This window comes from Tsukamurella asaccharolytica, from assembly GCF_007858435.1.
Classification (GTDB): domain Bacteria; phylum Actinomycetota; class Actinomycetes; order Mycobacteriales; family Mycobacteriaceae; genus Tsukamurella; species Tsukamurella asaccharolytica.
The window spans coordinates 1-53,294 of record NZ_VIGW01000005.1 but is presented as its reverse complement, the minus strand read 5'-3'; the positions used below and the strand labels follow the sequence as shown (position 1 = coordinate 53,294).

The 53,294-nt window shown below is 70.2% G+C and carries 62 protein-coding genes, 5 tRNA genes and 2 pseudogenes (1 of these 69 running past the window's edge); 21 read left to right on the top strand and 48 right to left on the bottom strand.

What is annotated here, in order from left to right; genetic code table 11:
- Together rplF and rpsH are read right to left on the bottom strand one after the other, a co-directional pair.
- A protein-coding gene (gene rplF / locus FK529_RS11460; RefSeq protein WP_146561190.1) for a 50S ribosomal protein L6 crosses the window boundary here: on the bottom strand, window positions 1-176 show its start. The gene continues 364 nt to the left of window position 1, outside the view; only the first 176 of its 540 coding nucleotides appear in the window; it begins with the start codon at window positions 174-176; the stop codon falls past the left edge of the window.
- Window positions 177-190: 14 nt separating this feature from the next.
- Window positions 191-589 (bottom strand): 30S ribosomal protein S8, encoded by a 399-nt coding sequence (gene rpsH / locus FK529_RS11455; protein WP_146561188.1) that lies wholly within the window; start codon window positions 587-589, stop codon window positions 191-193.
- 335 nt (window positions 590-924) lie between these two features.
- Between rpsH and FK529_RS11450 the strand changes: the two genes are divergently transcribed.
- The gene (locus FK529_RS11450; RefSeq protein ID WP_166436409.1) at window positions 925-1,077 is read left to right on the top strand and encodes a hypothetical protein; all 153 of its coding nucleotides are present in this window, start codon (window positions 925-927) and stop codon (window positions 1,075-1,077) included.
- On the opposite strand, the gene FK529_RS11445 is transcribed toward FK529_RS11450, so the two are convergent.
- The 6 genes from FK529_RS11445 to rplN all read right to left on the bottom strand — a co-directional run bounded on the left by FK529_RS11445 (window position 1,052) and on the right by rplN (window position 4,518).
- Window positions 1,052-1,567 carry an OsmC family protein gene (locus FK529_RS11445; protein WP_146561183.1) on the bottom strand — a complete coding sequence of 172 codons (516 nt, stop codon included), beginning with the start codon at window positions 1,565-1,567 and terminating at the stop codon, window positions 1,052-1,054. The two genes, FK529_RS11450 and FK529_RS11445, sit on opposite strands and share 26 nt — an antisense overlap.
- 134 nt (window positions 1,568-1,701) lie before the next feature.
- The gene (locus FK529_RS11440; protein ID WP_438947194.1) at window positions 1,702-2,835 is read right to left on the bottom strand and encodes a cellulase family glycosylhydrolase; all 1,134 of its coding nucleotides are present in this window, start codon (window positions 2,833-2,835) and stop codon (window positions 1,702-1,704) included.
- A 253-nt stretch (window positions 2,836-3,088) separates the two neighbouring features.
- Window positions 3,089-3,274, bottom strand: coding sequence for a type Z 30S ribosomal protein S14 (locus FK529_RS11435; protein WP_068522657.1), 186 nt, complete (start codon window positions 3,272-3,274; stop codon window positions 3,089-3,091).
- A gap of 3 nt (window positions 3,275-3,277) precedes the next feature.
- Complete coding sequence (gene rplE, locus FK529_RS11430) at window positions 3,278-3,841, bottom strand: 50S ribosomal protein L5 (RefSeq protein ID WP_013128002.1); 564 nt, start codon at window positions 3,839-3,841, stop codon at window positions 3,278-3,280.
- Between the two features lies 1 nt (window position 3,842).
- The gene (gene rplX, locus FK529_RS11425) at window positions 3,843-4,148 is read right to left on the bottom strand and encodes a 50S ribosomal protein L24 (RefSeq protein ID WP_068522658.1); all 306 of its coding nucleotides are present in this window, start codon (window positions 4,146-4,148) and stop codon (window positions 3,843-3,845) included.
- Window position 4,149: 1 nt separating this feature from the next.
- Complete coding sequence (rplN, locus tag FK529_RS11420; RefSeq protein ID WP_146561181.1) at window positions 4,150-4,518, bottom strand: 50S ribosomal protein L14; 369 nt, start codon at window positions 4,516-4,518, stop codon at window positions 4,150-4,152.
- 283 nt (window positions 4,519-4,801) lie between these two features.
- Between rplN and FK529_RS11415 the strand changes: the two genes are divergently transcribed.
- From FK529_RS11415 to FK529_RS11400, 4 genes are read left to right on the top strand one after another with little or no spacing between them, the layout of a single operon-like run.
- Window positions 4,802-5,836, top strand: a complete 1,035-nt coding sequence (locus FK529_RS11415; RefSeq protein WP_146561179.1) for an endonuclease domain-containing protein — start codon at window positions 4,802-4,804, stop codon at window positions 5,834-5,836.
- On the top strand, window positions 5,836-6,507 hold the full coding sequence (locus FK529_RS11410) for a hypothetical protein (protein WP_146561177.1): 672 nt from the start codon (window positions 5,836-5,838) through the stop codon (window positions 6,505-6,507). The genes FK529_RS11415 and FK529_RS11410 overlap by 1 nt, the downstream gene beginning before the upstream one ends.
- On the top strand, window positions 6,504-9,791 hold the full coding sequence (locus tag FK529_RS11405; RefSeq protein WP_146561174.1) for a helicase HerA domain-containing protein: 3,288 nt from the start codon (window positions 6,504-6,506) through the stop codon (window positions 9,789-9,791). Before FK529_RS11410 ends, FK529_RS11405 begins: the two co-directional genes overlap by 4 nt.
- On the top strand, window positions 9,788-10,030 hold the full coding sequence (locus FK529_RS11400; RefSeq protein WP_146561173.1) for a hypothetical protein: 243 nt from the start codon (window positions 9,788-9,790) through the stop codon (window positions 10,028-10,030). The genes FK529_RS11405 and FK529_RS11400 overlap by 4 nt, the downstream gene beginning before the upstream one ends.
- Before the next feature lie 253 nt (window positions 10,031-10,283).
- On the opposite strand, the gene FK529_RS11395 is transcribed toward FK529_RS11400, so the two are convergent.
- Window positions 10,284-11,651: a DEAD/DEAH box helicase gene (locus tag FK529_RS11395; RefSeq protein WP_231703056.1), complete on the bottom strand. Its 1,368-nt coding sequence runs from the start codon at window positions 11,649-11,651 to the stop codon at window positions 10,284-10,286.
- A 301-nt stretch (window positions 11,652-11,952) separates the two neighbouring features.
- Between FK529_RS11395 and FK529_RS11390 the strand changes: the two genes are divergently transcribed.
- Both FK529_RS11390 and FK529_RS20025 read left to right on the top strand, forming a co-directional pair.
- Window positions 11,953-12,591 carry a hypothetical protein gene (locus FK529_RS11390; RefSeq protein WP_146561169.1) on the top strand — a complete coding sequence of 213 codons (639 nt, stop codon included), beginning with the start codon at window positions 11,953-11,955 and terminating at the stop codon, window positions 12,589-12,591.
- Between the two features lie 22 nt (window positions 12,592-12,613).
- Complete coding sequence (locus FK529_RS20025) at window positions 12,614-13,153, top strand: hypothetical protein (protein WP_158635101.1); 540 nt, start codon at window positions 12,614-12,616, stop codon at window positions 13,151-13,153.
- 120 nt (window positions 13,154-13,273) lie between these two features.
- Here FK529_RS20025 and rpsQ read toward each other — a convergent pair whose 3' ends face one another.
- Genes rpsQ through rpsJ form a run of 11 tightly spaced genes read right to left on the bottom strand, consistent with a single transcriptional unit; the run spans window position 13,274 to window position 18,545 of the window.
- Window positions 13,274-13,582 carry a 30S ribosomal protein S17 gene (gene rpsQ, locus FK529_RS11380; protein WP_146561165.1) on the bottom strand — a complete coding sequence of 103 codons (309 nt, stop codon included), beginning with the start codon at window positions 13,580-13,582 and terminating at the stop codon, window positions 13,274-13,276.
- On the bottom strand, window positions 13,579-13,809 hold the full coding sequence (rpmC, locus tag FK529_RS11375; RefSeq protein WP_013128010.1) for a 50S ribosomal protein L29: 231 nt from the start codon (window positions 13,807-13,809) through the stop codon (window positions 13,579-13,581). The genes rpsQ and rpmC overlap by 4 nt, the downstream gene beginning before the upstream one ends.
- The gene (gene rplP / locus FK529_RS11370; RefSeq protein ID WP_146434973.1) at window positions 13,809-14,225 is read right to left on the bottom strand and encodes a 50S ribosomal protein L16; all 417 of its coding nucleotides are present in this window, start codon (window positions 14,223-14,225) and stop codon (window positions 13,809-13,811) included. The genes rpmC and rplP overlap by 1 nt, the downstream gene beginning before the upstream one ends.
- Window positions 14,226-14,229: 4 nt before the next feature.
- Window positions 14,230-15,039: a 30S ribosomal protein S3 gene (gene rpsC, locus FK529_RS11365; RefSeq protein ID WP_068522668.1), complete on the bottom strand. Its 810-nt coding sequence runs from the start codon at window positions 15,037-15,039 to the stop codon at window positions 14,230-14,232.
- Window positions 15,040-15,041: 2 nt separating this feature from the next.
- Entirely contained in the window at window positions 15,042-15,461 is a 420-nt protein-coding gene (gene rplV / locus FK529_RS11360; protein ID WP_146561163.1) for a 50S ribosomal protein L22, read from the bottom strand.
- A complete protein-coding gene (gene rpsS / locus FK529_RS11355) occupies window positions 15,461-15,742 on the bottom strand; it encodes a 30S ribosomal protein S19 (protein WP_068573204.1) in 282 nt (93 codons plus the stop codon). The genes rplV and rpsS overlap by 1 nt, the downstream gene beginning before the upstream one ends.
- A 14-nt stretch (window positions 15,743-15,756) precedes the next feature.
- The gene (gene rplB, locus FK529_RS11350; protein ID WP_146561161.1) at window positions 15,757-16,593 is read right to left on the bottom strand and encodes a 50S ribosomal protein L2; all 837 of its coding nucleotides are present in this window, start codon (window positions 16,591-16,593) and stop codon (window positions 15,757-15,759) included.
- Window positions 16,594-16,905, bottom strand: coding sequence for a 50S ribosomal protein L23 (rplW, locus tag FK529_RS11345; RefSeq protein WP_068522672.1), 312 nt, complete (start codon window positions 16,903-16,905; stop codon window positions 16,594-16,596).
- Complete coding sequence (gene rplD, locus FK529_RS11340; RefSeq protein ID WP_068522673.1) at window positions 16,905-17,558, bottom strand: 50S ribosomal protein L4; 654 nt, start codon at window positions 17,556-17,558, stop codon at window positions 16,905-16,907. The genes rplW and rplD overlap by 1 nt, the downstream gene beginning before the upstream one ends.
- Entirely contained in the window at window positions 17,555-18,220 is a 666-nt protein-coding gene (rplC, locus tag FK529_RS11335) for a 50S ribosomal protein L3 (protein WP_068522674.1), read from the bottom strand. The genes rplD and rplC overlap by 4 nt, the downstream gene beginning before the upstream one ends.
- Before the next feature lie 19 nt (window positions 18,221-18,239).
- Window positions 18,240-18,545, bottom strand: coding sequence for a 30S ribosomal protein S10 (gene rpsJ / locus FK529_RS11330; protein ID WP_003938093.1), 306 nt, complete (start codon window positions 18,543-18,545; stop codon window positions 18,240-18,242).
- Between the two features lie 373 nt (window positions 18,546-18,918).
- On the opposite strand from rpsJ, the gene FK529_RS11325 reads away from it, so the two are divergent.
- The 3 genes from FK529_RS11325 (at window position 18,919) to FK529_RS11315 (ending at window position 21,269) form a co-directional block, all read left to right on the top strand.
- The gene (locus tag FK529_RS11325) at window positions 18,919-19,932 is read left to right on the top strand and encodes an alpha/beta hydrolase family protein (RefSeq protein ID WP_146561159.1); all 1,014 of its coding nucleotides are present in this window, start codon (window positions 18,919-18,921) and stop codon (window positions 19,930-19,932) included.
- A gap of 26 nt (window positions 19,933-19,958) precedes the next feature.
- The gene (locus FK529_RS11320; protein ID WP_146561157.1) at window positions 19,959-20,441 is read left to right on the top strand and encodes a hotdog fold domain-containing protein; all 483 of its coding nucleotides are present in this window, start codon (window positions 19,959-19,961) and stop codon (window positions 20,439-20,441) included.
- Between the two features lie 120 nt (window positions 20,442-20,561).
- Window positions 20,562-21,269, top strand: a complete 708-nt coding sequence (locus tag FK529_RS11315; RefSeq protein ID WP_146561155.1) for a chymotrypsin family serine protease — start codon at window positions 20,562-20,564, stop codon at window positions 21,267-21,269.
- Between the two features lie 180 nt (window positions 21,270-21,449).
- On the opposite strand, the gene FK529_RS11310 is transcribed toward FK529_RS11315, so the two are convergent.
- Window positions 21,450-22,547 (bottom strand): CaiB/BaiF CoA transferase family protein, encoded by a 1,098-nt coding sequence (locus tag FK529_RS11310; protein ID WP_146561153.1) that lies wholly within the window; start codon window positions 22,545-22,547, stop codon window positions 21,450-21,452.
- Between the two features lie 72 nt (window positions 22,548-22,619).
- Between FK529_RS11310 and FK529_RS11305 the strand changes: the two genes are divergently transcribed.
- Window positions 22,620-23,240: an alpha/beta hydrolase family protein gene (locus FK529_RS11305; protein WP_146561151.1), complete on the top strand. Its 621-nt coding sequence runs from the start codon at window positions 22,620-22,622 to the stop codon at window positions 23,238-23,240.
- Here the strand turns inward: FK529_RS11305 and FK529_RS11300 are convergent.
- The 5 genes from FK529_RS11300 to FK529_RS11280 form a co-directional block, all read right to left on the bottom strand.
- Entirely contained in the window at window positions 23,225-24,712 is a 1,488-nt protein-coding gene (locus FK529_RS11300; RefSeq protein ID WP_146561149.1) for a flavin-containing monooxygenase, read from the bottom strand. The genes FK529_RS11305 and FK529_RS11300 overlap by 16 nt on opposite strands.
- A gap of 52 nt (window positions 24,713-24,764) precedes the next feature.
- Window positions 24,765-25,700, bottom strand: coding sequence for an MlaD family protein (locus FK529_RS11295; RefSeq protein WP_146561147.1), 936 nt, complete (start codon window positions 25,698-25,700; stop codon window positions 24,765-24,767).
- A 79-nt stretch (window positions 25,701-25,779) separates the two neighbouring features.
- Window positions 25,780-26,916 carry a saccharopine dehydrogenase NADP-binding domain-containing protein gene (locus FK529_RS11290; RefSeq protein ID WP_146561145.1) on the bottom strand — a complete coding sequence of 379 codons (1,137 nt, stop codon included), beginning with the start codon at window positions 26,914-26,916 and terminating at the stop codon, window positions 25,780-25,782.
- Window positions 26,909-27,874, bottom strand: a complete 966-nt coding sequence (locus tag FK529_RS11285) for an oxygenase MpaB family protein (RefSeq protein ID WP_158635100.1) — start codon at window positions 27,872-27,874, stop codon at window positions 26,909-26,911. The genes FK529_RS11290 and FK529_RS11285 overlap by 8 nt, the downstream gene beginning before the upstream one ends.
- A gap of 34 nt (window positions 27,875-27,908) precedes the next feature.
- Window positions 27,909-28,532, bottom strand: a complete 624-nt coding sequence (locus tag FK529_RS11280) for a TetR/AcrR family transcriptional regulator (RefSeq protein ID WP_146561141.1) — start codon at window positions 28,530-28,532, stop codon at window positions 27,909-27,911.
- Window positions 28,533-28,705: 173 nt separating this feature from the next.
- On the opposite strand from FK529_RS11280, the gene FK529_RS11275 reads away from it, so the two are divergent.
- From FK529_RS11275 to FK529_RS11265, 4 genes are all read left to right on the top strand, one after another.
- Window positions 28,706-29,728 (top strand): ferredoxin--NADP reductase, encoded by a 1,023-nt coding sequence (locus FK529_RS11275; RefSeq protein ID WP_146561138.1) that lies wholly within the window; start codon window positions 28,706-28,708, stop codon window positions 29,726-29,728.
- Window positions 29,728-30,843, top strand: a complete 1,116-nt coding sequence (locus FK529_RS11270; protein WP_146561136.1) for an alcohol dehydrogenase catalytic domain-containing protein — start codon at window positions 29,728-29,730, stop codon at window positions 30,841-30,843. The genes FK529_RS11275 and FK529_RS11270 overlap by 1 nt, the downstream gene beginning before the upstream one ends.
- An 80-nt stretch (window positions 30,844-30,923) precedes the next feature.
- Entirely contained in the window at window positions 30,924-31,082 is a 159-nt protein-coding gene (locus tag FK529_RS20020; protein ID WP_158635099.1) for a DUF5302 domain-containing protein, read from the top strand.
- 178 nt (window positions 31,083-31,260) lie between these two features.
- Window positions 31,261-32,130, top strand: coding sequence for a hypothetical protein (locus FK529_RS11265; RefSeq protein WP_146561134.1), 870 nt, complete (start codon window positions 31,261-31,263; stop codon window positions 32,128-32,130).
- A gap of 59 nt (window positions 32,131-32,189) precedes the next feature.
- Here the strand turns inward: FK529_RS11265 and tuf are convergent, their stop codons facing one another.
- The 11 genes from tuf to FK529_RS11210 all read right to left on the bottom strand — a co-directional run bounded on the left by tuf (window position 32,190) and on the right by FK529_RS11210 (window position 41,628).
- Complete coding sequence (gene tuf / locus FK529_RS11260) at window positions 32,190-33,380, bottom strand: elongation factor Tu (RefSeq protein WP_146561132.1); 1,191 nt, start codon at window positions 33,378-33,380, stop codon at window positions 32,190-32,192.
- A gap of 146 nt (window positions 33,381-33,526) precedes the next feature.
- Window positions 33,527-35,632, bottom strand: coding sequence for an elongation factor G (gene fusA, locus FK529_RS11255; RefSeq protein ID WP_146561130.1), 2,106 nt, complete (start codon window positions 35,630-35,632; stop codon window positions 33,527-33,529).
- Between the two features lie 87 nt (window positions 35,633-35,719).
- Entirely contained in the window at window positions 35,720-36,190 is a 471-nt protein-coding gene (gene rpsG, locus FK529_RS11250) for a 30S ribosomal protein S7 (RefSeq protein WP_068522691.1), read from the bottom strand.
- Window positions 36,190-36,564: a 30S ribosomal protein S12 gene (rpsL, locus tag FK529_RS11245; protein WP_068522692.1), complete on the bottom strand. Its 375-nt coding sequence runs from the start codon at window positions 36,562-36,564 to the stop codon at window positions 36,190-36,192. Before rpsL ends, rpsG begins: the two co-directional genes overlap by 1 nt.
- 345 nt (window positions 36,565-36,909) lie before the next feature.
- Window positions 36,910-37,788, bottom strand: a complete 879-nt coding sequence (locus FK529_RS11240; protein WP_146561128.1) for a DNA-3-methyladenine glycosylase family protein — start codon at window positions 37,786-37,788, stop codon at window positions 36,910-36,912.
- Window positions 37,789-37,797: 9 nt separating this feature from the next.
- Window positions 37,798-38,190 carry a DUF5313 family protein gene (locus tag FK529_RS11235; protein ID WP_146561126.1) on the bottom strand — a complete coding sequence of 131 codons (393 nt, stop codon included), beginning with the start codon at window positions 38,188-38,190 and terminating at the stop codon, window positions 37,798-37,800.
- A 50-nt stretch (window positions 38,191-38,240) separates the two neighbouring features.
- On the bottom strand, window positions 38,241-39,020 hold the full coding sequence (locus tag FK529_RS11230) for an ABC transporter permease (protein WP_146561123.1): 780 nt from the start codon (window positions 39,018-39,020) through the stop codon (window positions 38,241-38,243).
- Window positions 39,017-39,898 (bottom strand): ABC transporter ATP-binding protein, encoded by an 882-nt coding sequence (locus FK529_RS11225; RefSeq protein WP_146561121.1) that lies wholly within the window; start codon window positions 39,896-39,898, stop codon window positions 39,017-39,019. Before FK529_RS11225 ends, FK529_RS11230 begins: the two co-directional genes overlap by 4 nt.
- Window positions 39,899-39,975: 77 nt before the next feature.
- Window positions 39,976-40,398 carry a hypothetical protein gene (locus FK529_RS11220; RefSeq protein ID WP_146561119.1) on the bottom strand — a complete coding sequence of 141 codons (423 nt, stop codon included), beginning with the start codon at window positions 40,396-40,398 and terminating at the stop codon, window positions 39,976-39,978.
- Window positions 40,395-40,679 carry a DUF2277 domain-containing protein gene (locus FK529_RS11215; protein ID WP_146561117.1) on the bottom strand — a complete coding sequence of 95 codons (285 nt, stop codon included), beginning with the start codon at window positions 40,677-40,679 and terminating at the stop codon, window positions 40,395-40,397. Before FK529_RS11215 ends, FK529_RS11220 begins: the two co-directional genes overlap by 4 nt.
- A gap of 31 nt (window positions 40,680-40,710) precedes the next feature.
- Entirely contained in the window at window positions 40,711-41,628 is a 918-nt protein-coding gene (locus FK529_RS11210; RefSeq protein ID WP_146561115.1) for an FAD-dependent oxidoreductase, read from the bottom strand.
- A 22-nt stretch (window positions 41,629-41,650) separates the two neighbouring features.
- On the opposite strand from FK529_RS11210, the gene FK529_RS11205 reads away from it, so the two are divergent.
- Window positions 41,651-42,484: an acyl-[acyl-carrier-protein] thioesterase gene (locus FK529_RS11205; RefSeq protein WP_146561113.1), complete on the top strand. Its 834-nt coding sequence runs from the start codon at window positions 41,651-41,653 to the stop codon at window positions 42,482-42,484.
- A gap of 4 nt (window positions 42,485-42,488) precedes the next feature.
- Here FK529_RS11205 and fdhD read toward each other — a convergent pair whose 3' ends face one another.
- From fdhD to FK529_RS11175, 6 genes are all read right to left on the bottom strand, one after another.
- Entirely contained in the window at window positions 42,489-43,325 is an 837-nt protein-coding gene (fdhD, locus tag FK529_RS11200; protein WP_146561111.1) for a formate dehydrogenase accessory sulfurtransferase FdhD, read from the bottom strand.
- Between the two features lie 69 nt (window positions 43,326-43,394).
- Entirely contained in the window at window positions 43,395-44,180 is a 786-nt protein-coding gene (locus FK529_RS11195; protein WP_146561109.1) for an LppP/LprE family lipoprotein, read from the bottom strand.
- Between the two features lie 190 nt (window positions 44,181-44,370).
- A tRNA-Phe gene (locus tag FK529_RS11190) sits at window positions 44,371-44,444 on the bottom strand.
- Window positions 44,445-44,485: 41 nt separating this feature from the next.
- Window positions 44,486-44,562 (bottom strand) — tRNA-Asp (locus FK529_RS11185).
- A gap of 25 nt (window positions 44,563-44,587) precedes the next feature.
- Window positions 44,588-44,660, bottom strand: a tRNA-Glu gene (locus FK529_RS11180).
- 587 nt (window positions 44,661-45,247) lie between these two features.
- Window positions 45,248-45,320, bottom strand: a tRNA-Lys gene (locus tag FK529_RS11175).
- 235 nt (window positions 45,321-45,555) lie between these two features.
- Between FK529_RS11175 and FK529_RS20820 the strand changes: the two are divergent.
- Window positions 45,556-45,666, top strand: a pseudogene (locus tag FK529_RS20820) (HNH endonuclease); the annotation flags it as partial.
- A 51-nt stretch (window positions 45,667-45,717) separates the two neighbouring features.
- Here the strand turns inward: FK529_RS20820 and FK529_RS11165 are convergent.
- Complete coding sequence (locus FK529_RS11165) at window positions 45,718-46,134, bottom strand: VOC family protein (protein ID WP_146561107.1); 417 nt, start codon at window positions 46,132-46,134, stop codon at window positions 45,718-45,720.
- Between the two features lie 108 nt (window positions 46,135-46,242).
- Here FK529_RS11165 and FK529_RS11160 point away from each other — a divergent pair, with 108 nt between their 5' ends.
- On the top strand, window positions 46,243-47,439 hold the full coding sequence (locus FK529_RS11160) for a glycosyltransferase (RefSeq protein WP_146561562.1): 1,197 nt from the start codon (window positions 46,243-46,245) through the stop codon (window positions 47,437-47,439).
- A 58-nt stretch (window positions 47,440-47,497) separates the two neighbouring features.
- Here FK529_RS11160 and FK529_RS11155 read toward each other — a convergent pair whose 3' ends face one another.
- Genes FK529_RS11155 through FK529_RS11140 form a run of 4 tightly spaced genes read right to left on the bottom strand, consistent with a single transcriptional unit; the run spans window position 47,498 to window position 51,742 of the window.
- The gene (locus tag FK529_RS11155; RefSeq protein ID WP_146561105.1) at window positions 47,498-48,568 is read right to left on the bottom strand and encodes an ABC transporter ATP-binding protein; all 1,071 of its coding nucleotides are present in this window, start codon (window positions 48,566-48,568) and stop codon (window positions 47,498-47,500) included.
- A 47-nt stretch (window positions 48,569-48,615) separates the two neighbouring features.
- A complete protein-coding gene (locus FK529_RS11150; protein WP_146561103.1) occupies window positions 48,616-49,941 on the bottom strand; it encodes an ABC transporter substrate-binding protein in 1,326 nt (441 codons plus the stop codon).
- A gap of 38 nt (window positions 49,942-49,979) precedes the next feature.
- Window positions 49,980-50,783, bottom strand: a complete 804-nt coding sequence (locus FK529_RS11145; protein ID WP_146561560.1) for a carbohydrate ABC transporter permease — start codon at window positions 50,781-50,783, stop codon at window positions 49,980-49,982.
- Between the two features lie 26 nt (window positions 50,784-50,809).
- The gene (locus FK529_RS11140; RefSeq protein ID WP_146561101.1) at window positions 50,810-51,742 is read right to left on the bottom strand and encodes a carbohydrate ABC transporter permease; all 933 of its coding nucleotides are present in this window, start codon (window positions 51,740-51,742) and stop codon (window positions 50,810-50,812) included.
- Between the two features lie 192 nt (window positions 51,743-51,934).
- On the opposite strand from FK529_RS11140, the gene FK529_RS11135 reads away from it, so the two are divergent.
- The 3 genes and pseudogenes from FK529_RS11135 (at window position 51,935) to FK529_RS11125 (ending at window position 53,130) form a co-directional block, all read left to right on the top strand.
- Window positions 51,935-52,216, top strand: a complete 282-nt coding sequence (locus tag FK529_RS11135) for a hypothetical protein (RefSeq protein ID WP_146561098.1) — start codon at window positions 51,935-51,937, stop codon at window positions 52,214-52,216.
- Window positions 52,213-52,932 (top strand): annotated as a pseudogene (locus tag FK529_RS11130) (ABC transporter ATP-binding protein); the annotation flags it as partial. The gene FK529_RS11135 and the pseudogene FK529_RS11130, both read left to right, overlap by 4 nt.
- 125 nt (window positions 52,933-53,057) lie before the next feature.
- Window positions 53,058-53,130 (top strand) — tRNA-Ala (locus FK529_RS11125).
- The last annotated feature ends 164 nt before the right edge of the window (window positions 53,131-53,294 follow it).

The following is a 53,294-nucleotide window of genomic DNA, read 5'->3' as shown; positions in this document are numbered from 1 at the left end:
TCGTCGTCGGGACGGGCGACCACGATGGCGCCCTCATCGTTCTTCGACACCGAGATCGGCTCGGAGACGGTCAGCGCCAGCTGGCCCTTGGGGCCCTTGACGGTGACGTCCTGGCCGGCGATCTGCACGTCGACGCCCGCGGGAACGGCCACGGGGTGCTTACCAATACGCGACATAAGTTTCTGTCCCCTTACCAGACGTAAGCGAGGACTTCGCCGCCCACGCCCTGCTTGGCTGCCTGGCGATCCGTGAGGAGGCCCGAGGACGTGGAGATGATCGCCACGCCCAGGCCACCGAGGACCTTCGGCAGGTTGGTGGACTTCGCGTACACGCGCAGGCCGGGCTTCGACACGCGGCGCAGGCCGGCGATCGAACGCTCACGGCTAGGGCCGTACTTCAGCGAAACGACGAGGTTCTTGCCCACCTCGGCGTCCTCGGTACGGAAGTCGGTGATGTAGCCCTCGGCCTTGAGGATCTCGGCGATGTTCGCCTTGAGCTTCGAGTGCGGGAGGGTCACCTCGTCGTGGTACGCCGAGTTGGCGTTGCGCAGACGGGTCAAGAAGTCTGCGATCGGATCAGTCATGGTCATGACAGATTCGTCTACCTTTCTCGCAGCGGTTCCCATGCAACGCCGGCGCTCTGGTGCCCGCTCTCGACTGCTCGAGGGGCGGGCCTGGATCGTCCGACGGTGGGCCTACTACGAAGCAAACCGTCCTGCAATACCGTTGCACTGCAGGGATTCCGGACCGGCGAACCGGTTCGGGGAAGTGCGCCGGCCGTGCTCGAAGCACGACAGGCAACCTCACTAGTGTAGAGAACGCGCCGGTCAGAGTCGAATCGGCGTGACTCGTCCGGCCCGCAGGGGGGTGCGGCGGGGGCGTGGTGGTGGCGCGGCGGTGCCGGACACACCCGATCACCGCGATCATGCTGACGCTGTACTTCTGCACGGCCGTCGGGCTGCACGTGCGGGCCCGTGACCTGCGGCTGAAGTTCGCGGCGGCCTCGTCGCTCCTGCTGTTCTACGGTGCGCTCGCCGCGACGGGTCCCCGGGTCAGTTCACCCGCAGCGTCGTCGTGACGGGGGTGGGGTTCTGGGTGAGGTCCAGGACCGGGCAGTGCGCGTCGACGGTCTCCGTCAGCTCGCGGTAGCGCTCCTCGGTGTCCGGGCCGGTGATGTCGACGGTGACCCGCACCTCGGTGAAGCCCGGGCGGACCGACTCGTCGAGGCCGAAGAAGCCGCGCACGTCGAGGTCGCCCTCCGCGCTGAGCGCGAGCTCGTCGATCGTGATGCCCAGCTTGTCGGCGTAGAAGCGGTAGGTCACCACCTGACAGGACAGCAGCGCACCCAGGTACGCCTCGACCGGGTTGATCGCGGTGTCGTCGCCGCCGAGCGTCGGCGGCTCGTCGACGGCGAGGGTGTGCTGGCGCGCGGTGGTGACGCTGCCGACCGCTCCTTGCGGGACGGCCGTGGCCGCGAAGACGACGTGCGCGTTGGCGGTGTTGCGGGTGACGGCCTGGTCGGTCGCGTCGATGATGGCGGCGAGAGTTCCGGTGGCGGATGTGGTCATGGGGCACTCCTTGGCTCGGGCGGTCGGATCCTGTGCGGAACCTACGTCCGTTCCCGGAGCGGCACAGCCGTTGCGTTCAGCATGATTCGCTGCCGATGCGCCGGGCCGCTGGACGGTACCGGGCTCCGCGCCGGTCAGGTCCTGGCGGTGAGGCGGCGGACCGTCGCGACCTCGGCGTCCCGGTAGGGGCGGCCGTCGGGCCAAAGCAGGTCGTGGAACCACTGCTGCGGCTGCCGCGCCCCGACGTAGGGCTGCTTCCACGAGTCCCACGGGTAGTAGGTCTGGCTGCGGCCCGCGACGAAGCCCCACTGGTAGGCGTCGATGCCGAGCTCCTTGCAGATCGGCAGGATCGTCTCGATGGTGCTGCCCTGCGGGCGGGCCATGTACTCCGTGAGCAGCATCGGGCGGCCCTGCCGCGCGAGGTCGGCGGCCATCGCACGGAACTTCTCCGGCGGGTCGTAGCTGTGGAAGCTGATGACGTCGGACTGCTCCAGCTGGATCGCGCGGATCTCGGGCCGGGTGTCGGCCCAGACGCCGGAGGTCAGGGGCTGCGACGGATTGCCCGCGCGGGCCCACGCGAAGGCCTGGGGCAGCAGCTTGGCAACGCGGTTCACCTTGTCGGGCGGGCTCAGCGGGTACGAGTCGGCCAGGTTCTCCGGCTCGTTCCAGACGTCCCACGCGACCACGCGGGGATCGTTGGCGAAGGCCTTGACCACGCCGGTGGCGTAGGCCTGCAGGCCCGCGGTGTCGGCGTTCGTCAGGCCGGCCGCGCCGGGGCTCTGCACCCACGTCGAATTGTGCACTCCGGGCGTGGGTTCGCGCTGGACGCCGGGCTTCGGGTTCGGGTCCCAGCAGGAGTCGAACAGCACGAACATGATCTTGATGCCGTTGTTGTGGGCGATCGCGAGGAAGGCGTCGAGCCGCTGCACGAGGCCGGCGGGATCGGCGGCCCACAGCTGGTCCTGCAGGAAGACGCGCATCGTGGTCATGCCGAGCCCGCGGGCCCAGCCGAGCTCGAGGTTCATCCGGTTCGGGTCGAAGGTCTGCGCCTGGAACATCTCGAACTGGTTCCCGGCGTTGGCGTTGATGTAGTTGGCGCCCACCATCCAGGGATTCTGGGCGCGCCACTGCCGCGCGCGCTCGGGCGTCCACCGCGCGGCCGGCCCGGCCGGCGCCGCACCGGGGTTCGTCGGGCCGGGCGTCGTCGGCCCGACGGTGCCGCCCGCTCCGGTCCCGGAGCCGGGGTCGGCGGCGGCGCGCGCCGCGATCAGCGCGGCCGGCACCGCAGCGGCGGCCGCGCCCAGCAGCACCCGTCGAGTCACATCAGTCACAGAGACACCATACGCAACATCAGTCACAACTGGCCAGTATCTGAAGTAAGCTCGCGCGTCGCGCGACCGACCGTCGCGTCGGAGCGGCGGGGCCGGCGGGCAGCAGCAACGACGAAGGGCGCGCACCCCGTCGAAACGGGATGCGCGCCCTTCGCGCGAATCGGGTCCCCGGGTCAGGCCCGGGACTCACTCACCAGCTGCTCTTGTGCACACCGGGGAGCTCGCCGGCGTGCGCCATCTCGCGCAGGCACACACGGCAGAGGCCAAACTTGCGGAACACCGAGTGCGGGCGGCCGCACTTGTTGCAGCGGGTGTACGCGCGGACGGCGAACTTCGGCTTCTTGTTGGCCTTGTTGACCAGCGCCTTCTTTGCCATGGCTCAGTTCTCCTTGAAGGGGAAGCCGAGGTGCTTGAGCAGCGCGCGGCCTTCCTCATTGTTGGTGGCAGTGGTGACGACGGTGATGTCCATGCCGCGCGGGCGGTCGATGGAGTCCACGTCGATCTCGTGGAACATCGACTGCTCGTTCAGGCCGAACGTGTAGTTGCCGTTGCCGTCGAACTGGTTGCCGTTCAGGCCGCGGAAGTCGCGGATACGGGGCAGCGCGATCGAGGTGAGGCGATCGAGGAACTCCCACATGCGGTCGCCACGGAGGGTGACGCGCGCGCCGATCGGCATGCCCTCACGCAGCTTGAACTGCGCGATGGACTTGCGGGCCTTGCGGATCTCCGGCTTCTGGCCGGTGATCAGCTCGAGGTCCTTGACGGCGCCGTTGATGAGCTTGGCGTCACGGGCGGCGTCGCCGACGCCCATGTTCACGACCACCTTGACGACGCCGGGGATCTGCATCACGTTGGCGTAGTCGAACTCGCTGTTCAGCGCGTCCTTGATCTCGGCGCGGTAGCGCGCCTTCAGGCGCGGCTGGGTCTTCTCAGAGGTGGTCATCTCAGATGTCCTTCCCGTTCTTGCGGGAGATCCGCACGCGCTTGCCGGTCTCCTCGTCGGTCCGGTAGCCCACGCGGGTGGGGTTGCCGTCCGAGTCGACGACCATCACGTTGGAGACGTGGATCGGGGCCTCGCGGACCTCGATCCCGCCCTGCGCGGTGGCGGACGTGCTGGTGTGCTTCTTGATCCGGTTGACGCCCTCGACGAGGACCTTGTCAGCCTTCGGGAAGGACTCGACGACCTTGCCCTTCGCGCCCTTGTCGGGTCCCGAGATCACGATGACGGTGTCGCCCTTGTGCACCTTCATGTCAGAGCACCTCCGGAGCCAGCGAAACGATCTTCATGAACTTCTTGTCGCGCAGCTCGCGGCCGACCGGGCCGAAGATGCGGGTACCACGAGGGTCGTTGTCGTTCTTGATGATGACAGCGGCGTTCTCGTCGAACTTGATGTACGAACCGTCCGGACGGCGGCGCTCCTTGGCGGTGCGCACGATGACGGCCTTGACGACCTCGCCGCGCTTGACGTTGCCGCCGGGGATGGCGTCCTTGACGGTGGCGACGATGACGTCGCCGATGCCGGCGTAGCGGCGCGAGCTGCCACCGAGCACGCGGATGCAGAGGATTTCCTTAGCACCCGTGTTGTCGGCGACCCGCACCCGCGATTCCTGCTGAATCACTGTTGCAGTCTCCTCAGACCTGGATTTTCATGCGCGCCGGATTACCGACCCGGACACGCGCGGTCCGTCACGTGCGGCACAGGGCCGCAGGCAACCCGTCCATGATAGGGGAAGTCGCAGGTCGCTGTCGAATCGCGCCCGGTCGGGCCTCGGCCGGAGGTCGCCCGGGTCCAACGGTGCCGTCCGGGCCGCGCTCGACGCCGGTCGCTACTCGCGGCGCCCCGGTATCCCCTGGCCTCTGAACAGCTCTGTTCTCCTCCGCCCATGCCGTAACTTCCTTCTCGTGCAGCTCTCCGATCTGCCTACGAGCGGGGTGACGCGACTGCGGGGGACCTCCGTCTCCGCGCTCGCGTCCGCCGCCGAGCGCCGCGGGCCGCAGGACCCGGTGGTGGTCTTCCCCGGCCTCACGCAGCCGCTGCCCTCCTCCCCCGGCGCGATCATCGAGGACGTGCTGGCCCGCGAGGTCGCCGTCGCGCTCGAGGTGTTCCCCGCGTGGCTGCCCGATCCGGCGCTGGCCCCCGAATCCGGCGGGGTCCTCGACCGGTTCGCCGCCCGCGAGCTCGCGCACCGGCACGACGGCGGCCCCGGGATCGGTACTGCGCTCGGGGCGCTCGCCACGGCGGCGCTGCGACCGGAAGCCGCCGGCCGCTTCGCCGAGCTGCCGGCCGCCGACCGCCGCGGCGCGCTCGAATACGCCCTCACCCGCAGCTACCGCGCCCCGTCGGTGGCGCTCGCGATCGACGTCGACCGGCCGGTCGCCGCGCACCTCGGCGACGCCCTCTCCGCCGCGGCGCAGTGGCTCGCGCGGGGCGAGAGCACCGTCTGGCTGCTCGGGCCCGGCGCGGCCCCCCTGGACCGGTTCCCCCTCGTCGACGGTCCGCCGGTCGTCGACGAGCGGGACGCCGGGCCGTCGGAGTTCAGCGTCGGTCTCGAACCGCTCCCCGTGTTCCCGCCCGTCGCCGGCAGGCCGCACCCGGCCAGCGCGGCGGAACAGCACCTCGAAAGCGGGCTGCTCGGCCAGGCCTGGGCCGCCTCCCGACACTGGAACTACGCCGTCGACCTGGGGCCGCTCGCCCCGCCCGTCCGCGTCGACCTGGTGTTCCCGCACGCCCGCCTCGTCGTGGAGATCGATGGCCCCGATCACCGCGGGGTCGACAAGTACGAGGCCGACCGTCGCCGCGACGCCGACCTCCTGCTCGCCGGATTCCGGGTGCTGCGACTGACGAACGCCCGGATCCTGGGAGACCTCGCGGAATCGATGGAGATCATCCGTACATTGGTGACTGCACCGGGATCGGGTCACAGGAGGGGCGTGTGATGGGCGAGTCGACCGCGGGACTCACGGGAACGGAATCCGCTGTGCTGCTGGTGCTCGCGTCCGCCGTGGAGCCGGTGCGCAACCCCGACCTCAAGCTGCTCGGCCCCGCGCTGGACGCGCCGTCGCGGCGCAGGCTCGTCGAGCGGGGCCTACTGGAGGTGGAGGTCGGCGCGCGCCGCGCCCTGGTGCTCTCCCTCACCGACCGCGGCTGGGCCGCCGCGGCCGCGCTGCTCGAGTCCCCTCCCCCGCCCCGCGCGAGCCCGCAGCTCCGCGCGCTCTTCACCTTCGCCGCCGGGATCGGCCGCTACCTGCGCCGCGAGTCGCTCGCGCTCGGCGAGGTGGTCACGCCCCCGGACACCCCCACGCCGACGCCGCCCCAGGCGCCCGAAGCGCCCGAAGCGGCCGCGCCCGACGGCTCTCCCGCCGACCGGGTGCGCGCCGCGTACCGCGCGGTCGCGGCGCCCGGCGCATGGCTGGCGCTGCGCGATCTGCGGGCCGCGCTCCCCGGCGTGCCGCGCACCGTCGTCGACGAGGGCCTGCGCGCCCTGTACCCCGAACCCGGCGTGCACATCGTCGCGGAGGACAATCTGAAGGCACTGACCGCCGAGGACCGCGAGGCCGCGTTGCACCTCGGCGGTCGTCCCCTGCACGCGATACGGATCACCCGATGACGCTCACCGATGAACAGCGCGCCGCGCTGCGCTCCGTCCGCCTGAGCTGGGCGCCCACGTACGAGGAGGTGTGGGACGCGGCCTCGGAGGATATGCACGTCGACGGCCTGCACACCGACGTCTGGGAGGACCTCGAAGACGCGCTCGGCGACGCCGTCGCGAGCACCGGCGCGTCTCCCACCGGCCTGGTGATCACCGGCAACGCCGGCACCGGCAAGACGCACCTGCTCACCCGGTTCCGCTCCGACGTGCAGGCCGCGGGGCACTACTTCGTGCTGCTGGAGCTGCTGGACGCCTCCGACTTCTGGCGCGCGGCACTGACCTCCCTGCGCAGCTCCCTGCTGCGCCCCGCCCGCGACCACCCGACCCAGCTGGCGCAGCTGCTGTGGCTGCTCTCCGACGAGGCCGGCCTCTCGCGGGCGCACCGCCGCGAGTTCTCGGGCGACGCGGTGCCCACGCCGGAGGGCCTCGACGCGCTGGTCACGGCCATGAGCAAGCGCCGCCCCCAGGTGCGGCAGTACCACGGCGTGCTGCGGGCGCTGGTGCTCCTCGGCTCCCCCGACAGCCGCCTCGCCGACCTCGGCTCCGCCTTCCTCGACGACATCGAGGTCGAGGAGACCGCCGCCGAGCGGCTGCATTGGGGCTTGCCCGCCCATGGCTTCCCCGCGGTGGAGACGGTGCGTGCGGTCTCGGCGTTCATGGCGGAGACCGCGGCGACGGTCTTCGCCGTCGACCAGATCGACACCCTGCTCGCGCAGTCGGCGGCCACGCTGGCCGCGCCGGACGCCGCCGAGAGCGAGGTCATCGAGCAGGTGGGCCACGGCCTCATGGCGCTGCGGCAGGGCCTCTACCGGACGGTGACCGTCGCCTGCATGCTGCCGACGGCGTGGGAGACGCTCTCGAGCCGGGCGACCGCCTCGGTCGCGGCCCGGTTCCGCGTGGTGGGCCCGCTCAAGTCCCTGCCCGACGGGGCGATCGCCCGCGCCATCGTCGAGCGGCGCCTGACCGCGGCCTATCGCGCGAAGGAGTTCGCGCCGCCCCATCCCACCTGGCCGATCGCGCCGGAGGCCTTCGCCTCCGCGGTGCACCACACCCCCCGCGACCTGCTCACCAAGGTCGACGCGCACATCCGGGCGTGCGTCTCCACCCGCACCGACTTCGAACTGGCGAGTTTCGACGACGGTGCTCGGCCCCCGCAACCCGGCACGCAGACTCCGGCGAAGCGGAAACCGGCGGCCGAGGACACTCTGGCGGCGATCGACGAGCAGTTCGAGGCGCTGCGCATGCAGGCCCGCGTGGGCGACGTGGCGACCGACCAGGCGGTCGCCGACAAGCGGATGGGCGGCCTCATCGAAGCGGGCCTGCGGGCGTGGACCCGCGAGGACGGCGGCGACGGCTTCCAGATCGAGCGCGGCAACAAGCAACTCGACGGCCGGCTGCGGCGCCGCCTACCCGGCCGGGTCGAGGACGAGCAGCACTGGGCGTTCCGCGCGATCCCCGCGCCGAACCCCATCGCGACCACCAACCGGGTGCAGAGCGCCGCGACGGCGGCCGGCGTCGCCGCGGGGATCGACCGGCGCAAGCTCTTCCTGCTGCGCTCCACACCGTGGCCCACCAGCCCGAAGGCGTCGTCGGTGATCGCCGACGTGGTCGAGCGCGGCGCGGAACTGCTCCCCCTCGACGAGGCCGATCTCGCGACCCTCGACGCGCTGGGCCGGATCATCGCGAACAGCCCCGACGGGCTCGACGAGTGGCTGATGGCGCGGCGCCCCGCGCACGGGCTGCGGATGTTCGCGGGGTTGGAGCAGCGGCCTACCGCCGAGCGGCCCGCCGCGCGCCGCGCGCGCGGACTGATCCCCGGCGACGCGGTGGGTCGCGTCGGAGGGCTGTCGAACTCCGTCGCCGACGTCATGTTCGGCGGCCCGCCCGTCCCGCACCCGGAGCCCGAGGCGGCGCAGGCCGAGGCACCGCAGGCCGAGACACCGCGGGCCGAGGTCCCGGCCGCGCCGGCGGCACCGTCGGACACCACGGGGATCGCGATCGGGCTCGGTCCGGACCGCGGGCCCGTCGCTCTGGACCCGGCCGAGCTGCGCAAGCACACCGCGATCTTCGCGGGCTCGGGCTCCGGGAAGACCGTGCTGATCCGCCGGCTCATCGAGGAGTGCGCGCTGCGCGGGGTCTCCGCGATCGTGCTGGACCCGAACAACGACCTCTCCCGGCTCGGCGAGGCGTGGCCGGAGGCACCGTCGGGCTGGTGGGAGGGCGACGCCGAGCGGGCGCGCACCTACCTCGCCGATACCGACGTCGTGGTGTGGACACCGAACCGGGCGTCCGCGCGGCCGCTGGTGCTGCAGCCGATCCCGGACTTCGCCGCGCTGCGCGCCGGCATCGACGGCGACGACCTCGAGGTGCAGGAGGCCCGCGAGGGCTTCGCGATGGCCGTCGAGGCGTGCGCGAGCGCGCTGGAACAGCACGTCGGCGTGGGCGGGGCGCGGCGCGAGCAGCAGCGCGCCATCCTGCGGGAAGCGCTCACCGCCTACGGCCGCGAGATCGGCCGCGCCGACATCCGCGCGTTCGCCGAGTTCCTCGGCGCGTGGGACTCGTCGCGCAGCAGCCTCGCCAGCGCCGACAAGCTGTCGCCCGAGCTCGCCGCGAACCTGCAGGCCGCGCTCATCAACAATCCGCTGCTCGGCGGGCGCGGCGAGGCCGTCGACCCGGCGACGCTACTCACCCCCGCGGGCGGCAAACGCGCCCGGATCTCGGTGATCAGCCTCATCGGCCTGCCCGACGAGACGCAGCGGCAGACGTTCGTCGCGCAGCTGCAGCTGGCGCTGTTCTCGTGGATCAAACGGCACCCCGCGGGCGATCGGCCGCTCGGCTGGCTGCTGGTGATGGACGAGGCGCAGCAGATCGCACCGTCGGGGGCGGTGAAGCCGTCCACCGAGTCGACGCTGCTGCTCGCCTCCCAGGCCCGAAAGTACGGCTTGGGGCTGGTGTTCGCGACACAGGCGCCGAAGGGCCTGCACGACAAGATCGTCGGCAACAGCGCGACGCACTTCTACGGCAAGCTCAACGCGCCGGTGCAGATCCAGGCCGCGAAGGACCTGGCGGCCGCCCGCGGCGGCCGGCTCGACGGGATCGGCGGGCTGGGCCCGGGCGACTTCTACCTCGGGTCCGGCGCGGCGACGATGCGCCTCCACTCCCCGATGTGCCTGAGCCATCACGCCGCCAGTCCGCCCACCGAGGACGAGGTCCTCACCATCGCACGAAGGAGCACACCATGAGCCCGAAGAAGAAGATCAGCTGGAACGACCTGTCGCCGCGCGCCAAGACCGCGATCGTCGCGACCTCCGCCGTCGATGCCGGGCTGCGGGCCTGGGCCCTCGCCGATCTGGCCGGACGCGACGCCGCCGAGGTCCGCGGCCCGAAGAAGCTGTGGGCCCTCGGCCTCGGCGTGGCCAACTCCGCGGGCGTGCTGCCGGCGGCCTATCTGCTGTTCGGCCGCGGTCCCCGCATGGCCTAGCCGGCGCCGTTCACACAGTCCGCGCCGGCGCACACCGGCTCCCCACACCCGATGTGCCCGCCCAGGCGGGTCGGCACACCCGTCCTGCGCGTACGCACCCGGCGTGCAGGGTGTCGGTGCGCAATTCGGGTGTGTTCGAGGGCTTACACCCGGAATGCACGGGTCAGCGACGGTGCCACACCCGAAGTGCACGGCCGCCGTCGGCCTGACACCCGGATCGCCCGGCCGCGCCGTCGTCGACCCGAGGAGCGCGTCAGCCGGCGGGGCGGGTGGCGCGGCGACGGGGCTGCTGGGCGCGGCCCTGCCCCTGCGGCCGCCCCTGGCCCTGCGGCGCCTGGCGCTGCTGGCCGCCGCGGCCGGCGCCCTGGCCCTGGCGACGCTGCTGACCGCCCTGGCCGGCACCGTCGGACCGCTGACCGGTCCCCTTGCCGCGGCCGGCGCGACCCCGGCCCGGGGCGTGGCCGCCACCGGCGCGTCGCTGCGGCTGCTGCGGCGGCGCGACGGGCTCGGGCTTGACGTACGGCGCGACCTCGCCGACCAGGTCGACGACGACCGGCGACGTGGCGGTCACGCCGACGGGCCGCGCGCTGATCGCGGCCTTCTTGAGCAGGGTCAGCGTGTCCTTGCGCTGGTCGCCGGTCATCACGGTGACGACGGTGCCCTCGCTGCCCGCGCGGGCGGTGCGGCCACTGCGGTGCAGGTAGGCCTTGTGCTCGGCGGGCGGGTCGACGTGCACGACCAGCTCGACGTCGTCGACGTGGACGCCGCGGGCGGCGATGTCGGTGGCGACGAGCACGCGGGCGGTGCCGGAGCTGAACGCCTCGAGGTTGCGGTCGCGCTGCGGCTGGCTGAGGTTGCCGTGCAGGTCGCGCGCGGGGATGCCCTGCGCGGTGAGCTGCTTGGCCAGCTTCTTCGCCTGGTGCTTGGTGCGGGTGAACAGGATGCGGCGGCCGGTGCCGGAGGCGAGGACCCGCACGAGCTCGGACTTGTCGTCCTTGCCGCCCACCTCGAAGACGTGGTGGGTCATCGCGACGACCGGCGAGTTCTCGGGGTCGACGGAGTGCGAGACCGGATCGCTGAGGAACTTGCGGACCAGCTTGTCGACGCCGTTGTCCAGCGTCGCGGAGAACAGCATGCGCTGGCCGCCGGCCGGGGTGGCGGCGAGGATGCGGGTGACCACGGGCAGGAAGCCGAGGTCGGCCATGTGATCGGCCTCGTCGAGCACGGTGACCTCGACGCGCGAGAGATCGACGATTCGCTGGCGCATCAGGTCCTCGAGGCGGCCGGGGCAGGCGACGACGATGTCGACGCCGTGGCTCAGCGCCTGCTCCTGGCGGGTCTGCTTGACGCCGCCGAAGATCGTGGTGACGCGCAGGCCGGCGGCGCGGGCCAGCGGCTCGACGGTGGCGGTGATCTGGGTGGCCAGCTCGCGGGTCGGGGCGAGGACGAGGCCGGACGGCGTACCCGCGGGGGCGCGGTGCCCGGCGATGCGTGCGACCAGCGGGATGGCGAACGCGAGGGTCTTGCCCGAGCCCGTCTTGCCGCGGCCGAGCACGTCGCGGCCGGCGAGGGTGTCGGGCAGGGTGTCGGCCTGGATGGGGAACGGCGTGCTGCGGTCCATGTCGTTCAGGGCGGCGATGAGGTTCGAGGGGACGCCGAGCTCGGCGAAGGAACGGGTGGACACAGGAGTGCTCACGATGAAGGAGTACCTAACGGTGGTGGGTGGCGAAGGCGGCGGTGGCCGCATCCGTTCGCCGCAAGAAAAGAACCGGGTGGTGGGCTCGAGCCGAATTCGGCGAGTCAGGGTCCGGGTGCCCTACGACGGCGCGGGACGTGACCGTCCCGCATGCTTTATAGCGTAGCAAACCTGTTCGCACCGGCGCGCGAACTCGGTACGGGACGTGCCGACGATCACACGCGCGATGAGCACCGCCCTGCACGACATCGGACCGAGCGATGAGCGAGAATGCACGAACGAGGCGTGCGCGCGGGCGTACCGCCAGGGGGAGGCCAAGATGACGACAGGAAGTAGGCGGATCACGAGGCGGGGCGCGGCGTCGATCGCGGGGGCGGCGGCGCTGGTCTCGCTCGCGGCGTGCACGCCCGTCGTCGGGTCCGGTTCCGCACAGCCGAGCGACGTCGCGGCCTACCAGTCCACGGTGGCCGCGTCACGCGCGGCGGCCGCGGCATCCGCCAAGACCTCCGCGTGCACCGCCTGGCGTGCGGAGTTCGACAAGCGGAACAGGGTCACCGACTCGACGATCGCAGCCACGAAGGGCGGCAACTGGACCTGGGACAGCATCGGTCCCTCGATCACCGCCGAGCTGGCCGCCATCGCCACCGAAGCGGGCACGCTGCCGGGCATCATCGCGACCCCGGACCTGGCGGCGACCATCCGGACCCTGATGTCCGACTACAAGACGAAGCTCGACGCCTACGGCGAGGCCCTGCGCGCCGACCAGGCCGCACGCTCCGCGGAGAGCTGGGCTCGCTCCAACCCCGCACTCGACGCCCTGGAGGCCGTCACGGACAATGTGAAGGGAATCTGCTCCATCGCGTGAGCAGGCCGGGGGAGGAACGATCATGACGAGGACCATCAATAGGATCACCGGGCCGGCGGTCGCCGTGCTTGCGGGGGTCTCCGTGCTCGCCGGCTGCACCGTCCCGGGCAGTGGATCGGCGTCGCCGTCGGACGTCGCGGCGTACGAGACCACCATCGCGTCGTCGCGGGCAGCGGCGGCCGCGTCGGCCCTGACCGCGGCCTGCACGGCGTGGAACCGGAACATCGACCCCCGGCTCGCGGCCACTAGCGCGACGACGGCCTTCACCAAGACGCCCGGCTGGCGGTGGGACGGGATCACGGGCCTCGTGAACGCCGAGCTGGCGGCGGTCGCGACCGAGTCCGGCAAGCTGCCGGGCATCATCGGCACCGCGAATCTCCAGCCCACGGTCAAGACTCTGTTCAGCGACTACCGCACCAAGCTCGACGCGTACGGCACCGCTCTCCGTGCCGACGCACAGGCCCGCGGCTCCGAGGCGCAGACGTGGGCAAAGCGCAATCCGGCGATGGAAGCCCTCGTCACGGCGATCCAGGCGATCGAAAAGGCGTGCCCCCGGTCCTGAGGCCTGACGACTCGGCGCGGTCTGACGAGCGCGGCGCCGTCTGACAACGACGAAAGGCCCCCGTCCTCTCCTTGCGGAGTGGACGGGGGCCTTCGTCGTCTGTGCGGTGCGGGTGGGGCCTTACTTGGCCTTCTCCAGCACCTCCACCAGGCGCCAGTGCTTGCTGGCGCTCAGCGGACGGGTCTCCATGATCCGGACGCGGTCGCCGACACCGGCGACGCCTTCCTCGTCATGCGCCTTCACCTTGGAGGTGGTACGGATGATCTTGCCGTACAGGGAGTGCTTCACGCGGTCCTCGAGCTCGACGACGATGGTCTTCTCCATCTTGTCGGACACGACGTACCCGATGCGCACCTTGCGGCTGTTGCGCTCCTCGGCGGCGGTCTGGGTGCCGGAATCAGCGGTCACGTTGTTTCCAATCTCGCTCATGCGGCGTCACCCTCCGGGCCCGAGGCCAGGCCGAGCTCCCGCTCGCGCAGGATCGTGTAGATCCGGGCGATGTCGGTGCGCACGGTACGCAGGCGACGGTTGTTGCTCATCTGCCCGGTGGCCATCTGGAAGCGCAGGTTGAACAGCTCCTCCTTGGCCTCGCGCAGCTTCTCCACCAGCTCGTCCGCGGTCAGACCGCGGAGATCAGCGGCGACGGTGTTCGACATCAGAACTGCTCCTCTCGGGTCACGATGCGGGTCTTGCAGGGGAGCTTGTGCTGCGCGCGGCGCAGGGCCTCGCGAGCGGTCTCCTCGTTGGGGTAGGACATCTCGAACAGCACACGACCGGGCTTGACGTTCGCCACCCACCACTCGACGGAACCCTTACCGGAACCCATGCGGGTCTCGGCCGGCTTCTTGGTCAGCGGGCGGTCCGGGAAGATGTTGATCCAGACCTTGCCGCCACGCTTGATGTGGCGGTTGATGGCGATACGAGCGGACTCGATCTGACGGTTGGTGATGTAGGCGGGCTCGAGAGCCTGGATGCCGTAGTCACCGAAGGTCACCTTGTTGCCGCCCTTGGACTGGCCCGAGCGGCTGGGGTGGTGCTGCTTGCGGTGCTTGACGCGACGGGGGATCAACATGGCGTCAGCCCTCCTGGTTCGTTGCAGCCGGAGCCGCCGCCACCGGAGTCTCCTCCGTTGCGGCGCGACCGGCCTCTGTGCTGGTGGCGGTCGTGCCCGACGCGCCACTGCGACGCGGGCGCTGGGGGCGCTCACGACGCGGGCCGCGACGGTCGTCGTTCGACGGTGCCGCCAGCTCGCGCCGGCCGCCCACGACGTCGCCCTTGTAGATCCACACCTTGACGCCGATCCGCCCGAAGGTGGTCTTCGCCTCGTGCAGGCCGTAGTCGATGTCGGCGCGCAGCGTGTGCAGGGGCACACGGCCCTCGCGGTAGAACTCGCTGCGGCTCATCTCCGCGCCGCCCAGGCGACCCGAGCACTGGACCCGGATGCCCTTGACGTTCGGCTGACGCATCGCCGACTGGATCGCCTTGCGCATCGCGCGGCGGAACGCCACGCGGTTGCTCAGCTGCTCCGCGATGCCCTGCGCGACGAGCTGGGCGTCGGCCTCGGAGTTCTTCACCTCGAGGATGTTCAGCTGCACCTGCTTCTTGGTGAGCTTCTCCAGCTCCGAGCGGATGCGGTCGGCCTCGGCGCCGCGGCGGCCGATGACGATGCCCGGACGCGCGGTGTGGATGTCCACCCGCACGCGGTCCCGGGTGCGCTCGATCTCGATCTTGCTGATGCCGGCGCGCTCGAGGCTGTCGGTCAGACGCTTCCGGATCTGGACGTCTTCCTTGACGTACTCCGAGTACTGCTTATCGGCGTACCAGCGGGACTTCCAGTCCGTGGTGATGCCGAGGCGGAAGCCGTGGGGGTTGATCTTCTGTCCCATGCTTACGCTCCCTTCCGGTTCCGGCTGGCGGCGGGCTTCCTCGAAGACCCCGCCTCGACCGCCGACACGACGACGGTGATGTGGCTGGTGCGCTTGCGGATCCGGTACGCGCGGCCCTGGGCCCGCGGCTGGATGCGCTTCATGGTCGGGCCCTCGTTGGCGTACGCCTCCGAGACGACCAGGGTGCGCGGGTCGAGGCCCAGGTTGTTCTGCGCGTTGGCGATGGCCGACGCGAGGACCTTGGCGACCGGCTCGCTCGCGGCCTGCGGCGCGAACCGCAGGATGGCGAGCGCCTGCTCGGCGTCCTTACCGCGGACCAGGTCGATCACGCGACGTGCCTTCATGGGCGTGACGCGCACGAAACGTGCGGTCGCCGACGCCTGCGTAGGCGCAGTGTTCTGTGCTTCCTTGACGTCACTCATTAGCGGCGCTTCGCCTTCCGGTCGTCCTTGATGTGGCCCTTGAACGTCCGCGTCGGGGCGAACTCGCCCAGCTTGTGGCCCACCATGTTCTCCGAGACGAACACCGGCACGTGCTTGCGACCGTCGTGGACGGCGAAGGTGTGACCGATGAAGTCGGGGATGATGGTGGAGCGACGCGACCAGGTCTTGATGACCTGCTTGGTGCCCTTGTCGTTCTGGACGTCGACCTTCGCGAGGAGGTGGTCGTCGACGAACGGGCCCTTCTTGAGGCTGCGTGGCATTCTCTAACTCCCTCCTAGCGCTTGTTCTTACCGGACTTGCGGCGACGGACGATCATCTTGTCGCTCGCCTTGTTCTTGCGGGTGCGGCCCTCGGGCTTGCCCCACGGGCTCACCGGGTGGCGACCACCGGAGGTCTTACCCTCACCACCGCCGTGCGGGTGGTCGACCGGGTTCATGACGACACCACGGACGGTCGGGCGCTTGCCCTTCCACCGCATACGGCCGGCCTTGCCCCAGTTGATGTTGCTCTGCTCGGCGTTGCCCACCTCGCCGACGGTGGCGCGGCAGCGCACGTCGACGCGACGGATCTCGCCGGAGGGCATGCGCAGGGTCGCGTAGGGACCCTCCTTGCCCAGCAGCTGGACGCTGGCACCGGCCGAACGGGCCATCTTGGCACCGCCACCGGGGCGCAGCTCGACGGCGTGGATCACGGTGCCGGCGGGGATGTTGCGCAGCGGCAGGGCGTTGCCCGGCTTGATGTCGGCGTTGGGGCCGGACTCGACCACGTCGCCCTGCTTCAGGTCCTTGGGGGCGAGGATGTAGCGCTTCTCGCCGTCCAGGTAGTGCAGCAGTGCGATCCGCGAGGTGCGGTTGGGGTCGTACTCGATGTGCGCGACCTTGGCGTTGATGCCGTCCTTGTCATGGCGACGGAAGTCGATGACGCGGTACGCACGCTTGTGACCGCCACCCTTGTGCCGGGTGGTGATACGACCGTGCGCGTTGCGGCCACCGCGGCCGTGCAGCGGGCGGATCAGCGACTTCTCCGGGGTCGAACGCGTGATCTCGTCGAAGGTCGAGCCCGACGAGCCGCGGCGACCCGGAGTGGTCGGCTTGTACTTACGGATAGCCATTTAGCTCGCGCCTCCGAAGATGTCGATGGGCTTGCTATCGGCGCTCAGGGTCACGATCGCGCGCTTGGTGCTCTTGCGCTGACCGTAACCGGCACGGGTGCGCTTGCGCTTGCCCTGGCGGTTCAAGGTGTTGACGCTGTCGACCTTGACGCCGAAGACCTTCTCCACGGCGATCTTGATCTGCGTCTTGTTCGCGTCCGGGTGCACCACGAAGGTGTATGTGTTCTCCTCGATGAGGCCGTAGGCCTTCTCGGAGATCACCGGCGCGAGCAGGATGTCCCGCGGGTCGGCGGGGATGGTTGCGGTAGCCATCAGGCGTTCGCCTCCTCGGTCTTCGTGGCGCTCGCGATGAACGAACCCAGAGCCTCACGGCTGAACACCAGGTCATCGGCGTCCAGGACGTCGTAGGTGTTGAGCTGGTCGGCGTAGATCCACTTCGCGTTCGGCAGGTTCTGGACGCTGCGCTGCGCGGTCAGGTCCTCGCGGCCGACGACCACGAGGAACTTCTTGCGCTCCGACAGCGCGGCCAGGAACAGGCGGGCGGTCTTGGTCGACGCCTCCTGGCCGGCCACCAGCTCGGTGACGACGTGGATCCGGTCCTCGCGAACCCGGTCGGTGAGGGCACCGCGCAGGGCGGCGGCCTTCATCTTCTTCGGGGTGCGCTGGCTGTAGTCGCGCGGCTGCGGGCCGTGGACGGTGCCACCGCCGGCGAACTGCGGCGCGCGGGTCGAGCCCTGGCGAGCCCGGCCGGTGCCCTTCTGGCGGTAAGGCTTGCGGCCACCGCCGCGGACCTCGCCGCGGGTCTTGGTGGCGTGGGTGCCGGCGCGCGCAGCGGCGAGCTGGGCGACGACCACCTGGTGCATCAGCGCGATGTTGGGCTCCACGTCGAAGATCTCGGCGGGGAGGTCGACGGTGCCGTCGACCTTGCCGTCGGCGGTCTTGACATCGAGAGTCAGCTTGCTCATGCGCGAGCACCACCCTTCACAGCGGTACGGACCATCACGAGGCCGCCCTTGCGACCGGGGATGGCGCCCTTGATCAGGAGGACGCCGGCGTCGGCGTCGACCTTGAACACGGACAGGTTCTGCGTGGTCACCTTGTCGGAGCCCATGCGGCCGGCCATCCGGACGCCCTTGAAGACGCGACCCGGGGTGGCGCAGCCACCGATGGAACCGGGGGCACGGTGCACGGCCTGTGCGCCGTGGCTGGCGCCGAGACCGGCGAAGCCGTGGCGCTTCATGACGCCGGCGTAGCCCTTGCCCTTGCTGATGCCGGTGACGTCGACGAAGTTGCCCGCCTCGAAGACATCGGCGCCCAGCTCCTGGCCCACCTCGTAGTCGGCGGCGGCATCGGCGTCGGCGAGCCGCAGCTCGGCGATGTGGCGACGCGGGGTGACACCGGCCTTGGAGAACTGGCCCGAGACGGGCTTGTTCACCTTGCGCGGGTCGATCGCGCCGAAGGCCAGCTGGACGGCGTCGTAGCCGTCGGCGGCCTGGGTACGGATCTGGGTGACCACGTTCGGCCCGGCCTTGACGACGGTGACCGGGACGACCCGGTTGTTCTCGTCGAAGACCTGGGTCATGCCGAGCTTGGTGCCCAGGATTCCCTTGATCTTGTTCTCAGTCATATCGTTTCTCCGCAGCCGCTTACTGGATGTTCACGTCGACGCTGGCCGGCAGGTCGATGCGCATCAGCGCGTCGACCGTCTTCGGCGTCGGGTCCAGGATGTCGATCAGCCGCTTGTGGGTACGCATCTCGAAGTGCTCGCGCGAGTCCTTGTACTTGTGCGGCGAGCGGATGACGCAGTACACGTTCTTCTCCGTCGGCAGCGGCACGGGACCCACGACGCGGGCGCCGGTGCGGGTCACGGTCTCGACGATCTTCCGAGCAGACGCGTCGATCGCCTCATGGTCATAGGCCTTGAGCCTGATGCGGATCTTCTGTCCCGCCACGCTGTGTCCTCTTCCGTCAAGTGTTCGTATTGCCAGACACACGGACAGCTGAATCACCCGCGGGACGCATCCCGCTGCGGGAGACAACCCGCTGAAGTCGATCGACGCTGTTCATGTGTCAAATTGCTCCGGTCCACGCGGTCGGGCGTGTCGCGCTGGCGCTCATGCTCCACCGTGTGTTCCGGTGGCTCCCGCGAGGGGCGCCGGGGCGATACCAGCCGATTGGGCGAGCCCCACAGGGGACCGCGCCGCCCGACAAGGCAACCCGACCAGTATGCACTGCTGGGGCCACATCTTCAAATCGAGCCGGTCGATCGCATCGCTGCGATTCGCGTCACACCCGCAGGCGCCGCGCCTCTGTCAGAATATCGGCATGACCGCACGGAGCGCCGCGCCGCGGCCGGGCGCGACGCTCCTGGCCCTGCTGCTGTGCGCCGGCGTCGTGCTCGGCGGCTGCACCGTGGATCGCCCGGGCGGGTCCGCCGTCGCATCCTCCTCAGCGGCGGCCTCGTCGTCTTCGGCCGGCCCGCGCCCCGTCGTCGCCACCCGCGACGACGCGATCCGCTACGCCTACCCCGCGCCCAACGCGGACCCCCGCCAGAACTACGGCAACCTCTACCTGCCCCGCGGCGTCCACGCCCCGCGGAGCCTGCCCGTGGTGGTGCTCATCCACGGCGGCGGCTGGAAGAACCGTTCGAGCGCCGGGTACATGGCCGATGTCGCCCGGGCCCTGCAGGCGGAGGGGCTGGCGGTGTGGAACGTCGAGTACCGGCGGGTCGGGTCGGGTGGCGGTTGGCCGACGACCTTCACCGATGTGGGCCACGCCGTCGACTTCGTGCCCACGCTGGCCCGGAGCGCGCCCGCGCTGGACCCGTCGAACGTGATCCTGGTCGGGCACAGCGCCGGGGGCCAGCTCGCCGCGTGGGCGGCCTCGCGCCGCACGCTCCCCCCGGGCGCGCCCGGCGTGACCTGGCCGGCGGGCGGCGGCCCGACGGTGACCCCGCGCGCCTTCGTCTCCCTGGCCGGGGTTCTCGACATGCGCACCTCGTCCCGGCTCAACGACCATGTGCGCATGGCGCTCGGCGGCATGCCCGATCAGGTGCCGGACCGCTACGCGCTGGCGAACCCCATCCAGCGGATCGACCCGCGCATGCCGTCCGTCGCGATCCACGGCTCCGAGGACTCGGTCGTGCCCCTCGGCGAGTCGGCGGACTTCGTGGCCGCGGCGCGGGCGGTCGGCGCGCCGTCGCTGCTCGTCGAGCTCGACGGGGCGAGCCACGGCGCGCCCGTCAACGTGCGCTCGCCGTACTGGCCCACGATCCGCGGCACCATCACGAAGCTGGCGCGCGAGGGCTTCGACGCCCTCACGGCGGCGCCGCCGCGCTGAACTTACTGTGCAGTAAGGTACCGGCCATGACCGACACCTCCACGTACAAGATGTGGCGCGCCGTGAGCGACAAGCCCCTCGGCAAGCTGGCCTTCTCCGCGGCCGCATCGCTCAAGGCGCCGTACTTCGCGTCCGTCACCCCGTACATCTCCGAGATCGAGTACGGCCGCGCCGTGGTCCACGGCGCGAAGTGGTGGTTCGTGCAGAACCACATCGGCACCTATCACGCGATCGCGGCCTGCAACCTCGCCGAGGTCGGGATGGGCATGGTGATGGAGGCGTCCACGCCGGGCACGCACCGCTGGCTGCCGAAGTCGATGACGGTGGACTACCTGCGCAAGGCCGAGTCCTCGCTGGTCGCGACCGCGACGCTCGCCGAGGAGGTCGACTGGGACGCGATCACCACCGGCCGCGACGTGGTGGTCGACGTCGCCGTGCGCGACAAGAAGGGCACCGAGGTGGTGCACGCGACGATCACGACCTGGGTCACACCCCGGCCCTCGAACTGAACCAATTCCGCACCTGGCGTCACAGGAGTTGACCTGCGTATCACCGGCCACTCGGTTTACACCCTGGCCGCCGTGTGGCACGCTACGGTCGCACAGTCTTGTGCCGAACCGAGGAGGATCATGCGCCGCACCATCACGTCGACCGCGAGGACCGTCGCCGCGGCCGCGGCCGTCCTCGGCGGCGTCGTCGCGCTGCTCCCCGCCGCCGCGCAGGCGGAGCCCGTCGCGACGGTCTCCCCCGGCAGCTCGGTGCTGACGGTCACCAAGCTGGTCGGCAACGTCGCCGACGGCCGCGGCTGCACCGTCGGTTTCGTCGGGCAGCGGCCCGACGGTACGCGCGTGGGCCTGTACGCCGGCCACTGCGGCGCACAGGGCCAGCAGGTGGTCGTGAACGGGCGCATCGTCGGCGTGAACACCGGCTCGTCGGCGCCCGCGCTGACGAAGTCCGACACCTTCGTGGTGCCCGACGCCCCCGACTGGGGAGTCTTCACGCTGGACCCGAAGCTCGCGAAGGCCGCCCCCGGCGGCCGTGTGCGGCCGAGCACCGTCGGCACCGCCCGCCCCGGCGATGCGGTGTGCAGCCAGGGCGTCTCGTCCGGCTGGCGCTGCGGCTCCGTCGTGAGCGTGGACCGCGGCTACATCGCCACCACCATCCCCGTGCAGGTCGGCGACAGCGGCGGGCCGCTGATCCGCAGCTCCGACAACGCCGCGCTCGGCATCGCCAGCCGCGCCGCGACCTTCGACGGCCCGATCACCCGCAGCGGCTCGCTGTTCTACGACCTGGGTTCCACGCTCCGCGCGACCGGCACCTCGCTCGTCGTCGGATAGCACCGGGCACGTCGCCGTCGATCGCGGCGGACTAGACGCATCGTCTGCTCGACTCTCCGATTCCGTCCGCCTCGGACACGCTGTCCGTTTCGGACGGAATCGGAGAGTCCACCGCGCGGTACCCCACCGAACCGGAGCCGCAGCCGCCTGCATCGACGGTCCGGTCGCGCTACCGGGCGATCAGTCGCGCCAGAGCGTCGCCGGGTCGACGGGCGTGGGGTCCGGCGCGACGGGCGTCGCGGCGGGGGTGCGGGAGAACCGCGGCGCGGGCATCGGGGCCATCGCTCCCCCGATCTCCTGCAGGTTCTGCCGGGCAGCCATGTGCGGGTGCTTCGGGGCCTCCTCGAAGGTGAGGATCGGCGCGACGCACGCATCGGAGTCGAAGAAGACCTCGGCCCATTCGTCGCGGGTCCTCGTCTTCAGCGCGGCCTCCAGCGCGGCGCGCAGCTCGGGCCAGCGGGCCTGATCGAGCTGGTAGGGCAGGTCCTCCTGCGCGAGCCCGAGCTTGTCGAGCAGCTCGGCGAAGAACTGCGGCTCGATCGCGCCGACCGAGACGTACTTGCCGTCGGAGGTCTCGTAGGTGTCGTAGAAGGGCGCGCCGCCGTCGAGGGTGTTCACGCCGCGCTCGTCGCTCCAGATGCCCTGGCCCCGGAAGTCCCACTGCATCTGCCCGATGAGGGAGGCACCGTCGACCATGGCGACGTCGATGACCTGCCCCTTGCCCGACACGGTGCGCTCGTAGAGCGCCGCGAGCACGCCGAAGACCAGGAACATCGAGCCGCCGGCGAAGTCGCCGACGAGGTTGAGCGGCGGCACGGGCCGCTCGTCCTTGCGGCCGATGGCGTGCAGCAGGCCGGTGAGGGCGAGGTAGTTCATGTCGTGGCCGGCGCGCTGCGCGAACGGACCGTCCTGACCCCAGCCGGTCATCCGGGCGAAGACGAGGCGGGGGTTGCGCTCGAGCACCACGTCCGGCCCCAGCCCGAGCCGCTCCATGACGCCGGGGCGGAAGCCCTCGACGACCACGTCGGCGCGGTCGATGAGGTCGAGGACGGTGGCGATGTCGTCCGGGTTCTTCAGGTCGGCCTCCACGATGGTGCGGCCGCGCTTGACGCCCGACGGCCGGCCCGTGAGACCGGCCACGCCGACGCCGGGGCGCTGCACCGAGACGACGTCGGCGCCCTGGTCGGCGAGGAGCATGGCGGCGTGCGGGGCGGGGCCGAGGCCGGCGAACTCGACCACCTTCAGGCCCGCGAGGGGACCCTGCTTCGAATCAGTCATGATTGCACGTTAACCCACTGACGCGGTCCGCTCGCTCGGCTCCCGGTGCCGGGCTGCCCGTAGGCTGAGCGGGTGACCTGGCTCTCGATCCACGACCCCGACGGCCCCCAGGCCGCGGTGCGGGCGACGCTGATCCTCGCGCACGGCGCCGGCGGCACCCGCGACCAGGCGATGCTGCGGCTGCTGGGCGAGGAACTCGCGCAGCGCGGCGTCCGCACGGTGCGCATCGACCTGCCGTTCCGGCGGCTGCGGCCGAAGGGGCCGCCGTCACCGTCGGGCCAGCCCGCCGACCGGGCCGCGTTCGCCGAGACCGCACGCGTCCTGGAGCTCGACGGCCCCGTCCTGTGGGGCGGGCACAGCTACGGCGGGCGGATGGCGTCGATGGCCGTCGCGGAGGGGCCGGAGCGGCCCGACGGCCTCGTCCTGCTGTCCTACCCGCTGCACCCGCCCGGCCGCCCGGAGAAGGCGCGCACGGCCCACCTGCCGGAGATCGCGGTCCCGACGGTGCTGGTGCACGGCAAGCGCGACCCGTTCGCCTCGCCGGAGGAGCTGGCGGAGGCGGCTGCGCTGATCGCCGGCCCGACGACGATCGTCGAGGTCGCGGCCGCGCACGACCTGGCGCCCGCGAAATCGGGCGCGCCGGCCAAGGCCGCCGACGCGGTGATCGCGCTGCTGGATCAGGCGAACGCGTAGTCGTCGATCGGGAAGCCGCGAGCCTCGCGGCGCGCGGCGACCACCGAGCTGGGCCGCAGGAGCGTGGCCTCACCGTGCGGATCGAAGTAGTAGCTGCGACTGCCCCCGCAGGCGCCGAGCTGGAACACCGACCGCTCCAGCCGCTTGCTCATCCGGTCCAGGAACTGCGCGTTCGCGCGCTCGGTCACCTCGACGGTGCGCGCCCCGCGCCGGTCGATCTCGTCGAAGACGCGGCGCAGGTGCACCATCTGCGCCTCGATGGTCCAGAAGTAGCTCAGGCCCGTGTAGCTGTAGGGGCTGTGCAGGCTGAAGAAGTTGGGGAACTTCGGCACCGCCACGCCCTCGTACGCCTGGAACCGGCCCTCGCGCCAGAACTCGCCGAGGTTGCGGCCGTCACGGCCGGTCACGTCGATCGCGGGGAAGTTCTTCTCCCACAAGGAGAACCCGGTGGCGAGCACGAGGATGTCGAGCTCGTGGACGGTGCCGTCGGCCATCTCGATGCCGTGCGGCAGCACCCGCGCGATCGACGACGCCTCGAGCGTCACGTCCTCGCGGCTGAAGGTCGGGAAGTAGGTGTTCGAGAAGGTGGGCCGCTTGCAGCCGAAGGAGTACGACGGGGTGAGCGCCCGCCGGAGCTCGGGATCCGGGACCTGCGCGCGCAGGTGCGCCTTCGCGAGCGTCGCCGCCAGGTCGTTGAACCGATGGCCGTACTTGTAGTTGAGCACCCCGACGGTGCTGAGCACCTCGAGCACCGTCGAATTCGCCAGCCGCGCGGCGCGTTGCGTGAACGGCAGGCGACTGAACAGGGCCTGCACCGGGCCGGGGACCGCGAAGTCGACCTTGGGCACCACCCAGATCGGGGTGCGCTGGAAGACGGTGAGGTGCCCGGCGACCTTCGCCAGCTCCGGCACCAGCTGCACCCCCGTCGCGCCGGTGCCGATGATGCCGATCCGCTGCCCGGCGAGGTCGGCGTCGTCGTCCCACTTCGCGCTGTGGATGACGGTGCCGGCGAAGTCCTCGATGCCCTCGATGTCGGGGAGCTTGGGCTGGCTGAGGAAGCCGGTGGCCGTGATGAGGTAGCGGGCACGCAGCTTCTGCTCGAGGCCGCCCTCGCGCACGACGGTGACCTCCCACTCGGCGGCCCGCGGGTCCCACTCGGCGGCCGTGACCTCGACACCGAAGCGCATCAGCGGCCGCAGCCCGTACTTGTCGGCGACCCGGCTCGCGTAGGCCTTGAGCTCGGAGCCGGGCGCGTACAGCCGCGACCAGTTCGGGTTCGGCTCGAAGGAGTACGAGTAGGTCACCGAGGCGATGTCCACCGCCAGGCCCGGGTAGTGGTTGACGTGCCACGTCCCGCCCAGGTCGTCCTCCCTCTCGAGGATGACGATGTCGCTGCGTCCGCGGCCGAGGAGCTCGATCGCGGCACCCATGCCGCCGAACCCCGCGCCGACGATGATCACGTCGTGAGCCATGTCCACTCCCTTTGTTGTAACGGCTCGTATACAGGTGGCCTCCAGGCCCTCCTCATCGATGTGGCACAGCGACAGTCAGCACTAGGCCGTCCCCACTTACAGTACGCATAGTCTGCGTCAACAGAGTGGCGAGATCGACGTTCACCACATCGCCGAAAGCGGCGGCGACGGGCACCATCGGCACCACGATCGGGCCTAGTCCGGCGAGGATCGATGAGATCGCGCGACCGTTGTCGTCGAGGAACGGAACAATGTTCTGACGAAGGGAGTTCGGCATATCCGTTTCTTCCATCAGCTGTTCGAAGCTCGCCAGGAGTTGTTGCCCCTTTACCAGGAGGTTCCCGGTACTCCCGATTCCGAGAATGCCGCCGTTCAGCCCGTCGAGTCGCTCCGACATGCGCCCGTAGTTCCGCGACAACGCCTCTATCTCGCCGGAGCGCGAACGGATCAGCTGGTTGACCATAGCGCCGGCTGCCGCCAGGTTGGCCACAGATCTCGCAGGGACGTCGGTAGCCCGAGCGACGGTGTCGAGGAAACCGGCGAGGTCATCCGTGCTGATCGACCGGGACAGGCGGTTGAGAAGCGCGAAGACCTCCGGGATGGACAACGGTGTCGAGACCGTGCTTGCCAATATGACGGCGCCATCCTCGATGAACGGGCGCTCGGAATCGGAGGGTTCGAAGTCGAGGTAGGTCTCAAAGGCAGTGAATTGCTCGATCTTCAACCGGGACGACAGCGGGATGGGGTATCGGGCGTCCATAGCGACTCCGATGCGGACGCCTCCCGCTTCCCGCTGGACGGACGTCACCTCGCCGATCTTGTAGCCGCGCACGGACACCGACGTCCCTACGAGCACGCCGTGACTATTCGGCACAGTGACCGCGGCATGGACGTGGCGGGCGAGCGGGCGATCTCCGAGGATCCCGAGCCAGATGTACCCGGAGCCGAACGCAACGGTCAGGACGACCGACAGAATGGCCTTTCGCACGGATCCTCCTTCGGTCGGGCGATGAACTGCGAACTTGGAGCGTTTCGTGGTCGTCCGCGGCGAGCGCGGATGGCACCAATCACGCGGCGACGGGAGCGATCCCCGCCGCGCGAACTCCGCGAATCAGGTCCTCGATGCCGAACGCGCGAAGGCCGCCCTGCACGCCCGGTGCGGGCCGCACATTCATCAGCGAAAGAGCACCCCACGCGAGCATTCGCGCGGTGAAGAGATACGGTTCCGTACCCCGCCAAACAGTGCGGCCGACCAAACGACCTGCTGCGTCCTCACACTCGGCGATGACCATCGACTGCACACCCGATGAGGGACCGGACCGTGACATCGCCACAGCCCCTCCCAAAGCCTTCACCAACCCGGCTCGAACCGGTCCCCGGTCGAGTTGGGCGTTCCACAGAAGTCGCGCCGACATGTGCGCCGGGACAGTGAGACCGTTCAGCCATCCCAGGCCCACGTCGACCGCATCCAGCCGCGGAAACGCCTCTGGGAGAGCGAAATGTTCGCTTCCACCGACCGACACCGCCCGCAGGTCACGCCCTCCGTCTCCGCCAAAGCGCATCAGCCGGCGCCCCGCCGGTTCAGCCACGAGCCCGAATGCCTCCCTCGACCGCCGGTAGACGAACGACGGTCGACCGATCGCTCCCACGAGCGATGCGCGGGTGGCGGGAGTCGTCGCAGTCGACAGGTCCCACACGCGGATAGGGCGACCAGACTCGTCGGTGAGGAAGTACCCGATCCGTATTGAACGGGCCGCGTCGCGGCTGTCGAGGATCGACGCAGCAGCCGCGGCTCCGAGGACGTAGTCGTATCCGAAGGCGGGCACGACCACCGCCCCGTTCACAGCCTCCGAGTACTGCTCGTACAACTGCTTGATGAACCCGGGCTCGCCGGTCGAATCCAGATAGGCGGCTCCGGCGTTGACGACGGCGCGAACAACCTTCGTCCCGAGCGCACTGAACGGGCCCACTGTCGAGACGACCACATCGGTCTCCGAGAGGAGGCCCGCCAAACAGTGGTCGTCCGTCACGTCTCCCACCACGACTCGTACATCGGGGCGTTCTTCGACGAGACGATGCAAGGCAGCGCCACTTCGCCCGACGAGGACGATCGGCACTTCATGACCGAGCAACTGTTGAAGCACGATGCCGCCGGTGTGGCCCGTAGCGCCCAGGAGAACGACCCGCCCTAGCCGATCACCCATCGACACGCCTTAGTTGGAGAGCCTCGCCCTGCTTGAAACTGTATGGCACGGGCTCCGCGAAGGAGTTTCTACGGAGCGCATTGTGTCTATACCCCCATGCCTCCGGTCCCGCGAGTACGAGGAAGGAATCAACGAGATCCACGCTGTTCGCCGTGTTCAGCGCAGCCTTCACAACGGCGTCGTTGATCGCCCATCGGCGCGGGTGACGCTCGACCTCGATCAGGTCGAGCCACTCGTCCGGCAGCGTCGAGAGCGCTGCATAGGTGGTCATCCGAAGAAACGGATTGATCGCGAGCAAGGGCCAGGCCGGTGCGAGGGGAGGATGGAGGAAGAACTCGACAAGACGACGCATTTCATTGGTCGGTCGGATGAGCTTGCTCCCCTGCTCCCGCAAGTAGTCGTCCACCTCCAGGGAGTTCGCCGGAACGTATCGCGGCGGGATGCCGAGCAGGTCCGCGGTGACCAGGCTCTCGTGATAGAAGCGTTCGATCTCGTCCCGGTCGAGGCGATCCTTCGCGGGAGCGAAACGCTGATAGCACTCGAGCATCCCGTGCCAGCCGGTCACGTACACCCACAGCAGGGTCTCGGGGACGTTCGCGACGTACGGTTCGCCCGTATCCGGCACAAGACCATTCACCTTCTGATGGCGGTTAAACAGCCACTGCCCGATCTTCTCCGCAGCCACGGTGTCCCCGAAGACCACCTGGAGAAAGAACATGTTACTGCGCTGCACCCTGCCGAGTGGGTCCGAGGCGTACGTCGAATGCTGATCCACACCGGCGGCCCCCGCCGGATCGAATACGGCCACAATCGAACCCCGAATGCCGGAGACCGCAGTGACCGGATGTCCCCAGATCCTCCAACTCACCGATCCGGGCCCGAAGTAGCCCGCATCGACACGGGGCGAGTTGGCGATCCGCAGCGCACGTTTCCCACCCTTGCCGAGTGCTCCTGCCAAGAGATCCATCGTATTCCCTTCCGTCATCATGGCGTCAGAAACGCAGGTCCTGCGCGGTCACTCCGACGAAGAACACTGACAGCGAGTGCAGTACCTCCGCCAACACCGCTTCCTGATTCTCGGCCCCTGATACGAGTGTGTTCCCGGCGCAGAGCACGCGCAGAAAAAGGTTCCCGAGGGTCGTGAGCGGCAAGCCCTCGGCGAGCTCGGAGCGTGCATCGAGGGCGGCGAAGAAGCTCACGAGGTGGGCAAGAACGTGCTCGTTGTCGATTTCCTCGTATACGTCTGCACCGAGAACCTCGGGCGCCTGCCGCAGCAGCTCCCTATGAACGGGGTCGCTGATCGACATCGACGCGAAATCCGTCGCGACGCGTGCCGCCACCATCAGCCCCTCGCCGCGCGGCAGACCGGCCAAGTCCCTCTCGCCCGCGCGGATCAGTTCGCTCGCCACTTCGAGCCGCTCGATGAATAACTCTATGAAGGCCGCACGCTTGTCCGTGAAATGCCGGTAGAACGCGCCCTTGCTGAGCTCGGCTCGTGTCGTGATCTCGGCGACAGTGGTCGCCTCGTAGCCGAGCGTGCTGAAGCACTCGCGCGCGCACTCCAACAGCGCTTCCTTCGACGCTCTGGCGTACATCCGTCGCCGTGTGTCGTTCATGACTCTCCGATTCCCGCATCCAGGCCACTCCCGTGACCGACAGTCACACTGTGACTACGGGTCACAGAGTAACCTGCGGTCACATTTGCTGCAACCGTCCCCGGTCGCGCCGGTGCGATCGCCCCCGCCGGGCGGGCGGAATCGCGCCCACGCTCGGCCGATAACCTGGACGCATGAGCCTCACCCCCCATTCGAGCCGCAGCCAGATCGTCACCGTCACCGAGGTGATCGACGAGACCGCGCTCGCGAAGTCCTTCGTCTTCGACGCGGAGTGGGACTACCGGCCCGGACAGTTCGTCACGGTGCGGGTGCCGTCGGAGCGGACGGGATCGGTGGCCCGCTCCTACTCGCTGTACACCTCCCCGTTCGACGGCGGGCGGCCCGGCGTGACCGTCAAGCGGACCGTCGACGGGTACGCCTCGAACTGGCTCTGCGACAACCTCACCGCGGGTGCCGAGCTGGAGGTCCTGCCGCCGTCGGGGGCTTTCGTGCCCGAGAGCCTCGACGTGCCGCTGCTGCTGCTCGCGGCGGGCAGCGGGATCACGCCGATCATGTCCATCTTGTCGGCGGCGCTGACGGCCGGCACGCAGCCGATCACCCTGCTGTACGCCAACGCGGATCCGGACGCCACGATCTTCCGCGCGCGGATCGCCCACCTCGAGGCGGAGCACGAGCGGCTCACCGTGATCTGGTGGATGGAGTCCGAGCGCGGCATCCCGGACGCCGACTCACTCTCCGCGCTGCTCACGCCCTATCACTCCCGCAACACCTACCTGTGCGGCCGCGACGAGTTCATGGCCGCCTGCAAGGAGGCCTGCCGGGTGATCGGCACCCCGCGCGAGCAGGTGCACCAGGAGATCTACGCCTCCCTCACCGGCGACGCCTTCGCCGACATCGTCCCGCACGCGGTGGAGGTGACGGCCGACTCGCCGCAGGTCACCGTGCACAACCTGGGCGCCAGCTTCACCGTGCCGTGGCCCGCGGGCGAATCGCTGGTGGACGTGCTGATCAACAACGGTCACGACGTGCCCTACTCGTGCCAGTCGGGCGAGTGCGCCACCTGCCTGTGCAAGCTGACGAAGGGCACCGTCGCGATGGCGGTGACCGACGGACTCGACCCCGACGACGCCGAGGACGGCTACATTCTGGGTTGCCAGGCGAAGCCGACGTCGCCGCAGTTGGAGGTCGAGTACTGATGCGGATCCGCGGAGCGGTGCTGGAGGAGATCGGGCGCGCGCGTCCGTACGCGCGGTCGACGCCCATCTCGGTGGGCGAGCTCGAGCTCGCGCCGCCGGGCCCCGGCGAGCTGCTGGTCCGCATCGAGGCCGCGGGGCTGTGCCACTCGGACCTGTCCGTCGTCGACGGCAACCGCGTCCGCCCGGTGCCGATGCTGCTGGGCCACGAGGCGGCGGGCATCGTCGAATCGCTGGGCTCCGGCACCGAGGGCGTCGCGGTCGGCGACCGGGTCGTGATGGCCTTCCTCCCCCGCTGCGGCGAATGCGCCCATTGCCGGACGGACGGCAAGCTTCCGTGCACGCCGGGCAGCGTCGCCAACAACGCGGGGGAGCTGCTCGGCGGCGGCCGGCGACTGTCGCGCGACGGCGCGGACGTGCACCACCACCTCGGCGTCTCCGGCTTCGCGACCCACGCGGTGGTCGACGCGCGGTCGGTCACCCGCGTGGACGCCGACGTGCCGCCCGAGATCGCGGCCGTGCTCGGCTGCGCGGTGCTCACCGGCGGCGGCGCGGTGCTCAACGCCGGCGCACCGTCGGACGGCGACGACGTGATCGTCCTCGGCCTGGGCGGGGTCGGCATGGCCGCCGTCCTCACCGCCCTGTCCCTGCAGGCCGACGGGGCCGTCGGCCGCGTGATCGGCGTCGACGCGCAGCCCGCGAAGCTCGAGCAGGTGCGCGTCCTCGGCGCCGACGCCGCCTACACCCCTGCGGAACTGGCCGAGGCCGGCGTGCGCGCCCCCGTCGTGATCGAGGCGGCGGGCCACCCGAAGGCCTTCGAGTCCGCGGTCGCGGCGACCGCCGTCGGCGGCCGGACGGTGACCGTCGGGCTGCCGAATCCCGCGGCGCGGTCCGAGATCAGCCCGCTGGTGCTCACCGCCGAGGCGCGCACCATCATCGGCAGCTACCTCGGCTCCGCCGTCCCCCAGCGCGACATCCCGCGGTACGTCGAGCTGTGGCGCGCCGGCCGCCTGCCGGTCGAGAAGCTGATCAGCGGCGTCATCACGCTGGAGCAGATCAACGAGGGCATGGACTCCCTGGCCGACGGTGCCGCCGTCCGCCAGGTGATCCGCTTCTGACCGTCCGGGTTCGCGGCAAATCGGGTGACAACCTCCCCTGTCCGGTTTAGCGTGAACGCACGCGAGAGAGAGGAGAGTCCATGCCCGCCGACGGTATCGCCGACAAGTTCAAGGAAGCACTCGAACGCAAGAACGCGTCGAATCGCCAGGGGTCCGCTCATCTGGACGGAGCCACGAAGCCGCAGAACACGCACGGTTCCGAGAGTCACCAGCAGCAGTTCCGCCGCAAGAGCGGATAACGGTCGACGCGGCCCGGCGGTACCCCACGGGGCCGCCGGGCCGCCGACCCGCGTGCCGCCCGGCGTGGTGACGATCACCTCACGCCGGCGGCGATGGCACGGGGCCTCCGATAGAATTGCGATCGCTCGACGACGGTCGCACGAGGAGGGTGTCATCGACCTTCCACTGATCATTCCCGTGCCGATCGTGCGTCGCCTGCCGCCCCCGGTCGGGGCGCCGCCGGAGAACCCCGCCATCCAGCAGGTCCGGGCCGTCATCGCCTCGATCCTCGGTTCCCTCCGCGGCGGTCCGCACCTGCCGGAATCGGGCCTGAACTGGGCCGCCGCCTATCTCACCCGGGGCTACGAGCCCCTCCTCGTCGTCACCACCACCGATGCCGGCTGGCTGCCGCGCGGCACCATCGTCCCCGCCGGGGTGCGCGTGCTCTGGAACGTTCCCACCGCGGCGCCCTGGTCCGCGGTCGACGACCCCGTGCACCAGCTCGTCGAGTTCGCCGCGGCCGAGGGGTACACGATCCATGCCGTCGCGACCACCCACCCGAGCCGCGCGCACCACGTCCCGTACGGCCCGTGGAAGCTCGTCGGCGAACGCCACCCCGGCCAGGTGCTGCCGCACCGGGTCACCCGGTTCGAGGTCGTCGCCTCCCCCGCCCGCGTCGCCCATCTCCGCACGCTGGGGCCCGACGGGGCCGACCGCCAGGCCCGCGCGCTCCTGCGCGACCTGGAACAGGTCGTCGTCGAACCCGAGTACGCGATCGGAGTCGAGGAGGCGCGATCGGAGGCGCGCCGCCACCTCGCGGCCGGGGGCGAGGTGCCGCCCGCCGTCATGGACCAGCTGCTGCTCGACCAGGACGCGCTCGCCGACGCCCTGAGCCTCGCGCGCACACCGCCCCGGTCGCTGACCGCCGGCGGCGGGCCGCCCGACGGTGCCGCGCTGCGGTCCCGGCTCCTCGAGCGCGCGCTCGTGGAGGTGGCCGTCGCCGCGGCCCGGCACGACCTGGAGTCGGCCGTCTACGGCTGGACCTTCGCGCGCTACCTGGCGCGCTGACGACGAAAAACGGCGCCCCTCCCCGAAGGGAGAGGCGCCGTTTCAGCTGCTACCGAAGATCAGGCGATGATCTTGGTGACGCGGCCGGCACCGACGGTGCGGCCACCCTCGCGGATCGCGAAGCGCAGGCCCTCGTCCATGGCGACCGGCTGGATGAGCTTGACGCTCATCTCGGTGTTGTCGCCGGGCATGACCATCTCGGTGCCCTCGGGGAGGGTCACGACGCCGGTCACGTCCGTGGTACGGAAGTAGAACTGCGGACGGTAGTTGTTGAAGAACGGGGTGTGGCGGCCGCCCTCGTCCTTCGACAGGATGTACGCCTGGCCCTCGAACTCCGTGTGGGGAGTGGTGGTGCCGGGCTTCACGACGACCTGGCCGCGCTCGACGTCCTCACGCTTGAGGCCACGGACCAGCAGGCCGACGTTGTCGCCCGCCTGGCCCGAGTCCAGCAGCTTGCGGAACATCTCGATGCCGGTGACGGTGGTCTTCGTCGACTTCTCGCGGATGCCGACGATCTCGACCTCCTCGTTGACGTTGACGATGCCGCGCTCGACACGACCGGTGACGACGGTGCCACGACCGGTGATCGTGAAGACGTCCTCGACGGGCATGAGGAAGGGCTTGTCGGTCTCACGCTCGGGGTCCGGGATCGACTCGTCGACCGCGTTCATCAGCTCGACGATCGACTCGACCCACTTCTCGTCGCCCTGCAGGGCCTGGTAGCCCGACACGCGGACGACGGGGGCGTCCTCGTCGAACTCCTGCGAGGCCAGCAGCTCGCGGACCTCCATCTCGACGAGCTCGAGGATCTCCTCGTCGTCGACCATGTCGCACTTGTTCAGGGCGACCAGGATGTAGGGCACGCCGACCTGGCGGGCGAGCAGCACGTGCTCGCGGGTCTGCGGCATCGGGCCGTCGGTGGCGGCCACGACCAGGATCGCGCCGTCCATCTGCGCGGCACCGGTGATCATGTTCTTGATGTAGTCGGCGTGACCCGGCGCATCGACGTGAGCGTAGTGGCGCTTCTCGGTCTGGTACTCGACGTGCGAGATGTTGATCGTGATGCCACGAGCCTTCTCCTCGGGCGCCTTATCGATCTGATCGAACGCCGAGGCCTCGTTGAGGTCCGGGTACTTCTCGGCCAGAACCTTGGTGATGGCAGCCGTCAGGGTGGTCTTGCCGTGGTCGACGTGACCGATGGTGCCGATGTTCACGTGCGGCTTGGTCCGCTCGAACTTCGCCTTCGCCACTTGATGTCCTCCTGGACTTGAGTAGCCTGCGGGCCGGTTGCCCGACAGGGTGTCTTCTTTCTGGGGTTTTCGACGCCACGGCGGGCCGTGGGTCTGACGCCGCGGCGGGAGCCGGGAAGCGCCACGCTCCGGAGAGCGGGGAGGACTTACTCCCCGTTCACCTTCGCGATGATCTCCTTCGAGACGTTCGCCGGAACCTCGGCGTACGTATCGAAAACCATGGAGTAGTTCGCCCGGCCCTGGGTCTTCGACCGGAGGTCGCCGATGTAGCCGAACATCTCCGACAGCGGAACCTGAGCCTTCACGAGGCGGGCACCGCTGCGTTCCTCCATGGCCTGGATCTGGCCACGGCGGGAGTTGAGGTCGCCGATCACGTCACCCATGTAGTCCTCGGGGGTCGTGACCTCGACAGCCATGATGGGCTCGAGGATGACGGGGCCGGCCTGGCGGGCGGCCTCCTTGAAGGCCTGCGCGCCGGCGACCTTGAACGCCATCTCGGACGAGTCCACGTCGTGGTACGCGCCGTCGAGCAGCGTGACCTTGACGTTCACCAGCGGGTAGCCCGCGAGCACGCCGTACTGCATCGCATCCTGCGCGCCGGCGTCGACCGAAGGGATGTACTCCTTCGGGACGCGGCCGCCGGTCACGGCGTTGACGAACTCGTAGGTGGCGCCGTCCTCGGCGTCCTCCAGCGGCTCCAGCTTGATGATGACGCGCGCGAACTGGCCCGAGCCACCCGTCTGCTTCTTGTGGGTGTACTCGTGCTTGTCGACGGGACGACGGATCGTCTCGCGGTAGGCCACCTGCGGCTTGCCGACGTTGGCCTCGACCTTGAACTCGCGACGCATGCGGTCGACGAGGATGTCGAGGTGCAGCTCGCCCATGCCGCCGATGACGGTCTGGCCGGTCTGCTCGTCGAGCTCGACGGAGAACGTGGGGTCCTCCTCGGCGAGCTTCTGGATCGCGACGCCGAGCTTCTCCTGGTCGGACTTGGTCTTCGGCTCGATCGAGACGTTGATGACCGGGTCCGGGAAGGACATGGACTCGAGCACGATCGGGTTCGCCGGGTCGCAGAGGGTGTCACCGGTCGTGGTGTTCTTCAGACCGATCATCGCGTAGATGTGACCGGCGGTCGCATCCTCGACGGGCATCTCCTTGTTGGCGTGCATCTGGAAGAGCTTGCCGATGCGCTCCTTGTTGCCCTTCGTGGCGTTGAGCACGCCGGTGCCCGAGTCGATGTGACCCGAGTACACGCGGACGAAGGTCAGCTTGCCGAAGAAGGGGTGCGCGGCGATCTTGAAGGCCAGGGCCGCGAAGGGCTCGTCCTTGCTGGGCTTGCGCGAGAGGATCTTCTCCTCGTCGCCCACGGCGTGACCCTCGATGGAGGGCACGTCGAGCGGGCTGGGGAGGTAGTCGATCACGGCGTCGAGCATGGGCTGCACGCCCTTGTTCTTGAACGCCGAGCCGCACAGCACGGGGTACAGCTCACGGGTGATCGTGAGCTTGCGGATCTGGGCCTTGATCTCCTCGATCGAGAGCTCCTCACCGGCGAAGTACTTCTCCATGAGGGTCTCGTCGGACTCGGCGACGGTCTCGAGCAGCTTCTCGCGGTACTCGGCGGCCTTGTCGGCGAGGTCGGCGGGGATCTCCTCGATGGTCGGCTCGGCGCCGATCTCGACGACGCCGCGCCAGGTGATGGCCTTCATCTCGAGCAGGTCGACGACGCCGTCGAACTCGTCCTCGGCGCCGATCGGCAGCTGCAGGACCAGCGGCTTCGCACCGAGGCGATCCTCGATGGTGCGCACGGTGAAGTAGAAGTCGGCGCCCAGCTTGTCCATCTTGTTGACGAAGCAGATACGCGGGACGTCGTACTTCTCCGCCTGGCGCCACACCTGCTCCGACTGGGGCTCGACGCCCTCCTTGCCGTCGAAGACGGCGACGGCGCCGTCGAGCACGCGGAGCGAACGCTCCACCTCGACCGTGAAGTCGACGTGCCCGGGGGTGTCGATGATGTTGATCTGGTTCTTCTTCCAGAAGCAGGTCACGGCGGCGGAGGTAATGGTGATACCCCGCTCCTTCTCCTGCTCCATCCAGTCGGTGGTCGAGGCACCGTCGTGGGTCTCACCGATCTTGTAGTTCACACCGGTGTAGAAGAGGATGCGCTCGGTCGTGGTGGTCTTACCGGCATCGATATGCGCCATGATGCCGATGTTGCGGACCTTCGTGAGGTCGGTAAGCACTTCCTGTGCCACGGTGGTATGCCTCGTTCTCGTAAAAGGATGGTTGGAACTCCGGTGTCCCGGAGGTTCGCCGCCCGGCGACGAACCTCCGGGATCAGATCACCAGCGGTAGTGCGCGAACGCCCGGTTGGCCTCGGCCATCTTGTGGGTGTCCTCGCGGCGCTTGACGGAAGCGCCCAGGCCGTTGCTCGCGTCGAGGATCTCGTTGGCGAGCCGCTCGACCATGGTCTTCTCGCGACGCTGCCGCGTGAAGGTCACCAGCCAGCGCAGCGCGAGGGTGTTGGCGCGGCCGGCCTTCACCTCGATCGGCACCTGGTAGGTGGCGCCACCGACGCGGCGGCTCTTCACCTCGAGCGACGGGCGGACGTTGTCGAGCGCCTTCTTGAGGGTGAGAACCGGATCGGTACCGGTCTTCTCACGGGTCGCCTCGAGCGCGCCGTAGACGATGCGCTCGGCGGTCGACTTCTTGCCGTCCAGCAGCACCTTGTTCACGAGCTGCGTGACGACCTGCGAGCCGTAGACGGGGTCATTGACGACGGGGCGCTTGGGCGCCGGTCCCTTACGAGGCATCAGCCCTTCTCCTTCTTCGCGCCGTAGCGGCTCCGCGCCTGCTTGCGGTTCTTGACACCCTGGGTGTCGAGCGAACCGCGGATGATCTTGTAGCGAACACCCGGGAGGTCCTTCACACGACCGCCGCGGACGAGCACCATCGAGTGCTCCTGAAGGTTGTGGCCTTCGCCGGGGATGTACGCGGTGACCTCGACCGAGCTGGTGAGACGGACGCGAGCGACCTTACGGAGAGCCGAGTTCGGCTTCTTCGGGGTCGTGGTGTACACGCGGGTGCACACGCCACGACGCTGCGGCGAGCCCTTGAGGGCGGCCACCTTCGTCTTGGAGGCCTTGTCCCGGCGGCCCTTGCGGACCAGCTGGTTGATAGTTGGCATAGAAGCGCTGTTTCCTTCGTTTCGGCTGGCGCCGGCCGCACGGCCGACTCTTCCTACTGCTGCGGTTGTAGCTCCGGGCAAGTGCCTCTCTTCGACGGGCGAAGAACGACGACTTCCGCAGCGCGGCCCCACCAGCGTCGGCGACTCACGTCGTTTCCGCTGGTCAGTCCCGTTTCCGGGAAGTAGCTACCCGCCCCGCGCGTACCCCGAGGTCGGGCGTGTCGCGTGTCCGTGGGCGGTTCCGGAGGTCCGGCCTGACCATGGGCACGTGAGAACGGTCCTGGTTACCCAGGCACGGCGTCCAAGCTTACCCGCCTGAACTCACGCTGGTCAAAATGCATTGCCCTAGAGGCCACGATAGTCGCGCAGCGACACCCTCGGCCCGCGCCGTTCGCGGTCGACACCCGCGCGGACCAGCAGCCGGATCACCCGCCCCCGCTGCCCGCGGTAGGGCTCGAGCACGTCCAGCATTCCGGGATCGTCCAACGCCTCGCCCGTGAACGCTATTCCCACGATCCGCGGCAGGTGGTAGTCCCCCACCGGCACCGCGTCCGGGTCGCCGCAGGCCCGGCCGAGCAGGTCCCCGACGGTCCACGGCCCGATCCCCGGGAGCGCCCCGAGCTTCGCCGGCCGGTGCTCCACCTCGACGGCGCTCGCGCCGATGATCGTCCGCATCCGGACGGGCTCCACGCCGGCGCGGTGCCACTCCCACGCGGGGATCTCGGCCCACGCGGTGCGCGGCGGCGGCACCCGGAGGCCGGGGCCGCCCGTCGGGCCCGGGGCGACGGTGCCGAACCGTCGCACCAGGTAGCGCCACGACCGCCACGCCTCGGCGCCGACGACCTTCTGCTCCAGGACGGTCGGGACGAGGGTCTCCCAGATCCGGTTCGACCGGGCCAGCCGCAGGCCGGGCGAGGCCGCGACGGCCCGCTCGACGACCGGGTGCCGCGGGAGCAGCGCCGACGGATCGTCGTCCGCGCCGACCATCGCGGGGGCGTTGTCGAGGAGCCACTGCGCCCCGCTCCCCCACGCCTGCGCGGTGACGGTGCCGCCGGCGAGGCGCAGGCGGAGAGTCCCGGGGCCGTCCGGGGTGTGCACCGCGCGCCAGAGGGCACCGTCGGGCGTGCGCGCGTAGGCGGGATCGCCCGCGCCGCGGCGGAGCACGCCGACGGTGCCGTGCAGGTCGAGGGGGTGCCCCGGGGCCCAGGAGCGTTCTGCCGTCACCCGGCGAGGCTACGCGGCCCGGTGCCGGTACTTCTCCTCGTACACCGCGGCGCGACGACGATGCTCGGCGAGCTGGCTGCCGCTCTCGGTATGCGGGTCGATGCCGTTGTCGGCGAGGAGCTCCTGCAGGTAGATCGACCGCAGGCCGCCGACGAAGACGATGGCCGGCAGCGCCATCATCGCGACGAGCGCGAGCTTGACCCACAGCGGCGAGGGCAGGAGCAGAGCGACGATGAGGAAGGGCACGATCAGCGCCCCCCGGATGAAGAAGCGACGGTTGTGGCCGGGGCCGGTGGCGTCGTTGACCACCCAATCGTGCATGGAGTCGGGCAGGCGCATTCCCATGAGGTACTTCACCCGCTGGACGAGGTTCGGCGTGGTTCGCGGTGTGTGCATGGACATGCCCCCAGGCTACGCCTGTGTGATATCTGTCACAATCGGCGCGAAAGCACTCAGCGCTCGGCGCTGCGCCGGTATGCGAGCGCGGCGGCGCCGGCGAAGATCGCGAACCAGGCGACCACGTTGACCACGGCCCCGAACAGGGAGACGTGCCCGCCCCGGATCAGCTCGCCGCCGGTCAAGGGGTACCGGGCCAGGGCTGCGATCCCGTACATGGGCGTGAACTGCGCGGCCGTGAGCATCCCGCCCGAGAGCGGGAAGAAGACGTTGCCGCCGAAGGCGAGCACCGTGAGCAGCAGCCCGGGGATGTGCATGACGATCTCGGGCCGCAGCGCGAGGCCGAGCGCCAGTCCCAGCGCGCCGAACAGCGCGGACCCGAGCCACGCGATGAGCAGCGACCCGAACCAGACCTGCGGCTCCGCGTGCGCGCCGGTGGCCGCGGCCAGGACCGCGATCACGGTGACGGGCAGCGCGGACATCACCAGGGCGCTCACCACCTTCGACGCGATGTAGCCGGGCGGGCGCAGGGGCGTGAGCCGCAGCGTGCGCACCCACCCCGTCGACCGCTCGGCGGCGACCTGGGCCGCGGTCGTCGTGGCCGTGGCGGCGGCGCCGTAGAGCGCGAGGCCGATCATCATCCACGCGGCGAAGTCGCCGTGGGCGAACCGCGCGTCCGGCCCGGCCTGGGCGCGCAGCGCCAGGTAGAGCACCACGGGCAGGACGGTCGTGATGATGAGGGTCTGGCGGTTGCGCAGCTGGCGCCGCACGTCGAGCAGCAGGAAGCGGGGCGTGAGGCCCCAGGGCGTGGTGGTGGTGGTGGCTGTCGTGGTCATGCCTTCTCCTCGGTGAGCTGCAGGAACGCCTCTTCGAGACCGTGCGTGAGGGTCTCCACATCGCGGGCGTCGGTACGGGTGAGCAGGAATCGGAGTGCGTCGTCGGAGGCGCGCGGGTCGCCGTCGACGGCGAAGACGGTGCGCTCGCCCCGGACCTCCGCCACGCGGAGTCCGGGTACGGCGGCGACGACGGCGGCGGCCTCGTCGGGCCCGAGCACGGCGGAGACCCGCCGGCCGGTGGCGGCGGCCCGGACGTCGGCGGTGGCGCCGTCGGCGACGATCCGCCCGCCCGCGATCATCACCACGCGGTCGGCGAACTGGTCCGCCTCCTCGAGGTAGTGGGTGGCGAACAGGACCGTCGTGCCGCGGCGGGCGTCGGCGCGGACGGCGGACCAGAACCGGCGCCGGGCGTCGACGTCCATGCCCGCGGTGGGCTCGTCCAGGATCAGCAGGTCGGGCTCGGCGAGCAGGGCCAGGGCGAACCGCAGGGCCTGCTGCTGCCCGCCGGAGCATTTCCCGACGGTGCGCCGCCGCAGGTCGTCGAGGCCGGCGCGGGCGATCGCGGCGTCCGGGTCGGAACCGGGGTGCAGCGCGGCGATGAGCTCGACGGTGTCCTGCACGGTGAGGGTGGGCAGGAGCCCGCCCGACTGCTGCACGGCCGCGACGGTGCCGATGTGCTCCGCGGTGCCGGAATCCGGGGAGATGAGGCCGAGGATCATGTCGATGGTGGTGCTCTTGCCCGCGCCGTTGGGCCCGAGGAAGGCGACGACCTCGCCCTGCCGGACGGTGAGATCGACGTGGTCGACGGCGGTGAAGCGCTCCCCCGTCGCGGTCGTGTAGGTCTTGGTCAGCGATCTGAGTTCCAGTGCGGGTGTCATGCCGTCGACGATGCCCGCGACCTGCGGCGATCGGATCCACCCGCGGGTGGAGTCCCGGGTGGAGATGCGCGTCGGCGTTACCGCGGCAGGGCGTCGATCAGCCGCTCCCCGGCGTCCGTCACCGTCACGGCCCCGTCCTCGAGCCCGATCCAGCCGGCCGCCGCGGTCTGCTGCAGCGTGTCCTCGGGACGCACCGGCACCTTCCAGCCGGCGTCGGCGAACAGGTCGAAGACCCGTCCCGGGGTCGGCTCCTCGCCGACCTCCGCGAGATGGGCGGCCGCCACGACGATCTTCTCGCGGTTGTTGGCCGGCCGGGTGTGCGCGGCGTGCGCCTCCCACTCGCGGGCACTCTCCGCGGCGCCCTCGGCGTTCTCGGCGTCGCGCTCCGCGGCCTTCATCAGCAGCTTGAAGGCCTTGCGCTGGACGTGGTCGTCGTCGAACCGGTTGACGGTCTCGGCGATCCGTTCCATGGTCGCGAGCAGCGACTCCAGCTCGCTCATGCGGACCTGCCCGCGGCCCTCGCCTCGATCCGCGCCCGCACCTCGGGGCGGCGCAGCGGCGGCACCGTCTTCGGCGGCTGCCGGCGCGCGGGCAGCGCGTCGAGCAGCTCCTCCGTGGCCGCGGTGACCGCGGCGACGGCCTTCTCGAAGGCGTCGCGATTGGCGTCGCTGACCTTCTGGACGCCCGAGACCTTGCGCACGTACTGCCGTGCGGCGGCCTCGATCTCCTCGTCGGTGGCGGCGGGCTCGAGCCCCCGCAGTTCAGTGATGTTCCGGCACATACTCCGACGGTAGTCCTGCGGCGCGGCGCCGTCACCCGATGAGCGTCACGACCTCGTCGGCGCAGCCCCAGCTGAGCGTGACCCCGGCGCCGCCGTGGCCGTAGCAGTGGATCACGTCGCCCTCGCGCTCGAGGCGCACCGTCGGGCGCGCGGGCCGCAGGCCGATGTTGTGGCCGAGCACCCGCGCGTCCGCGAGCTCGGGAACGAGGGCGCGGGCCCGCGCGAGGACGGCGTCGGCGGTGGCCGGGTCGATGGTGAGGTCCTCGGCACCGTGGTCCTCGGTGCCGCCGACCACGACGTCCCGCGAGCGCGGCACGACGTACGTGGTGACGCCGAGGTGGAGGGCGGAATCGTCGATCCACCAGCGGTCCACGCCCACCTGCTCGAGGTAGACGACCTGCCCGCGGACCGGCTCCATCGCGGCGTCGCCGACGAGCTCGCGCGCGCCGAGGCCCGTCGCGTTGACGACGGCGCCGTCGAGCTCGGCGAGGGAGGCCACCTCCCGCTGTTCGACGGTGCCGCCCAGCTCGCGGACGCGTCCGGCGAGCCAGGGCAGGTAGACGGGCATCTCGATGACCGGCGCGACGAAGCTCCACCCCTCCGCGTAGCCGGGGCGGGGCGCCTCGACGCGCTCGACGGACGGCACGGCGGAGGTCCACCACGGCTCCGGCACGGGCGCGCGGAAGATCTCGGTGCCCGGCGTCATGACGACACCGTCGACGCCGCGTGCGGCGAGGGCGGTGAATTCGGCGAGCGTCGCCGCGGACCAGCCGGTGACGCGGTCGCGGGGCTCCGCGAGGTACGGGTACCAGACGGCGGCCGCCACCGCGGACGTCACGTCGGGCGAGAGCTCGCGGCCGAGGACGCGCACGGCGTGCCCGGCCTGCAGCAGCCGCACCGCGCACGACAATCCGATCACACCCGCACCGACGATCGTCACCTCAGCCATGCCCACACCCTAGGCTCGCCGTGTGAGTGACTACGAGTTCCTGCAGGCAGCGCCGCCCGGTCCCTCCTTCGAGAGGAGCTGGCCCGTCCGCACGGGCGACGTCGATCCCGAGCGCCGCGTCCGGCTCGACGGGATCGCGCGCTACCTCCAGGACATGGCCAACGACGAGATGTTCCACCGCGGTTTCGACGCCACCGACCCGTACTGGCTCGTGCGCCGCAGCATCATCGACGTGCACGAGCCGCTGCACTGGCCGTCGGACGTCACCCTGCTGCGCTGGTGCGAGTCGACCAGTTCCCGCTGGTGCAACATGCGGATCACGCTGCGCGGCAGCGCCGGCGGGCACGTCGAGACCGAGGCCTTCTGGATCCGGTTCAGCGCCGAATCGGGGATGCCGACGCACATCAGCGACGGCGGCATGGAGTATCTGCAGCAGTACGTCACCGAGACCCGGCTGCGCTGGAAGGCGCTCAACACGGCCACGCCGCCCGAGCCGTCGGCGGGCGACTACACGGTGCGACTGCGCGCCACCGACTTCGACCCGTACCAGCACCTCAACAACGCCGCCTACCTGCAGCTCGTCGAGGACGACCTGAACGGCGATCCGCTGCTCGCGGCGCCGCACCGCGCGATCATCGAGTACCTCGCGCCGGTCCCCCTGGGCTCCAGCGTGCAGGTGCGTTCCGAGCGCGACGACGCCGGCTACCGCCAGTGGCTCTACCTCCTCGACGGCGAGGGAGCGCCCGCGCGCAAGCCGGCCTCGGCCGTCTCCGTCGTCGCGCTCCCGGGCGAGCCCTTCGCCCCGCCCGCGGCCTGGCCGCCGGAACAGGTCGACCGGATCGAATGGCGGGTCTGACCGGTCAGCCGGTGCGCACCCGGTCCGCACGGGTGTAGACGTTCAGGTGGTCGCCGCGGACGAACCCGATCAGCGTGAGGCCCGCCTCGTCGGCGAGCTCGGCCGCGAGGGACGACGGCGCGGATACCGCGGAGAGCACGGGGATCCCGGCCATCACCGCCTTCTGCACGAGCTCGAAGCTGGCGCGGCCGGAGACCTGGAGGACGATCCCCCGCAGCGGCAGGCGGCCCTGCAGGAGGGCCCAGCCGATCACCTTGTCGACGGCGTTGTGCCGGCCCACGTCCTCGCGCAGCACGAGCAGCTCGCCGGTCGCGACGTCGAACAGCGCGGCGGCGTGCAGCCCGCCGGTCTTGTCGAAGACGGCCTGGTCCGCGCGGAGCCGGTCCGGGTACCGCGTCACCTCGTCCACCCCGACGGTGACCGGATCGGACCGCACGTCGAACCGGGACACGGTGCGCACCGCGTCGATGCTGGCCTTGCCGCACAGCCCGCAGGAGCTGGTGGTGTAGAAGGCGCGCGTGACCTCGGGCGAGGGCGGGCGGACGCCGTCGGCGAGCGTGACGTCGAGCACGTTGTACTCGTTGATCGCACCGTCCGTGCCCGGCCCGCCGCAGTGAATCGCGGACCGGACGTCCTCCGCGGCGCCGATCACGCCCTCGGAGACGAGGAAGCCGGCGGCCAGCTCCACGTCGTGCCCGGGGGTGCGCATGGTGACGGCGAGCGGCGTTCCCGCGACGCGGATCTCGAGCGGTTCCTCGACGGCGAGGGTATCGATGCGACGCACCTGACCAGCGCCGACGGTAGCCCTCGCCACCGCCCGGCGCACCGTGATCCGACCCATGCCGCTGACGTTACGCCCCGAACCCGCGATCGGGCCCAGGGTGGACGGGGCCGATCGCGAGGAGCGGGGTCAGCGGCCGGTGGCCGTCGGGGTGGCCGACGCGGCCGGCGCCGTCGGGGTGGCGGACGTGGCCGTGGCGGACGTGGGCGCGGCGGCCGGCGCCGTCGGGGTCGCAGACGTGGGCGCGGCGGTCCGCGTGGGCTCGGTGGTCGGCGCCGCGCCACCGTCGAAGACCTGCGGCGGCACCTCCTTGTCGGCCGTCACGGTGCGCCCGGACAACCGGTAGGTCACGATCACGGGCCCGCCCGAGGGGCCGGCCGTGGCGTCGCCCGGGTTGAGCCAGCGGTATTCGAGGGCGACGGAGTCCTGGGTGCTGCCGAAGACGCTGGTGAACGCGGTGTAGCGGCTGGTGGCCGTGCCGAGGTAGCCGAGGCGGTCGAAGAACAGGAACCACACGGGCGAGCTCCCCGTCCCCATGTTCAGGTCGGCCCGCACCCACATCAGGTCGGGGCACGCACCCGCCTTCGCGTCGGTGCCGCGCGTGGCGACGTACCCGTCGCCGCGGAACGGCGGGAGTTTCGCCACGGCGTCGCGGACCGTCGGCGAGGCCAGATCCAGGCACTTCCCGTTCCCCTCGGTCACGGGACGGGCCTCGCCCGCGTCGGTGGCCCCCGGCGCCGGGGCGGCATTCGTCGCCGGGGCGCCCGTCACCTGGCCGGTTCCGGCCTGCGCGCTCGTCGCCGGCGTCGCGTAGGTCGACGACGCCTCCCCCGCCGGCGTGGATCCGTCGCCGCACCCGCTGGTGAGAGCGAGTGCCGCGACGAGCGCGACGGCGGCCTTCGTAGTCCTGGTCATTGCATCCCCCCGGATCGGTCGGCCCACCACGCCGGCGGACCGTCGTCCCTTGATTCGGACGTGGTCAGCCGATCGTTACCACCGTGTAGTACACGGCGGGCCCTGGATTCTCGTCGAGCCGGCCGGATGGGAGGGACCTGAGTTCCTCGGGCGGACAAGAAAACCCCCTGCGAACAGGGGGTTTTGCTTGTGGCCAGAGCCGGGATCGAACCGGCGACCTACCGCTTTTCAGGCGGTCGCTCGTACCAACTGAGCTACCTGGCCGTGCCGGTAAAACCGTCATCGCCGAGTTCATGGAACTCGGATGGCGACCCTGACGGGACTCGAACCCGCGACCTCCGCCGTGACAGGGCGGCGCGCTAACCAACTGCGCCACAGGGCCATATGCAATTTTTCGTCTTCCGACGTACCCCCTACGGGATTCGAACCCGCGCTACCGCCTTGAAAGGGCGGCGTCCTAGGCCACTAAACGAAGGGGGCTCGCTTCGGGCGACATGAAGCCGCTCTCCGCACCGCTTCCGTGTTCCGTTGGGAGCTGGGATAGCTTATGGCACATTCCACCCAGATCCCAAATCGGCAGGTCAGCGGGTGATCGGGCACGCCCACCCACGCTGTTGAACAGCGCCTGATGTCGACGATACGGCCGCCGACCACCGTGCACGCCATGAGAGCCACCGGCTTCCCGGTGGGCCCCAGACCAGGATGCCGGGAGAACCATTCACTCTGACGCGCCGCGCCTCGATGCGGCTCGGATCGCCCCGTCGAGCCACCTCGATCACCGCGTCCGCGCCGATCGTCACCACCTCGCCGCGCGCGGTCCGCCGGGTCCACGTCAGGTCCGGATCCAGCACCCGCAGCAGCGCTTCGAAGTCGCCATCGCGCGCCGCGGCGAGGAAGGCGTCAACCCGGCGCGGTGTCGTGGTGCTGCTCCGGCCAGGCTTCCCACTCGTCGCAGGTGGCGAAGGCCATTACACCTACCAGAATTCCCTATCTCGGTGAATCGCAGCGCCTCGGTCCGAGCGACGAAACCTGCCAGTCGTGATCGCGAGAATGACGATAGGCGCGAGTGCCCCCCGTGGGACTCGAACCCACAACCAGCCGATTAAAAGTCGGATGCTCTGCCAATTGAGCTAGGGGGGCGCGATGCGAGAGTACCAGTGGCCCCGGGGACGTCATGAATACGAGGCCAACATGAACAACACCCAGGTTTGCATCGAATGTCAGCGCGAGCTTCCGCTCTCCGACTTCTACCGACGCAAGGGCCGCGCCAGGCCGAACCGCTTCTGCCGACAATGCCAGTCGGCGCGCACCCGGGCGTATCGCCGAGCCAAACCCGACGTCGGCGCTGCGGACCGCGCACGACGAGCACGGGCCCGTGATCCTGAGCGGTTCGCGGAGAAGGATCGCCTCCGTGAAGCCACTGTCGAAAGGCGGGCCGGACATGCTGGCGAATCTCCGGCCCGCCTGCAAGTCCTGCAACTCACGCAAGGGCGACCGTTGGCCGTTCCCTCACGAATCCGCAGGCTTCGCGGACCCGTCAGGACGCCGCGGCGTTGACCATCCAGTGCACGCCGAAGCCGTCGATGCACATGCCGAAGGTGTCACCCCACGGCGCCTGCACGAACGGGACGGTCACGGAGCCGCTCGCGGACAGCTTCTCCCACCAGCCGGTGAGCTTGGCGAGGTCGTCACCCGAGAGCGACACGGACACGTCGTCACCGACGTTCCGCGGCATCCCGGCCGGCGTATCGGCGCACATGAGAGTGAAGCCGTCCGCGGTGGTGAGCTGGCCGTGCATCACCTTGGTGGCGTCGTTGGGATCGGAGAGCATCTCGGGCGGCATGCCCTCGAAAGTGGAGATCTCGAGCTCGCCTCCGAAGACGTCTCGGTAGAATTCGAGCGCCTCGCGGGCGTTGTCGGCGAAGCTGATGTAGGGATTCAGACGTACGGTCATGCCCTGATTCTGCTCCCGCGGACCGACAGGTTCGCACAGTTCGTCCAACGGCTTCCGCCCGTTCACCCCCGCGACCTCCCCCGCGGGCAGCCTGGCGGGATGCAGCCGATGCACATCGTTCAACTGGCGAACTTCTACGGGCCGCGGTCGGGCGGCCTGCGGACCGCCGTGGACCAGTTGGGCGCGGGCTACGTCGACCGCGGGCACGCGGTCACGCTGGTGGTCGCCGGCCGCGCGCACGACGACGAGGTGCTCGATTCCGGCGTCCGCCGGATCACCGTCCCGGGCCGCAAGTTCTTCAAGGTGGAGGGCTACCGGGCCGCGAGCCCCGTCCTCATCCGCCGGCTCCTCCCCCGCCTCGGCGCTGACAGCCTCGAGGTCTCCGACCGCCTCACGCTGCGCGGCATGGGCCCGTGGGCGAAGGCGCACGGCATCGGCTCGATCATGATCAGTCACGAGCGCCTCGACCGGATGATCGAACTGGGCGCCCCGCGCCGGGTTGCGACCTGGGCCTCCGACGTGGCGAACCTCGGCACAGCCCGCAGCTACGACACCGTCGTCTGCACGACGGCCTTCGCCGGCGAGGAGTTCGCGCGCGTGCAGGCACCCAACGTCGAGACCGTCCCGCTCGGCGTCGACCTCGGCACCTTCCGCCCGGACCGGGCCACGCCGCAGGCGCGGGAGCGGTGGTCACACGGTGCCGACGTCCTCCTCGTGCAGTCCTGCCGACTCTCGATGGAGAAGCATCCGGCGCGCGGGATCGAGATCGTCCGCGCCCTCGTCGCCGACGGTGTCCGGGCGCGCCTCGTCATCGCGGGCGACGGCGCCATGACCGACGAGCTGCGGCGTCAGGCCTACGGACTGCCGGTCGTCTTCACCGGCCACCTCGCGGATCGCGATGACCTGGCCGACCTCCTCGCGGCCGCGGACGTCGCGATCTGCCCGGGGCCGCACGAGACCTTCGGGCTCAGCGCGATGGAGGCACTCGCCTCCGGCACCCCGATCGTGGTCTCGCGCAACAGCGCCCTCGCCGACGTCACCCGCGACGGCTGCGGTCTCCCGGCCGCCGACACGGGCGCCGCGTTCACCGCCGCCGTGCGCGCAGTGCTCGACGGCGACTACCGCCGGGCCGCCCGGACGTGCGCCGAGCAGTACACGTGGGACCGCGCCGTCGAGACGATGCTCGGCCTGCACCGGGCGACAGCGGACCGCCGGCGCTTCCTCCGCGACCGTCCCGCAGGAGGCCGTGCCGCGGTGGCGCCAGCACGATCGAGCGGGGCCTGGAGCACGCAGCGCGCCGTGTGATCGGGCGCGGGCAGAACGGGGTGCGGGAAGCTATCCGCACCCGTTCTGCCCGTCAGGGTCAGCGCAGCCGGTCGCCCGACTCCGCGTCGAAGAACAGCGCCTGCTCCGCCGCCGGGACCAACCCGACCTCCTCGCCGGCTCGTAGCGTGGAGGCGCGGTCCGCTCGCGCGACCACGGGCTTGTCCTGCCCGTCGACGGTGACGTAGACCAGCGCCTCGGCGCCCAGCTCCTCCACCAGCGCGATGGTGCCCCGCGCCGCGCCCGGCGAGCCGGCGGAGACGACCTCGAGCCCCTCGGGCCGCAGGCCGACGGTCACCGTCTTCCCCGAGTCGATGGTGCGCGGCACCGGGACCACGGCACCGCCGAGGTCGGCGCCCGCGTCGGTGCGCGGCACCGTCAGCAGGTTCATGCCGGGCGAGCCGAGGAAGCCGGCGACGAAGGTGTTGACCGGGTCGTCGTACAGCTCGCGCGGCGGCGCGGCCTGCTGCAGCAGGCCGTCCTTGAGCACCGCGACGCGGTCGCCCATCGTCATGGCCTCCACCTGGTCGTGCGTCACGTAGAGCGTGGTGACGCCGAGCCGCCGCTGCAGCGCGGAGATCTGCGAGCGGGTCGAGACGCGCAGCCGCGCATCGAGGTTCGACAACGGCTCGTCCATCGCGAAGACCTTGGGGTGACGCACGATGGCGCGGCCCATGGCGACGCGCTGGCGCTGGCCGCCCGAGAGCCGCGCGGGCTTGCGGTCGAGCAGCGGCTCCAGCTCCAGCATCGCCGCGGCCTCGGCCACCTGCTTCGCCGTCTCCTCCTTGGAGACGCCGGCGTTGCGCAGCGCGAAGCCCATGTTCTGCGCCACCGTCATGTTCGGGTAGAGCGCGTAGTTCTGGAAGACCATGGCCACGTCGCGCTTCTTCGGCGAGACCGCCGTGACGTCGACGTCGTCGATGAGGATCCGCCCCTCGGTGACCGCCTCGAGGCCGGCCAGCGCCCGCAGGCTGGTCGACTTGCCGCAGCCCGACGGGCCGACCAGCACCACGAACTCGCCGTCGGCGATGTCCAGGTCGAGCGAGCTGACCGAGGGCCGCTCGGCGCCCGGGTACTGGACGGTCGCACCGTCGAAACGCACCGTTGCCATGGTCTTCCTGTCACTCCTAGTTTCTACGAAACCGGCTGCAGCCGGGCTTACTTCGGCAGCTTGGGCTTGATCTGCGAGTCGATCTTGCCCTGGATCGTCCGCTGCAGCGCACCCAGCACGGCCGCGGTGTCGCCGCCGTTGACGATCTGCTGCAGCGCGCGGCCGATGTCCGCGCCGCCGCCCGGCACGAAGACGCGGGCGTTGTCCTGGCTGCGGGTCACCGGCAGCTGCCGGACGGCGGTGCCGAAGTTCGGGTTCTTCTCGATGAAGGCCTTCATCGAGGGCTCGTCGACGACGGCCTTGCGCACCGGCATGTAGCCCGTGGCCTGCGAGAACTTCGAGGTGTTCACCGTGTTGGTGAGGAACTCGATGAACTTCATGGCCGCGGCCTTGCGCTCGGCCGAGATGCCCTCGGCGATCGCGACACCCGCGCCGCCCGTGGGGCACGACCTGCCGGCGGGTCCGGGCAGGAAGGCGGTGCCGAGCTCGAACTTCGCGGACGTGCTGATCGTCTTGAGCGAACCGGTGGACTGCAGCGTGACGGCGGCGAGGCCGGCGCCGAAGTCGTTCTCGGGGGTGGTGGCCAGGCGGCCCCACTTGCTCATCACGTCCTTGAGCTGGTTGGCCGCCGCGATCGACTCCGGGGTGGTGAACTTGAGGTCCCAGCCGTCGGAGTAGGCGCCGCCCTTGGACCAGTTCCAGCCCTCGAAGACCCAGTCGAGGTAGTTCTCGCCGTCGGCGATGACGATGGCCTTCTTGTCGCTGCCGATCGCGTCCTGGATGCGGGGCGCCCACTGCGCGAACTCGTCCCAGTCCTTGGGGCCGCGGTCCTCGAGGCCGGCCTTCTTCCACACGTCCTTGTTGTAGTAGAACAGCGGCGTCGAGCGGGCGAAGGGCACCGCGTAGTGCTTGCCGTTGAACTTCGTGTCAGCGAGCAGGGAGTCGACGTACTCCTCCGGCTTGAGGCCGGCGCCCGCGAACAGGTCGTCGAGCGGGGCGATCTGCTTGTTCAGCGCGAAGTTGAACCAGGTGACGTCGGAGACGACGATGATGTCGGCCTTGTCGCCACCGGAGAGCGAGGTCTGGAACTTCTGGGCGACCTCCTCGTAGTTCTTGCCGCCGTCCAGCAACTCCACCTTGATGCCGGAGTTGGCCTTCTGGAAGTCGTCGATGAGCGCCTGCTCGGTGGCCTTCGAGCTGCCCGGGTGGTTGCTGAGGAAGCGCAGCGTGATGTCGCCGCCACCGCCACCGCTGCCTCCGCTGCCCGAGTTCGACGAGCCGCCGCCCGAACCGGAGCCCGCGCACGCCGCCGCTACCGCCGCGGTCGCCGCCAGGCCGGTGACGAGGAAGCCCCGCCGTGTGAAGTCGCCCATGAGTCTCTCCCTTGGTGTTTCTTCTGTGGTGGTCCCGGTCAGCCCTTGACGGCGCCGGAGGTCAGGCCCTTGATCATCTGCCGCTGCAGGATCAGGAAGACGATGAGCATCGGCAGGGCGGTGAGCAGGGTGGCCGCCATGACGGGCCCCCAGTTCACCCCCTGCTCGGTGTTCTGGAGCAGGGTGAGGCCGACGGGCAGCGGCGCGACGGCGGCGTTGTCCGACATGAGGAACGGCCAGAGGTACTCGTTCCACTCGTTCACCAGCGTGATGACCGCGAAGGCCACCATGGTGGGGATCGAGACGGGCAGGATCACCCGGAACAGCAGGCGCAGGTGGCCGGCCCCGTCCATGCGCGCCGCCTCCACGATCTCCTTGGGCAGCGAGAGGAAGTGGTTGCGCATGAGGAAGGTGCCGAAGGCCACGCCCGCCAGCGGCACGATGATGCCGAAGAAGGTGTTGCGGTAGTCCGCCATGAGCGCGTAGTTCGAGATCACGGTGATCTGGTTGGGCACCATGAGCGCCGCGATCACCACGAGGAAGATCAGCTTCTTGTACGGGAAGCGGAGGAAGACCAGGGCGTAGGCGGTGCTCACGCCGAGGACGAACTTGATGGTCCCGGTGACGAGCGTGATGATCGCCGAGTTCCGCAGGTACTGCCAGTACGGGATCTCCTCCGTCACGTAGCTGTAGTTCTGCGGGTACCAGGTCGGCGGCCACCACGTGGCGGGCGAGACGAAGATGTCCGGCCGGTCCTTCACCGAGGTGATGACGATGAAGTAGACGGGCACGGCCACGAGGAGCAGCGTGGCCGCCATGCCGAGGTATCCGAGCACCTTCATTCCGGTGCTTCCCGCGGGCGATGCGCTCACTTGTCGTCCCCCCGGTCCATCATCCGCACCTGCACGACCGTCACGATCAGGAGCACGAGGAACATGATCGTCGCGATGGTCGCGCCGTACCCGGCGCGCTGGTTCCGGAAGGTCTGCCAGTAGATGTCGAAGACCATGGTCGTGGTGCCGCCCTGCGGGCCGCCCGCGGGGAACATGATGTTGATGATGTCGAAGACCTGCAGGCTGTTGAGCAGCACGGTGATCGACAGGAAGTAGGTCGCCGGGCGCAGCTGCGGCAGGGTCACGCGCCAGAACTTGCGCCACGCCGGCGTCCCGTCGATCGCGGCCGCCTCGTCGAGGTCCTTGTTGAGGCCCTGCAACGCCGCGAGGTAGATGACGAAGGTGTAGCCCAGGTTCTTCCAGATGTAGGTGAAGGTCACCAGGAACAGCGCCCAGCCCGGGTTCTGGTAGAAGTCCGGGCTCGTGATGCCGAACCAGGACAGGATCGAGGCGACCGCGCCGAACTGCGGGTTGAAGACGAAGTAGAAGGCCGCGCCGATGGCCGCGCCGGAGATCACGAAGGGCGCGAAAACCGCGGAGCGGACCAGGTTGCGACCCTTCAGGTTCTGATCCAGGAGCATCGCCAGCGCCAGGCCCAGCACCATCGAGAAGACCACCGCGCTCACCGTGAAGATCAGCGTGATGGTGACGACCTGCCAGCTCTCCGCCTTGGTGAAGAACTCGCGGTAGTTGTCGAGGCCGATCCACTTCGCCGGCTCGGCGCTGGCGAGCGACCATTCCTGGAAGCTCAGACGCACGTTGTCGATCAGCGGGCGGTACGTGAAGACGGCGAGCAGCACCAGGTTCGGCACCACGAACAACAGGAAAAGCAGGTTGTCCTTGGGTACCAGGTTGGCGGCCAGCCCCGTCTTGGGGGATGGCTCCACCCGTTCGGTCGCGGCGGTCACTGCCGTAGCGTGCTGCACTTCCCCGTCCGGCGGACCACAATCGGGCAAAAATTCGGTAACGAATTCGTGATCGCACGGGGGCCGTGCGGCCCGACGGCATGACAGATGTCATCGGGAGTCGGTGACAACCGGCGGAAAAGCCCTGACAACGCGCACTACTGGGCGGGCAGGATCGGGGCGAAGCTTGATCCCATGAACGCCAACGATCTCCACACCGTCCACCAACCCGACCGACCACAGGCGGCACCGTCATCCACGGGGACGCCCAATCTGCTCGCCGACTTCATCCGGCTCGGCCCCGCACCGACCCGGGCCCGCGAGGGCGCCGTGATCGTCACGACGGTCGTCCTCCTCGCGCTCGTCGTGATCGTCCTGCAGCCCCCGGTACTCCTGGCGTCGATCATCTCCGGCGTCGCCGCGCTGCACCTGGCGGTGCGGTGGGTGCTCGGTATGCGGAAGTGGGACCGTCGATGAGCGCCCCGGTCGACCTCACCACCGGCCCCGTCATCGAGGCCACCGGCCTCCGCCGCACCTACGGCACGGGCGCCGACGCCTTCGAGGCCGTGCGCGGCATCGACCTGCACGTCTCGGCGGGCGAGGTCTTCGCGCTCCTCGGCACCAACGGCGCCGGCAAGACCTCGACGCTCGACCTGCTCGAGGGCCTCGCCCGGCCCACCGCCGGCGAGCTCGCCGTCTTCGGCCTCGACCCGCAGGCCGAGCGGCGCCGGGTCCGCCCCTACTGCGGCATCATGCTGCAGTCGGGTGGCCTGCCCGCGGAGCTGACCGTGCGCGAGACCCTCGAGATGTGGCGGGGCACCTGCAGCAACCCCACCACCGCCGACGCCGTGCTCGACCGCGTGAACCTGCGCGAGCGCGCCGGCGTCCGCGTGCGCGCCCTCTCGGGCGGCGAGCAGCGGCGCGTCGACCTGGCGTGCGCGCTCATCGGCCAGCCGCGCCTGCTGTTCCTCGACGAGCCGACCACCGGCCTCGATCCCGAGAGCCGCCGGGCCACCTGGAGGCTGCTCGACGAGCTCAAGCGCGACGGCGTCACGATGGTGCTCACCACGCACTACCTCGACGAGGCCGAGGCGCTCGCCGACCGCATCGCGATCATGCACCGCGGCACGATCGCCCGGCTCGGCACGCTCCGCGAGATCGTCGGGGGCCACCCCGCCGAGATCGCCTTCGAATCTTATCTCCAGCTGACAGGCTTGGTAAGGGGTTGACCAGCAGGGATGCTGTGGTGGACATGTCCGTCACGAGGTCGTAGTTTGGCGGTGGGACGGTGCCCAGCAGCGGGTGCACAACCACACACGGGGGCTTAGCTCAGTTGGTAGAGCATCGCCTTTGCAAGGCGAGGGTCAGGGGTTCGAATCCCCTAGCCTCCACAGATATGATGAGTTTCTGACTGCTGTCAGCTAGGAGCCCCCCCCCCGGATCGCCGGCCCCGGGGGTTCTGAGCGTTGGGAGGTCCAGCAGATGACGAAATGCTTGACTGGCCATGAGGCTGGTCCGGCGAGTCCGTGATGGTGGCGGGTGCGCGGGGTGACTA

Bases quoted from the DNA above. Each gene is read 5' to 3' on its own strand.
- rpsH (WP_146561188.1), bottom strand. From the start codon at position 589: ATGACCATGACTGATCCGATCGCAGACTTCTTGACCCGTCTGCGCAAC.
- FK529_RS11450 (WP_166436409.1), top strand. From the start codon at position 925: ATGCTGACGCTGTACTTCTGCACGGCCGTCGGGCTGCACGTGCGGGCC.
- FK529_RS11445 (WP_146561183.1), bottom strand. From the start codon at position 1,567: ATGACCACATCCGCCACCGGAACTCTCGCCGCCATCATCGACGCGACC.
- FK529_RS11435 (WP_068522657.1), bottom strand. From the start codon at position 3,274: ATGGCAAAGAAGGCGCTGGTCAACAAGGCCAACAAGAAGCCGAAGTTC.
- rplE (WP_013128002.1), bottom strand. From the start codon at position 3,841: ATGACCACCTCTGAGAAGACCCAGCCGCGCCTGAAGGCGCGCTACCGC.
- rplX (WP_068522658.1), bottom strand. From the start codon at position 4,148: ATGAAGGTGCACAAGGGCGACACCGTCATCGTGATCTCGGGACCCGAC.
- FK529_RS11410 (WP_146561177.1), top strand. From the start codon at position 5,836: ATGGGCGAGTCGACCGCGGGACTCACGGGAACGGAATCCGCTGTGCTG.
- FK529_RS11405 (WP_146561174.1), top strand. From the start codon at position 6,504: ATGACGCTCACCGATGAACAGCGCGCCGCGCTGCGCTCCGTCCGCCTG.
- FK529_RS11400 (WP_146561173.1), top strand. From the start codon at position 9,788: ATGAGCCCGAAGAAGAAGATCAGCTGGAACGACCTGTCGCCGCGCGCC.
- FK529_RS11395 (WP_231703056.1), bottom strand. From the start codon at position 11,651: ATGGACCGCAGCACGCCGTTCCCCATCCAGGCCGACACCCTGCCCGAC.
- FK529_RS11390 (WP_146561169.1), top strand. From the start codon at position 11,953: ATGAGCACCGCCCTGCACGACATCGGACCGAGCGATGAGCGAGAATGC.
- FK529_RS20025 (WP_158635101.1), top strand. From the start codon at position 12,614: ATGACGAGGACCATCAATAGGATCACCGGGCCGGCGGTCGCCGTGCTT.
- rpsQ (WP_146561165.1), bottom strand. From the start codon at position 13,582: ATGAGCGAGATTGGAAACAACGTGACCGCTGATTCCGGCACCCAGACC.
- rpmC (WP_013128010.1), bottom strand. From the start codon at position 13,809: ATGTCGAACACCGTCGCCGCTGATCTCCGCGGTCTGACCGCGGACGAG.
- rplP (WP_146434973.1), bottom strand. From the start codon at position 14,225: ATGTTGATCCCCCGTCGCGTCAAGCACCGCAAGCAGCACCACCCCAGC.
- rpsC (WP_068522668.1), bottom strand. From the start codon at position 15,039: ATGGGACAGAAGATCAACCCCCACGGCTTCCGCCTCGGCATCACCACG.
- rplV (WP_146561163.1), bottom strand. From the start codon at position 15,461: ATGAGTGACGTCAAGGAAGCACAGAACACTGCGCCTACGCAGGCGTCG.
- rpsS (WP_068573204.1), bottom strand. From the start codon at position 15,742: ATGCCACGCAGCCTCAAGAAGGGCCCGTTCGTCGACGACCACCTCCTC.
- rplB (WP_146561161.1), bottom strand. From the start codon at position 16,593: ATGGCTATCCGTAAGTACAAGCCGACCACTCCGGGTCGCCGCGGCTCG.
- rplW (WP_068522672.1), bottom strand. From the start codon at position 16,905: ATGGCTACCGCAACCATCCCCGCCGACCCGCGGGACATCCTGCTCGCG.
- rplD (WP_068522673.1), bottom strand. From the start codon at position 17,558: ATGAGCAAGCTGACTCTCGATGTCAAGACCGCCGACGGCAAGGTCGAC.
- rplC (WP_068522674.1), bottom strand. From the start codon at position 18,220: ATGACTGAGAACAAGATCAAGGGAATCCTGGGCACCAAGCTCGGCATG.
- FK529_RS11325 (WP_146561159.1), top strand. From the start codon at position 18,919: ATGACCGCACGGAGCGCCGCGCCGCGGCCGGGCGCGACGCTCCTGGCC.
- FK529_RS11320 (WP_146561157.1), top strand. From the start codon at position 19,959: ATGACCGACACCTCCACGTACAAGATGTGGCGCGCCGTGAGCGACAAG.
- FK529_RS11315 (WP_146561155.1), top strand. From the start codon at position 20,562: ATGCGCCGCACCATCACGTCGACCGCGAGGACCGTCGCCGCGGCCGCG.
- FK529_RS11310 (WP_146561153.1), bottom strand. From the start codon at position 22,547: ATGACTGATTCGAAGCAGGGTCCCCTCGCGGGCCTGAAGGTGGTCGAG.
- FK529_RS11300 (WP_146561149.1), bottom strand. From the start codon at position 24,712: ATGGCTCACGACGTGATCATCGTCGGCGCGGGGTTCGGCGGCATGGGT.
- FK529_RS11290 (WP_146561145.1), bottom strand. From the start codon at position 26,916: ATGGGTGATCGGCTAGGGCGGGTCGTTCTCCTGGGCGCTACGGGCCAC.
- FK529_RS11280 (WP_146561141.1), bottom strand. From the start codon at position 28,532: ATGAACGACACACGGCGACGGATGTACGCCAGAGCGTCGAAGGAAGCG.
- FK529_RS11275 (WP_146561138.1), top strand. From the start codon at position 28,706: ATGAGCCTCACCCCCCATTCGAGCCGCAGCCAGATCGTCACCGTCACC.
- FK529_RS11270 (WP_146561136.1), top strand. From the start codon at position 29,728: ATGCGGATCCGCGGAGCGGTGCTGGAGGAGATCGGGCGCGCGCGTCCG.
- FK529_RS20020 (WP_158635099.1), top strand. From the start codon at position 30,924: ATGCCCGCCGACGGTATCGCCGACAAGTTCAAGGAAGCACTCGAACGC.
- rpsG (WP_068522691.1), bottom strand. From the start codon at position 36,190: ATGCCTCGTAAGGGACCGGCGCCCAAGCGCCCCGTCGTCAATGACCCC.
- rpsL (WP_068522692.1), bottom strand. From the start codon at position 36,564: ATGCCAACTATCAACCAGCTGGTCCGCAAGGGCCGCCGGGACAAGGCC.
- FK529_RS11235 (WP_146561126.1), bottom strand. From the start codon at position 38,190: ATGTCCATGCACACACCGCGAACCACGCCGAACCTCGTCCAGCGGGTG.
- FK529_RS11230 (WP_146561123.1), bottom strand. From the start codon at position 39,020: ATGACCACGACAGCCACCACCACCACCACGCCCTGGGGCCTCACGCCC.
- FK529_RS11225 (WP_146561121.1), bottom strand. From the start codon at position 39,898: ATGACACCCGCACTGGAACTCAGATCGCTGACCAAGACCTACACGACC.
- FK529_RS11220 (WP_146561119.1), bottom strand. From the start codon at position 40,398: ATGAGCGAGCTGGAGTCGCTGCTCGCGACCATGGAACGGATCGCCGAG.
- FK529_RS11215 (WP_146561117.1), bottom strand. From the start codon at position 40,679: ATGTGCCGGAACATCACTGAACTGCGGGGGCTCGAGCCCGCCGCCACC.
- FK529_RS11210 (WP_146561115.1), bottom strand. From the start codon at position 41,628: ATGGCTGAGGTGACGATCGTCGGTGCGGGTGTGATCGGATTGTCGTGC.
- fdhD (WP_146561111.1), bottom strand. From the start codon at position 43,325: ATGGGTCGGATCACGGTGCGCCGGGCGGTGGCGAGGGCTACCGTCGGC.
- FK529_RS11195 (WP_146561109.1), bottom strand. From the start codon at position 44,180: ATGACCAGGACTACGAAGGCCGCCGTCGCGCTCGTCGCGGCACTCGCT.
- FK529_RS11165 (WP_146561107.1), bottom strand. From the start codon at position 46,134: ATGACCGTACGTCTGAATCCCTACATCAGCTTCGCCGACAACGCCCGC.
- FK529_RS11160 (WP_146561562.1), top strand. From the start codon at position 46,243: ATGCACATCGTTCAACTGGCGAACTTCTACGGGCCGCGGTCGGGCGGC.
- FK529_RS11155 (WP_146561105.1), bottom strand. From the start codon at position 48,568: ATGGCAACGGTGCGTTTCGACGGTGCGACCGTCCAGTACCCGGGCGCC.
- FK529_RS11150 (WP_146561103.1), bottom strand. From the start codon at position 49,941: ATGGGCGACTTCACACGGCGGGGCTTCCTCGTCACCGGCCTGGCGGCG.
- FK529_RS11145 (WP_146561560.1), bottom strand. From the start codon at position 50,783: ATGAAGGTGCTCGGATACCTCGGCATGGCGGCCACGCTGCTCCTCGTG.
- FK529_RS11135 (WP_146561098.1), top strand. From the start codon at position 51,935: ATGAACGCCAACGATCTCCACACCGTCCACCAACCCGACCGACCACAG.